Origin of the sequence: Prodigiosinella confusarubida (assembly GCF_002847015.1) — a bacterium.
Classification (GTDB): Bacteria; Pseudomonadota; Gammaproteobacteria; order Enterobacterales; family Enterobacteriaceae; genus Prodigiosinella; species Prodigiosinella aquatilis.
Window position 1 is genome coordinate 1,842,740 of sequence record NZ_CP025085.1, and the last position, 57,671, is coordinate 1,900,410.

Below are 57,671 nucleotides of genomic sequence, written 5' to 3' on the forward strand. Positions count from 1 at the left end.
GCAAAACGATGCTGTAGTTTATCCAAGCTGATTTGTCGTAAGTCTGGATCATTACAGGCCCAGGCGAACGTCATGATTCCCCCGTAATAGGTTGGAACCGCGGCCTGATAAAAGCTGACGTCACTGAAATAGTGACTCAGCTTTTTATGACTGTTCACAGCTTCTTCCTGTTGCAGGAAACAAACCCCATTCTGCGCTACAAAAATGCCGCCTTCATTCAGACAACGGGCGCAGCCCTGATAAAAATCCGAGGTAAACAGGCTTTCACCGGGACCAATCGGGTCGGTGCAGTCGGATATAATCACATCAAATTTTTCGTGACACTGTTTCACGAAATTCACGCCATCATCAATGATTAGCCGAAAACGGGGGTCATTGTACGCGCCAGCATTGTGTTGTGGCAGATACTGACGACAAAATGCTACAACGCTCGCATCAATTTCTACCATAGTGATCTGCTCGACGTTGCGATGACGGCATATTTCACGCAACATAGCGCCATCTCCTCCGCCAATAATCAGAATTCGTTTGGCGTTGCCGTGTGCAAGTAACGGGACATGGGTGAGCATTTCATGATAGATAAACTCATCACGCTCTGTGGTTTGTACCACGCCATCTAGTGCCATCATTCGGCCCAGCGCGGCATTTTCAAAGATGATCAAATCCTGATGGTCGGTTTTTTCATGATAAAGCACATGGTCGATAGAAAAATACTGACCGAAGTTGGCATGTAGTGTTTCATACCAAATTTCTTTCTGGGACATGTTAGGGCTTCCTCCGCGATAACAGCCATGAAAATTGGCGCGCTATAATAGCCAACTATCAAGGTGCTTGCACGGTCGAATTTCATGCAATGTAAAGGCGGAGGCTCAATTACTGCGTACTGACGAGTAAACTGAGCGAATTTTGAGCAAGTGCCTGGCATTTTTGGGGCGTAGGAATAGCGATGCCACTGAGGTCGCGATAGCTCGCTTCTCCCAGTTCGATCATGTTGTACGTATTATAATTATCGAGATTCCAGCGATTTTGCTGGGCAAAAACCACCAGTGCCCGACGGATCTGATCGTTGGGTAAGTTATGATAACCACAGTTATTTTTCAGATATACAAAGATAGCCGTAAGATCAGCCAGATCCTCCGCTTCAAATTCGTTGAGTGCCTTACTGGCGGATGAAAAGCTAAAAAGACCGATCAGAAGTAGCACCAGTGCCGAATTTTTCATGTTTCAACCTGTTTCAGATACCGTCAGATGACGTTATCACAGTTATTCCGCATGGTTTCAAACTTATTCTGATATATAGCCGATAAAAAGCGGGTGAACATAGCAGTGAAGTATGACAAATATCGAAACGATATATTTCGGCTGCTATGATGGAGATTAGAGTCCTGCTGGTTTGGGAACTTCGATATATTCACCATTAATGGTGCGTTTGTAGTAAGTACCCTCTTTGACATAAAAACGTTCGCCATTGATGTCCAGTACCGTCAGACCACCGTGTGAAAGGGCATTGGCAGCGGGTGGTGGTGTTACGATTATGTAGTGTCCATGCTCTTGCTGATAAAAAATGCCGTTCAGGACATAATAAGTTAACCCGGCAATCAACACGGTTTCCACTCCTGGGGGCAAATGGTCAACATAGACACCCGGTTCATGACGGTGTGCCGGTATTGGTGCCTGGCCTGGTCCGCCAGGCCCAGGTGCCGCAATCACTACTGCGGGTGGTAACAGATTGAACATGAATATGACGAGTAGTGCTGCTGACGTTTTCATAACAGGTATTCCATTTAACCGCAGCCAAGTTCAATTATCTTAGACCCTGAATTATTTCCCTGCTTTTTCTTCCTTAGGTTTCTGTGGTAACGGCGGAATTTCCCTTACGCTGACATTGACTTCATAGGTTTTCCCCTGGACCTTGGGAACATTTGTCATCAGTTTGTTCAGTGCCTGTACGGGATCATTGGTTTGCAGTGAAGCTTGATATAGTGCTGGCATTGGCGGTTGAAATGGGGGAAAAGGTGGATGTCCTTCACCGTTTTCAGTAGCAAATGGTGGCTGATGTTCCGGATAGGCCGCCTCCCCGGGTATTGCGGCAATCAGGGAAAAGCAGGTGATGAACATAGCCGTGCCACAAATTTTGGATAATGTTTTCATAATGCACCTCTCATGTTGTATAGGCATATGAAAAACGTTATACCGCCATGGTGCAATGTGCTTTACGCACTTTTATTCGGTGATAACGATATCCTGATTATCTTGTAAAAACGCTGTTATTTTCACCATTGTGCTTGCGTTATCCCTACATGGGGTATTAATTATCTCATTCCATGAATTGGTTTGCCGAGCTGACCCAGGCACTGGTATGTTTTTCAAAACCAATTTTGGGATAGTAACCGACAGCCTGTGGGGCGGCCAGCAGTACGATTTTGCACTGTGGACTTAATTGTCGGGCCGTTTCCTTGATCAGCCGTTTACCAATACCATGATGCTGAAAGTTTTCATCGACGGCCAAATCAGAAAGGTAACAGCAGTAACAAAAGTCTGTCACGCTGCGAGCTATTCCAACCAGCTCATCGTTATGCCAAGCTGAAATCAATAAGTCTGCTTGAGCCAGCATTTCTTCCAGAACCGTTCGATTTGTCAGTGGCCGGCGTGGACCTAACGTTGTTTTCGCCAGAAGTGCAGTGAATTGGTCAATGGTGAGTGGTACATTGATTTTATAGGTAATTTCAATATGTGATTGGTTCATGAAAACGTCCTTGAGAGAATAGGGTGGTTTTAGCCTTTCTGTTATACTCCACGTCCAGACTTTTATGGTCCGCACTGGTTGCGTATCAACCTTGGCGTATCGCCCGGTGGGTGATGCTGAATATTTTTGACTCAATGAGTTGTTAGTATGATGAAACATACGGTGGAAGTCATGATTTCCGAACAGGAAATCAAAGCACGGGTTGCCGAGCTGGGCCGCCAAATTAGCGAGCACTACTGGAATAGCGGTAGTGCAATGGTTTTGGTCGGGTTACTGCGTGGTTCTTTCATTTTTATGGCGGATTTATGCCGGTCAATTGAGGTCTCTCATGAGGTGGATTTCATGACGGCATCCAGTTACGGTAATAGTATGAATTCCTCTCGCGATGTGAAAATCCTTAAAGATCTGGATGAGGATATTCGTGGTAAAGATGTATTGATCGTTGAAGATATTATCGATTCTGGCAATACTCTCAGCCGGGTTCGTGAAATTCTGCAATTACGTGAGCCTAAATCACTGGCGATTTGTACCCTGTTGGATAAACCTGAGCGCAGGGAAGTGAATGTACCGGTTGAGTGGGTGGGCTTCTCAATTCCTGATGAGTTCGTGGTTGGGTATGGTATTGATTTTGCTCAGCATTATCGTCATCTGCCTTTCATCGGTAAGATTGTGCCGTAATAGTCAGGTACAGATGACCTGGTGGAATATCCGGCACAAGTGATCAGACGGCGTAAATAACGCCCATCAACAAAATGATGGGTGTGTTGTATTATACCAAGGAGGAAATTGCGCGACGATAACGCTGTTCCAGCGTTTCCCGGCTAGTGGCTGTTACTTCCAAATCGCGTAATCTGCCATCCTGAATGCCGTAAACCCAGCCATGAATCATGACTTTTTGGCTTCGTTTCCAGGCGGACTGCATGATAGTGGAGTGTCCGAGGTTATAAACTTGCTCAATCACATTGATTTCACACAATTTATCGAAGCGTTGCTCGGGAGGAAGTTCACCCAACAGTGAGCTATGCTTATACCATAGATCCCGAATATGCAGTAGCCAGTTATCGATTAAGCCCAACTCAGGGTTTTCTACCGCTGCTTCTACGCCTCCGCAACCGTAGTGACCACAAATGATGATGTGCTCGACTTCCAGTACTTCTACGGCATATTGCACGACGGAAAGACAGTTCAAGTCAGTATGAATAACCAGATTGGCTACATTGCGGTGAACAAACAGTTCTCCCGGTTCAAGCCTGGTCAGGCTTTCTGCCGGAACGCGACTGTCTGAACAACCAATCCATAAAAAGCGTGGACGTTGTGTTAACGCCAATCGTTCAAAGTAGCCAGGATCCTCTTCCACTATTTTTTCGGACCAGTGCTGGTTGTTGGCGATAATCGTTTCAATCGTTTTCATGAAAGTAAATGACCTGTAACAACAAAGGACTGAGCAAGGTAATATAGAGCAACCAATACTGTTTTAACATCGAAAATTGAAGCACTCACTGATAATAAGGTACGTTTTTTCTTATGACATATGCACTGGAATTGTCGGCGTTAACCAAGACCTATTCAGGTGGAGTCAAGGCACTGAGAGGGATTGATTTGTGCGTAGAAGCTGGGGATTTCTACGCCTTGCTGGGGCCGAATGGGGCCGGGAAATCTACTATCATCGGTATCATCAGTTCGTTGGTCAATAAAACCTCCGGCAAAGTTAAGGTATTTGGTTATGACCTTAATCAGGATATTGTGAATGCCAAACGGCAGTTGGGGCTGGTGCCGCAGGAATTTAACTTCAACCCGTTTGAAACGGTATTACAGATCGTCATTAATCAAGCTGGATACTATGGTGTCCCGCGCAAGACGGCTATGGAACGGTCAGAGAAATATCTCAACCAGCTTGACCTGTGGGGAAAGCGTAATGAGCGCGCTCGGATGCTCTCCGGTGGGATGAAACGCCGTCTGATGATCGCCCGTGCGCTGATGCATGAACCCAAACTATTGATTCTGGATGAGCCCACCGCCGGGGTAGATATTGAGCTACGTCGCTCCATGTGGGGTTTTTTGAAAGAACTGAACGGGCAGGGCACTACCATCATTCTTACTACTCATTATCTGGAAGAAGCCGAAATGCTATGCCGTAATATCGGCATTATTCAGAATGGGCAATTGATCGAGAACACGTCAATGAAGCAATTGCTGGCGCAACTGAAGTCTGAAACCTTCATCTTTGATCTGGCAGCGAAAAGCGCGTTACCCCGGCTGGAAGGATATAAACATCAGTTGGTGGATACCTCCACACTTGAGGTGGATGTGATGCGTGAGCAAGGACTGAATGGTATTTTCAGTCAGCTTAGCGCACAGGGCATCCAGATTCTAAGTATGCGTAATAAAGCTAATCGGCTAGAAGAACTGTTTGTCGCCCTGGTAAATGATAACGGAGATCAAGCATGAATGGTTTGTATTGGGTGGCGTTGCAGAGTATCTGGATAAAAGAAGTGACTCGTTTTGCCCGTATTTGGGTACAAACGCTGGTACCGCCGGTTATCACCATGACGCTCTATTTCATTATTTTCGGTAATTTGATTGGTTCCCGTATCGGTGATATGGGTGGCTTTGGCTATATGCAATTTATTGTTCCCGGATTAATCATGATGTCGGTGATTACCAATGCTTACGCCAACGTTGCGTCTTCTTTTTTTAGCGCTAAATTTCAGCGCAATATTGAAGAGTTGCTGGTTGCACCGGTACCAACGCATATCATTATCATCGGTTACATTGGTGGTGGCATTGCCCGCGGTGTCTGTGTCGGGATGCTGGTAACTGTAGTTTCGCTGTTTTTTGTACCACTTCAGGTTCATGCCTGGTGGATGATTGTGGTCACCTTGTTATTAACCGCTATGCTGTTTTCACTGGCTGGGTTGTTAAATGCGGTCTTCGCTAAAACCTTTGATGACATCAGCCTTATTCCAACGTTTGTGCTGACACCGCTGACTTACCTCGGTGGGGTGTTCTACTCACTGACATTATTATCTCCATTTTGGCAGGCTGTCTCAAAACTGAATCCGATTGTTTATATGATCAGCGGTTTCCGATATGGCTTTTTGGGTATTAATGATGTGCCACTGGTGCTGACCATGACAGTATTGGTCGCTTTTATTGCGATTTTTTATTTGTTGGTATGGTGGTTGATTGACCGCGGACGTGGTCTTCGCACTTGAAGAATCAATAGTCTCGAGAAGGCGGTGTTGCACCGCCTTTTTTACATATCAGGCGACTTGTACCGGAATGGATTTCGCTTTGCGTTGTAGCTCATTATTACCAGCGAAGTAGGCTACTTTCGGATGGTGTTCATGAGCTTGTTCATCGGGCATCTGAACGTAGGAGCAAATAATCAGCTTATCGCCAACGCAGGCGCAACGGGCGGCCGCCCCGTTCACAGAAATGATGTGTGATCCGCGTTCGGCAGCAATCGCATAGGTGGAGAAACGCTGACCGTTATCCACATTGTAAATATCAATCGCTTCATATTCGAGAATGCCCGCAGCATCCATAAAGTCCTGATCAATGGCACAGGAGCCTTCGTAGTGTAAATCTGCCTGAGTGACTTTCACCCGGTGCAGTTTGCCTTGCAGCATGGTACGTATCATCGGTTTATCATCCTGGTATATAAATTCATGCGGTTAAATCAACCTGCTGGTTATCAATCAGGCGCGCTTTACCGAGCCAGGCGGCCATTAGTACCACCGCTCGGGTGCTGTCGCTCGTTAACGGTTGCAACGTGTCAGCATCACGAACAAACAGCTCATCAGGTGTAAACCCTGCATCGCGCAGTGATGCTTCCGCCTGGGTGAGCATGTCATCTATCCGCCGGTCGCCATTTGTTAGTTGCTCCACAATGGAGAGCATGATCTGGTGGATTCTGGGGGCAACCTGGCGATCTTCTGCATTGAGATAACCATTACGCGAACTCAGTGCCAGCCCGTCTTTGGCCCGAACTATAGGAACTCCGACGATATTAATGTCGTAACCCATGTCTTCCACCATCCGACGGATAAGCGCTAACTGTTGATAATCTTTTTCCCCAAAGCAGGCAATATCGGGTTGAACCAGATTAAATAGCTTGCTGACTACGGTTGCCACACCACGAAAATGCCCTGGCCGGCTGGCACCTTCAAGTATATGGGAAAGTGTTGGAACCTCAACAAAGGTTTGCTGTTCCAGCCCGTTGGGATAGATGATGTCTGGAGAGGGAGCAAAAACCAGGTCAACCCCGCGCTGAGTCAGCTTTTCGCAATCCTCTTGCAAGGTTCGCGGGTAATGGGATAAATCGTCAGGCCGTTCAAACTGTAGCGGGTTGACAAAAATGCTGGTCACAACGATGTCGGCTTGCGCTTTGGCTTCATCCACCAGTGCCATGTGACCATCATGCAGATTGCCCATGGTTGGCACCAGGGCAATACGTTTACCTTCTTGCCGCCAGCGACGAATTTCGCGGTGCAGCATGAGAGGTGTTTCAATAATCAGCACTCCAATTCTCCTGCGTTAATGGAAGGTATGTTGATCTTCGGGATAGATCCCTTGCTCAACTTCCTGCACATAAAGGCGTACGGCGGCGCGGATATCCCCACTCTGGGCGAGAAAGTTTTTGGCAAATTTGGGCGTTTGTTCACCCGTGATGCCAAGTGCATCGTGCATCACCAGAATCTGTCCGTCGGTAACGTTACCTGCTCCAATACCAATCACCGGGATAGACAACGCTTCGGTAACGCATTTTGCCAGTGATACCGGCACGCATTCGAGTACCAGCAGTTGTGCCCCAGCCTGTTCCAGATTCAGTGCATCTTCCAGCAGGCGATTTGCTGTCACCTCTTCGCGACCCTGAACCTTGTAGCCGCCAAAAACGTTTACTGACTGAGGCGTCAGGCCCAAATGTCCACAAACCGGTACAGCACGCTCAGTCAGCATACGCACTGTGGGCACCAGCCAACTACCGCCTTCCAGCTTGACCATATTGGCACCAGCGCGCATCAGTTCGGCGGCCTGCAGACAGGCCTGTTCCGGGGTGGCGCAGCTCATGAACGGCATATCGGATAATAGCAGGCAGTGTGGTGCTCCACGGCGTACACAGCGGGTATGGTAGACGATATCCTCTATTGTTACGGGGAGTGTAGAGTCGTGCCCCTGCAAGGTCATACCAAGAGAATCGCCAACCAACATAACCTGTACGCCTTGTTCAAAGAAAAGCCGGGAAAAACTAGCGTCATAGGCTGTAATTGAAGCAAATTTTTTTTGTTCCAGCTTCCACTGGCGTAAATGGGATAGGGTAGTCGTTTTCATGACAACTTTCCTGAGTCAATGTAGATAACACTTAAAGGAGAAACATTCTAATGGAAGCTGACAATGAGCGGTAGCGTTGCGGTTTTACTTTGAAAAAGAGAGTAATCAGGGCGTATTGGGGATGGGCCACAACATCAAACCATTGCGGGGAACTTGTTTTAGCTGTTCCGCCAGCGAGCTTCCATCCGGGAAAACAAGTTCAGGCGCGATTTCCGCCAGAGGATAGAGCATGAACTCACGGTTTTTCATATCGTAATGCGGTACGGTCAGGCGTTCGGTATTGATGATTGCATCACCAAATAGCAGGATGTCGAGATCCAGTGTCCGTGGTCCCCAGCGTTGGGCTTTACGCACCCTCCCTTGTTCCTGTTCGATACGCTGGGTGTGATCCAACAGGCATTCAGCCGTAAGATGAGTGTCCAGTTCAGCCACCGCATTGAGGTAATCAGGCTGATCTTGTGGCCCCAGTGGACGAGAGCGATAAAAAGAAGAACAGCATACCAGTCTGGTTTGCGGAACGGCATCCAATGCCGCCAGCGCGGCACTGACTTGCTGCAAAGGGTGAGTCAAATTGCTGCCCAGCGCCAGGTAAACCCGTGGCATCAGGATTTTCCCGGAGCAGCGGGTCGTTTGCGTGGGCGGCGCGAACGACGGTGCGGCGTCGGGCCATCATCCAGTGAATTGAGCATCACTTGCTGACGCGGAGGTGGTGCTACCTGAAATTCTCCCCACCACTGCGTTAGACGTTGTAATTCCGGGTGATGCTCAATGTCAGCACGAAGAGCGAGCAGATCATAGGCAGCACGGAATTTAGGGTGCTCCATCAACTTGTAAGCCCGTTTCCCCTGACGACGCGACAGTCGTAACTGTAATTGCCAGATATCGCGGATTAACGACGTGATCCGTTTCGGGATTGACAATGAACGACACTGTTCATCCAGCACATCATTCATTGCCAGTGCAAAAGCCTCAAAATAAGCCAAGCCACTTTCTTGTGTCAGTTTCTGCGCATGTTCAATCAACGGATACCACAACATGGCGGAAAACAGGAACGCAGGATTGACGCGCATATCGTTCTGAATGCGTTGGTCGGTATTTTTCAGTACCTGAATGATCATCCGTTCCAGATTGGTTTGACCTTCCTCGGTGAAATGGCTGCTGATGAGGGGAAATAGAGGCTGGAACAGTTGGTACTGACACAACATCACGTAAGTGGGGTAACCATAGCCAGCTTGCAATAGTTTCAGTGACTCTTCAAACATCCGTGCTGAGGGAATGTCATGCAGTAATGCTGCCAGCCGTGGAATCGGTTCTGCGGTTTCCGGGCTGAGCTTCATGTTCAGTTTGGCGGCAAAACGCACAGCACGTAGCATTCGCACCGGATCTTCACGGTAACGGGTTTCCGGTTCACCAATCATACGGATAATCCCCTGACGTAAATCACTCATGCCATTGGTGTAGTCGCGTACCGTAAAATCAGAAATGCTGTAGTAGAGGCTATTGATGGAGAAATCACGCCGTTGAGCGTCTTCTTCAATGGTGCCGAAAATATTGTCACGCAGCAGCATTCCATTCTGGTCTCGCTGCGCGGCATTTTTTATCTGCGGTTCCCCATTTTGTTCATGATGGCCGCGAAACGTAGCGACTTCGATCACTTCAGATCCAAACATCACATGAGCGAGACGAAAACGGCGGCCAACCAGCCGACAATTACGGAATAGTTTACGTACCTGTTCTGGTGTGGCATTGGTGGTGATATCAAAGTCTTTAGGTTTTTTACCCAGAAGCAGGTCACGTACACCACCACCGACCAGATAAGCCTCATAGCCCGCTTTGTTCAAGCGATAAAGTACCTTCAGTGCATTTTCACTAATGTCACGGCGTGAAATAGTGTGCTGGTCACGCGGGATTACCGTCAGCGGTTGGGGCTCTGTGCCTGACTCAGCCATTTCGTTTTCACGATTCAGTACTTTACGGCAAAAATTAGCTACTCGGGTAAAAATAATACACCTCGATAGTGATGAAGAATTAACAGTACAATAAAAATAGCGGCTAATCATAGCTCACCCTCAGCCCTTTGAGAATGCTGATGTGATTTTCGGCGCAGGAATGATCGCTTTTGAGGGTACTGAAGATAACGACCAGTGCGCAATAGCCCATGTTAGCAGCATGGTTAGACTGAGATCCCGCCAGCATTCAGGCAACGGCTGGCATAGAAATGCCAGCGCTTGTATCAAAATTTGACGGGGATCGCCGTCCGGGAGTGGAGGAGCGTGGTTCTGTTTGGATAATTTATCGCCAAATGTATTCAATACCAGTGGTAAATGCACATACGATGGCGGTGTATAACCGAATTGCCGATAAAGCGTTAGCTGGTGTACTGTCGGCTCAATCAAATCTGCACCACGTACAATCTCGGTGATACCCTGTTGGTGATCATCCACAACAACCGCTAGATTATAGGCAAACAGACCATCTCGCCGATGAATGATAAAGTCTTCACTGGCCAGTGCCGGGTCGGTATGGATTTCACCGCGCAACTGGTCGTAAAAACTGAATATAGGTGACGTTTGCCGTAGCCTCAGCGCGGCATTATCGGCGCCCCGGTTAAGTGTGCGGCAATAGCCATCGTAGTGACCGCCAATCTGTTGAATACGTTGACGGGGGCAGATGCAGTAATAACACAGACCTTGTTGCTTTAGTTGATGCAAGGCAGAAAGGTAAAGGTCATGACGTTGGGATTGGTAAACCACTGGACCATCCCACAGCAGACCATAATGCTCTAGTTGCTTAAGAATACGGTTGGCTGAGCCAGGTACTTCACGTGGGGGATCGATATCTTCAATTCGCACCAACCACTGGCCGTGGTTTGCACGCGCTTGTAGATAGCTGCCCAGAGCGGCAACCAAAGAGCCGAAATGTAAATCGCCAGACGGGGATGGAGCAAAACGTCCGACATAATACTGCCTTTCGGACATACTTATGTTGCATTTAGACATGTGTTGAAATGAAGCGGGAAAGCATTTGCTTTCCCGCTTGGCGAATTACCCTGCCATCTGTTTTTCGCGTATTTCTGCCAATGTTTTGCAGTCAATACACAGGTCGGCAGTAGGACGGGCCTCAAGACGGCGAATACCAATCTCTACACCACAGGACTCACAATAACCAAAGTCCTCGTCTTCAATTTTCTGCAATGTCTTAGCGATTTTTTTGATCAGTTTACGTTCACGATCACGGTTGCGCAGTTCAAGGCTGAATTCTTCTTCCTGAGCGGCACGATCCACCGGATCGGGAAAGTTGGCGGCCTCATCTTGCATGTGCGATACGGTTCGATCCACTTCATCCCTGAGTTGGTTGCGCCATGCTTCAAGAATACGCCTGAAATGAGACAGCTGAGCGTCGTTCATGTATTCTTCGCCCGGCTTCTCCTGGTACGGCTCCACTCCGGCAATTGCGAGAATGCTCAGAGAGGATGTCTTACGGTTTTGCCCTTCTTGCATGTTGCTTCTCCTACATAACACGACACGCACTATCGCTCCCCATGAGGGGAAAAAACAGGCCGCTATAAATAACAGATGGATGCTAGGTTGGCAATGATTCCTGACACTGGCCTGATAAAGTGTGAGGAATGACGTATTCCTGCTAGATGATACATAACGTACAACAGGGCGTCAGCTTGTGGTTGTCACGTTATTGAACAACGGTAGCCGATGTCCCCAGATAATACCATTGGGAGATATATATGCACCGTAACACAAAATTTCAACCCCCTGACGCTGTGCCTGAACGAATAATTCGGCATATCGCTGGTCGATATGTCGAGCTGGGGAAACCTGAGTGATTGCTGAGTGCAGCACAGCAAAAAACAGAACTGCCCGTTGGCCGTTGGCCACTACGTATTGCAGTTCGCGCAGATGCTTTTGCCCACGCAGTGTTACCGTATCGGGAAAGTAACCACATCCTTGTTGCAATAACGTGACAGATTTAACTTCAATATAGCAGTTAATTTTTGCGGGTGCTTTTAATAACAGGTCGATCCGGCTGTTTTCCGAGCCATAACGAACTTCTCTTTTTACCGTGCTGTAACCACTAAGTTCGGGTATCTGATTAGCCAATAACGCTTCATGTACTAGCGTATTGGCACGTAATGTATTGATGCAGATCCAGTCTCCCTGTTGTGTTTCTGTCAATTCCCAGGTGTGGGGATATTTGCGTTTGTTATTATTGGAAGTGGAATACCAGACGGTATCGCCAGGTGTGGCGCATCCGGTCATGGCGCCTGTATTGGGGCAATGCAGCGTCAATTCCTCACCATCGGCGGTGATCACATCGGCAAGAAAGCGTTTGTAACGTTTAATCAGTCTTGCTGGTTGCAGGCGGGGCGAGTAGTCCATTTATAGTGTGTTCTCAGGAGGTCAGTGACCAGCTTGATAATGATTGGTAGCGGGTATGCCCATTCTCATACAGCGATTCATAAAGAGAAAAGTGAGTCATCGGGATTGTCCAGGAAAAGGTCTCTGCTGGCAATGCCACTGGGCGTGTGGCACCTCGTAGCAGTGTAATATGCGGATGAAACGGTTGTCTGCTTTGATGGCAACCGCTGTGAGCCGCCTGTGAGCGCAATAACTCGGCTAACTGCAACAGTCCACGTGGTGCCTGACGACAGCCCAACCAGACGATGCCCGAACGCGGCCACTGTCCAGTATCGTTGATTGTCACTGTAAATGCTGGCTGGCGGATGCGACTGGCCAGGTCGCGTAGCGTCTGGCATTTTCGTTCACTGATTTCACCCAGAAACGCCAGTGTCAGGTGCAGGCTCGCAGCGGCGACGGGTCGTCCGGCCTCTGGCAAAAAATGCTCAGCACGCCAGCGGATCATCTGCTGACGGATGTCATCCGGTATGGATAGGGCAAAAAACAGACGGGAAGTAGGGTTCATGTCAAGCTCTCTGTTCTGGTTCTTTCCGATGCTACAATGTCAGCCGCTTAAAGTTAATTATTACGGAGTCCCTGTGAGTTTACCGCCTGTCAGTGCCGTGCTGGAGGATGTCATCAATGCGCTGCACACCTCGCCCCAGGTCATGTTGCATGCCCCCACGGGTGCGGGGAAATCTACCTGGTTGCCGTTGCAACTATTGCAACAGGGCGGTTTTTCCGGCCGAATCATCATGCTGGAGCCACGGCGTCTGGCAGCCAGGAGTGTGGCCTGGCGTCTGGCCGAAAGCCTGGGGGAAGAACCGGGACAAACGGTGGGATATCGCATGCGCTCGGAAACCTGTATCAGTAAGTTCACCCGGCTGGAAGTGGTGACCGAAGGTATTCTGACCCGGATGTTGCAGCAGGATGCCGAACTTCAGGGTATTGCGCTGGTGATTCTGGATGAGTTTCATGAACGTAGCTTACAGGCCGATCTGGCGCTTGCTCTGTTGCTGGATATTCAGCGGGGGCTACGGGACGATCTTCGACTGCTGATTATGTCCGCTACACTGGATAATCAACGTCTTTCTCTTTTATTGCCGCAATCTGGCAATGTGATATCCGAAGGCCGCGCTTATCCGGTTGTTAGACATTATCGGCCGTTGGCGGCGCAAGAGCGGCTGGAAGAGGGAATGTCTCGCCTGATTTACCGTTTGTTGCAGGACGAAACCGGATCGTTACTGGTATTTTTACCCGGTGTAGCGGAAATTAGACGGGTTCATGCCATGCTGGTTGACAGGGTTGCGATGGATACCGATCTCTGCCCACTGTATGGTGCGTTAACCCTCGGCGATCAGCAAAAAGCGATTCGGGTCCCGGCGGAGGGGCGGCGTAAAGTGGTACTGGCTACCAATATTGCAGAAACCAGTCTGACGATTGACGGTATCCGTGTCGTGGTAGACAGTGGTTTGGAACGAGTCGCTCAGTTTGACGTGAAAAGTGGGTTGACGTGCCTGGTGACCCAGCGTATCAGCCAGGCCTCCATGACTCAGCGTGCGGGTCGGGCGGGGCGTTTGTCTCCTGGCGTCTGCTGGCACCTGTTTTCCAAAGAGCAGGCTGAACGGGCTACCAGCCAAAGTGAAGCGGAAATTCTTAACAGTGATTTATCCGGTCTGTGGCTGGATTTGTTGCAGTGGGGTTGCCATGATGTGAATCAGCTTGACTGGTTGGATACGCCGCCGGTAACCGCGCTGAATGCGGCCAGGCAACTGTTGCATCAGTTATCCATTACTGACCAACAAGGAAAACTGACCTTTACTGGACGTCAGATTGCGTCGCTAGGTTGTGATCCCCGCCTCGCCACCATGTTGTATACGGCTGCGGGGCAGAATAATGATGCGCTGGCAACCGCGGCGATGCTGGTGGCTATTATCGAAGAGCCGCCACGCAGTGGATCACTGAATCTGTCAGATTGGTTGCACCGGCCTGCCAGTCATTGGCAACACCGAGCCCGGCAGCTTATCCGACGTGTTAATGGTGGGCATGGTCATATTAATGAGGCGTTGGCTGCGGCATTGTTGGCGATTGGTTTCCCTGATCGTATTGCCCGGCGACGGGGTCAGGATGGGCGTTATTTGCTGGCTAATGGTATCGGTGCCCAGATACCGGCCGATGATGCCCTCTCGGCAACTGAGTGGTTGATCATCCCGTCACTCATGCAAAAGCATGATAGTGCCGACGCGCGGGGTCTCTTGGCGCTACCGCTTGCGATAAATGCACTGACGCAGCAGTTACCGAGCTTGTTAAACGAACTCAACGTTGTGCACTGGGATGAAGAAAAGGGTACTCTGCACGCTAGTCGACGCAGTCAGGTTGGGTGCCTGACGTTACGCACGCAGCCACTGGCCAAACCCTCTGATGACGAGTTCCGGCGGGCTATGCTGAACTGGCTACGAGAGCAGGGATTATCAGTTCTGAACTGGGATGCTGCATCATTACAGTTGCGGGCGAGGATCCAGTGCGCCCGGCAGTGGTTACCGGAAGTGGCGTGGCCGGCAGTGGATGACGAAACGTTGTTGCTGACGCTGGAGCAGTGGTTGCTACCTTCACTGTCTGGTGTGCGCGATCTGCGAGCGCTTCGTCAAATTGATCTGAGCGACGCTTTGCTGCGGTTGCTTAACTGGTCGCAGCGGCAACGGCTGGATAACGCATTGCCTAGCTATTACACTGTGCCGGGTGGGAGCCGACTGCCTATTTGTTATTACGAGGACAAACTACCCACTCTGGCTGTTCGGTTACAGGAAATGTTTGGTGAACAGCAAAGTCCGCAATTGGCGGACGGGCGGGTGTCACTGGTGTTGGAGCTGTTGTCTCCGGCGCAGCGACCATTGCAGATTACTCGTGATCTGGCTGCATTTTGGCAGGGGGCGTATCGGGAAGTGCAAAAAGAGATGAAAGGGCGCTATCCCAAACATGTCTGGCCCGATGATCCGGCCAATGCCGTACCGACCAGACGGACCAAAAAATATCAAAATCATTAATTTCAGATGTTTCCCCCTTTCTTGTGTGGTGGTGGGGATACAGAGTAGACGGCCAGGTTATAACACCCGTGGCTGTTAGTAATCGGATGGAGAAGTTACTGTAATGTCTCGGGATGATCGCGAACCTATCGGACGCAAAGGAAATACGTCACGACGAAAACCTACACGTAAGCAGACGGTACGACGTCACAGGGATGACGACTATGATGATGATTACGACGAGTACGATGATGATTACGATAATGACGACGATGGTGATGGTGATGGTGATGATAACGGGAAAAACATGACACGCAAACCTCGTAAGAAGCGGCGCTGGCTGGGGCTTATGATCAAACTGTCCCTGATCTTTGCTGTAGTGATAGCCGTCTACGGTATTTATCTGGATAGCGAAATCCGCAGTCGTATTGATGGCAAGGTTTGGCAGTTGCCTGCCGCTGTTTATGGTCGCATGGTCAACCTTGAACCCGGTATGGCCTACAGCAAAAAAGAGATGGTCAATCTGCTGGAGGGTATGCAGTATCGAGATGTCAACCGGATTACTCGTCCTGGTGAGTTTACTGTTCAGGCAAACAGCATCGAGATGTTGCGTCGTCCTTTTGATTTCCCCGATGGCAAAGAAGGACAGATCCACGCCAAGCTGATATTCAGCAATGATCGGTTGTCGCAAATCCAGAATATGGATAATCAGCGTAATTTCGGGTTCTTCCGTCTCGATCCGAAGTTGATCACCATGTTGCAGTCGCCAAATGGGGAGCAACGCCTATTTGTGCCGCGAGCTGGTTTCCCTGATCTATTGGTGGATACGCTGATTGCCACCGAAGACCGGCATTTTTATGAGCATGATGGTATCAGCTTGTATTCCATCGGACGTGCGTTGGTGGCCAATCTAATCGCCGGCCATACGGTGCAAGGGGGAAGTACCCTGACCCAGCAGTTGGTGAAAAACCTGTTTCTGACCAACAAGCGTTCGCTGTGGCGTAAGGCAAATGAAGCCTATATGGCGTTGATTATGGATCACCGCTACAGCAAAGATCGTATTCTGGAGTTGTATCTTAACGAAGTTTATCTGGGACAAAGCGGTAACGATCAGATTCGAGGGTTCCCGCTGGCGAGCCTGTATTACTTTGGCCGTCCGGTGGATGAACTAAGCCTTGACCAGCAGGCCATGCTGGTGGGCATGGTGAAAGGGGCGTCATTGTATAACCCCTGGCGCAACCCAAAATTGACGCTTGAACGTCGTAATCTGGTACTACGTCTGTTGCAGGATCAGAAGATTATTGATGAGGAGCTCTACAATCTGCTGAGCGCTCGTCCGTTGGGTGTCCAGCCGAAAGGCGGCGTTATTAGCCCGCAACCGGCTTTTATGCAGTTGGTCCGCCAGGAGCTACAGCAGCGACTCGGGGATCGTGCTAATGATCTTTCTGGCGTGAAAATTTTTACTACGCTTGATCCCGTCGCTCAGGATGCGGCAGAGAAAGCGGTGGAAACGGGCATTCCGGCGCTGAGAGCGGCCCGTAATGTGAAAGATCTAGAAACGGCAATGGTGATTGTCGACCGTTTCAGCGGTGAGATTCGGGCGATGGTTGGGGGCGCTGACACCCAGTATGCCGGCTTTAACCGTGCCTTGCAGGCCAGGCGTCCGGTGGGGTCGTTGGCGAAACCGCCGACCTATCTGACGGCATTAAGCATGCCGGATAAATACCGACTCAATACTATTCTGGATGATGAACCGCTATCCATTAAGCTTTCGAATGGCACGGTATGGGAACCAAGAAATTACGATCGGGATTACGGTGGTCAGGTGATGTTGGTTGATGCTCTGGCACGATCGCTCAATATACCGACGGTAAATCTTGGTATGGCGGTTGGTCTGGATAAGATAAGCGCTACCCTACAGCTGCTGGGGATTCCAAAAAGTGTGATTCAGCCTGTTCCGGCGATGTTATTGGGCTCTATCAGCCTGACACCAATGGAAGTTGCTCAGGAATATCAGACGATTGCCAGCGGTGGTAATCGTGCGCCATTGTCATCGTTGCGTTCAGTGATCGCAGAAGATGGCACTGTGCTTTATCAGAGCTTTCCGCAGGCGGAAAGAGTGGTACCGGCACAAGCTGCATATCTGACGTTGTATGGTATGCAACAGGTTGTGGAACGTGGCACGGCTCGCTCGTTGATGGCGAAGTTCAGTAAATACCATCTGGCAGCCAAAACAGGGACAACTAATGATTTGCGTGACAGCTGGTTTGCCGGCATCGATGGTAAAGAGGTGGCAATTACCTGGGTTGGACGTGATAACAACGGTCCGGCCAAGTTGACGGGGGCTAACGGTGCGTTGACTATCTATCGCCGTTATCTGGAAAATGAGACGCCGTTGCCGCTGATGCTGACTCCGCCTGAAGGTATTAGCAGCATGACAGTGGACAGCAGCGGTAACTTCATTTGTAACGGCAGCAGTGCCGGGCAGGTAATACCGGTGTGGACGAGCAATCCGCAGGCGTTATGTCAGTCCAGCCAAACAACACACCCAGCACCCGTCAGTGCGCAACCAGACCAAGGCAGTGACAGTGTTCCTGGCTGGATAAAACAGATGTTTGGGAAGTAAAGCTTCAGGTGCAGTGGTAGGTAATTATCGCAGTCAGTAGCAGCCAGGCTCACTGGCTGTTACGTCATCAGTCTCATTGAGCACAGACAAACAGGGCGCGTGGGCGCCCTGTAATCGTCTTACAATGTGGCAAAGCAGCGCTGTGCTGCCTGAAGGGTGTGTTCAATATCCTGTTGGCTGTGGGCCAGTGACATAAAGCCAGCCTCATAGGCTGAAGGTGCCAGATAAATGCCTTCATCCAGCATTAAATGGAAGAAACGCTTAAAGCGTTCAACATCACATTTCACCACGTCCTGATAACATGTGACCTGCTCTGCGTTGGTGAAGAATAATCCAAACATCCCTCCGACGTGATTTACCACCAGCGGAATACCTTCTTCTCTGGCAGCGACAAGTAATCCTTCGGCCAACTGGTTGGTCAGTGCGGTGAGTTTTTGATGCACACCTGGTTTGGCAACTTCAGTCAGGCAGGCAAAGCCAGCCGCCATTGCGATAGGATTCCCCGACAGTGTACCGGCCTGATATACCGGACCGGTCGGCGCCAGCGCTTGCATAACGTCGCGGCGGCCGCCAAACGCGCCCACCGGCATCCCGCCACCGATGATTTTCCCCAGGCAGGTCAGATCAGGACGAACGCCATAGTGGGCTTGTGCCCCTGCCAGTGCAACGCGAAAGCCCGTCATCACTTCATCAATAATCAACAAGGCGCCAAATTCATCACACAACGCACGCAATCCAGGCAGGAATTCTGGCAACGGAGGCACACAATTCATGTTCCCGGCCACTGGTTCGACGATGATGGTGGCAATCTCAGTCGGATATTGTTCGAATGCCGCACGAACAGAGGCCAAATCATTATAGGTACAGGTGAGGGTGTGGCGAGCAAAATCGGCGGGGACTCCGGGTGAATTGGGCTGACCCAGCGTCAAAGCGCCAGAGCCGGCTTTCACTAACAGGCAATCTGCATGGCCATGATAGCAACCTTCGAATTTGATGATCTTATCGCGCCCGGTAAAACCTCTAGCCAGGCGAATAGCGCTCATAGTGGCTTCAGTACCGGAGTTCACCATGCGTACCATATCCATACTGGTGACCAGCGAGGTGACCATCCGGGCCATATTGACTTCCATTTCCGTAGGCGCCCCGAAACTCAATCCTCGTTCGGCAGCACTGATCACCGCCTGACGGATCGCCGGATGATTATGACCCAGAATCATGGGTCCCCAGGAACCGACATAATCGATATAGGCTTTTCCATCCGCATCATACAGATAGGCGCCATCCGCCCGCTCGATAAACAGCGGCACACCGCCGACACCGTTAAATGCGCGCACCGGGGAGTTTACGCCACCTGGAATTAGCTCCTGGGCTGCGGCATACAGACTTTCAGATTTATTCATTGCAGGTTCCTGACTTGATTTTTTGTCCATCGAGAATAGTGTCATTCTAATCAACACATTGCCATAGTGAAATTTTTGTCCAACCTTGACGTACATCTATGAAAGTGGAAGTGTTGAAAATCGGCGCTGGGCAGAAGGCGTCATTAGCAATTAGAATGGTCGACTTGTCTATCGTTGTGTATCAAGCCGAGTTTATTGCGTGTCTAAAGTCACTTCACCTTTATTATCTGCAGCTGCCCGTAATGCTGCGATCCGTCAGATTCTGCGACGTGATAAAACGCCGGTTATCATTCTGGTTCTGGCTGCGTTTGTAGGTACATTGGTAGGAATCGTCGGCGTTGTGTTTGATATGGCGGTTAACTGGGTACAACATCACCGAATGTCCGTATTAACACAACTGACGGATTCATGGTTGGTGTGGCCAGTAGCTTTTTTGTTTTCGGCGTTATTGGCGATGTTGGGGTACTACCTGGTGCGCACCTTTGCGCCGGAAGCCGGGGGCTCGGGTATTCCGGAAATTGAAGGCGCGCTGGAAGAACTGCGGCCGGTACGTTGGTGGCGAGTGTTGCCCGTGAAATTTTTTGGCGGTCTGTGCTCGCTGGGCGCGGGTATGGTTCTTGGTCGCGAAGGGCCGACAGTTCAATTGGGGGGGAATATCGGTGGGATGTTTGCTGAGTTGTTACCACTTCGACGGGCTGATGTAAGGCATTCTTTACTGGCGACAGGGGCTGCGGCAGGTCTGGCGGCAGCCTTTAATGCGCCATTGGCCGGGATTCTGTTTATCATCGAAGAGATGCGCCCGCAGTTTCGCTATAATCTTATCTCCATCAAAGCGGTATTTATTGGCGTCATCATGTCCAGTGTTGTTTTTCGCATGTTCAATGGTGAGGTAGCTGTCATTAATATCGGTCGCCTTTCCTCCGCCCCCGTTAATACCCTATGGCTTTATTTGTTGCTTGGCATTATTTTTGGTGCCGTCGGTGTTCTATTTAATGCCCTGGTGCTATGGTCGCAGGACCGTTTTATCCGTTTTCACGGTCGCAGCCTCAAACGATTCATGGTCGTTGGTTTACTGGTTGGCGGTCTATGCGGGATATTCTCGCTATTCTTTAGTGAGGTGACCGGTGGCGGTTTTGAATTGATCCCGATTGCGGCAGCGGAGCATTACGGTGTGGGTATGCTGCTGGTGATATTTCTGGTTCGGGTAGTGATGACGTTGCTTTGCTTCTGTTCCGGTGCGCCGGGCGGGATTTTTGCTCCTATGTTATCGCTAGGAACATTATTGGGTGCCGCGTTTGGCATGACTTGCGGTTTGCTGTTTCCCGCTTATGGTTTGGGGGCTGGGACGTTTGCCATTGCAGGAATGGGGGCATTGTTTGCCGCGTCAGTGCGCGCGCCATTAACCGGCATTGTACTGGTACTGGAAATGACGGATAACTATCAGCTCATTCTGCCAATGATTATTACCTGCCTGGGGGCCACGTTGATTGCCCAGTTTCTTGGCGGTAAACCGCTCTATTCTTCTATTCTTGCCCATACTATTCAACGTCAGGTTCAGACAGAAGCCAGCATGAAAGAAGATGCTTCTGCCATGAGCGAGATCAAATCTTGAACGTTTCGGGGGGCTATTAGATAATGAATCTAATTGGGTTTGGTATAAGCCACCTGATATTTGGTTGGGAGTAAGAAAAATGAGTGATGATGTAGCGGTAGCACTACCACTGCAATTTACTGATGCAGCGGCCAGGAAGGTGAAGCTTCTGGTTGCTGATGAAGAAAATCCAGATTTAAAACTTCGGGTTTACATTACCGGTGGTGGTTGTAGTGGTTTCCAGTACGGTTTCACTTTCGATGATAAGGTAAACGAAGGTGATATGACTATTGAGAAACAGGGCGTTGCGCTGGTTATTGATCCAATGAGCTTGCAATATCTGATCGGTGGGTCGGTAGATTATACCGAAGGGTTGGAAGGTTCCCGTTTTGTGGTGACGAACCCTAATGCCAAAACGACCTGTGGTTGTGGATCGTCTTTCAGCATTTAATCGCGTTGTATGCCGCAGTAAAACCCGTGTTACCTCGACAGGTGCACGGGTTTTTTATTGTCTGGCTGATGGTGATGTTAGCCCGGATAGCTGTTCGCACAATTGACGGGCCGCGAGTAGCAAGCGTGGGCCACTGCGATTAAACCAATCTTCATTGACGGCAATGACGGGGATATTGAGTTGAGGTCGCCAGAATGCAACGGTACTGGCTACGGCAGACGGTGGTGCACTGATCACAATCGCCTGTGGTTGACGCATTATCACCTGTTCTCGGCTCACCTGCGGCCAGGGAATAGCGCTATCGGCAAATACGTTGTGTGCTCCACATAATGAGATAACCTGGCTCTGTAGCGTTTTCTTCGATGCGGTAAACAGTGGTTGACGGCCAAACTGCAGGAATACCCGAATAGGTGTGCGATGCGCATAGCGCCGCTGTATATCCGCTAGTTGCTGGCGGAAAGCCCGTGCCGATTGCCGTGCGATGTCAGGATGTTGGCTGTACGATGCAAGTTGTTCCAACTGACGGGGAATATCTTCCAGCGTAGCGGGGTCGAGATAGACAATCCTGATGCCAAAGGAAGCCAATTGGTCTAATGGCCGTTGTGGATTTCCTTCACGCCATGCCAGTATCACATCAGGTTTCAGGGACAGGATACGTTCGATGTTGATTCCCTGCCAACTGGCAACCTGCTCGTGCTTTCTTGCTTCTGGTGGGTAATCTGACCAAGCGCTGACGCCCACCAATTGTTCCCCCATCCCGGCAGCGTAGGCCATTTCCGTTGCATGCGGAGCCAGCGTAATCACTCGCAGGGCAGCAGCCTGCGCCAGAGAGAACCAGAAGACACTGATCAATAGCATCGTGGTTTTCAGGAAGGGAAAATTCAAACGAGTAAACCGCACTATTGCATTTCCATTACTGGTTGGCAGCCGCTATGTCCTGAGTTCGCCGTGGCTTGGCTCAGGGCATAGTCGGCTTGGGGTTACTGGCGTTGTGCCAGCATCTGCAACATGGTTTCCACCATGCGAGTAGACTGTTTGGCGGCTATGGACAGGAATTCATCGAAGCTGAGATGAGATTCCTGATCTGCTACGTCTGAAATGGCTCGGACGACGACAAAAGGTACGTCAAACTGGTGACAAACATGACCGATGGCGGTTGCTTCCATTTCAACGGCAATGGCCTGTGGAAAGAGATGACGGATGCGTGCCAGCGGTTCGGCACCATTAATGAAAGCATCGCCGCTAACCACCAAACCCCGTACGGCATTCAGCCGCAGTGTGGCAATTGCGTCCTGTGCCACTGCGATAAGCGATGTATCGGCCACAAACGCCGCCGGACAGCCTGCCATCTGGCCAGCTTCATAACCGAAAGCTGTCACATCGGCATCGTGATAGCGCACCTCGTCAGAGATTACAATGTCGCCTACGTTGAGAGCGGCAGCCAGCCCACCGGCAGAACCGGTGTTAATTACAACATCAGGCTGGCAGTGTTCCAGCAACAGAGTGGTGCCTAATGCGGCTGAGACTTTACCGATACCCGATTTCAGTAAGGCAACCTCAGTACCGTGTAATTGACCGCTATAAATTTCACAGCCAGCGCGTTGGAAAGTCTGACGATTCTGGATTTGGTCCCTTAACAGGGTAACTTCTTGTTCCATTGCGCCAATAATGCCCACTTTCATAGGATTCCCCACAGATTTGGTAGAAATAACAGGAGTGTCATAGTGCTTAGTTTATCATGGCTGAGGTGAATAGAGCGCACGTGATGCGGTTGTATCGTCCGGTCTGACGTGTTATCACCCTGACAGGGGTTTTACATGGAGAACAGCATGTCTGATATCGATTTCTCGCAAAAGATCAATTTTCAGCGGCCTTTTAGTAAACCAGTTGTGGCTGAGGATGACTATGCCATTATTCGTCAGTTTGAAAGTGATCGTGGACGGATTATCAACTCTGCTGCTATCCGGCGTTTACAGCAGAAAACACAAGTCTTTCCGTTGGAACGTAATGCGGCGGTTCGTTCCCGTTTGACGCATTCAATGGAAGTTCAGCAGGTCGGGCGTTACATCGCCAAAGAGATTGTGGAGAGAATGCGGCGGGGGAATCTGTTGGAATCAACAGGATTGGCTGCGTTGCAAACGCCATTTGAAAGCATCGTGGAAATGGCCTGCCTGATGCATGACATCGGTAATCCTCCGTTTGGGCATTTTGGTGAAGCGGCAATCAATGCGTGGTTTGGCAAACGACTGGATGTCGCCTATTTAAGCGCCGACAATCCTCGTGACGATCAATGTAGCGTTCATGGCCTGTTGCTTCAGCATGATGATTATGATCAGTTGCGTAGCCATATTCGCCAGGATTTGAGTAATTTTGAGGGGAATGCCCAGGCTATACGGTTGGTACATACCTTGCTGAGGTTGAATCTGACTTATGGGCAGGTAGGTGGCATCTTAAAATATACCCGCCCGGCATATTGGCTGGGTGAGATCCCGAAAGAATACGACTATCTCATGAAAAAAACGGGCTATTATCTGGCGGAAGAGCCTTTCATCGTTGAGATGCGCCGGGAACTCTCTCTGGGCGAATATCACCGATTCCCTATGACTTATATTATGGAAGCCGCCGATGATATCTCTTACTGTGTGGCGGATCTGGAAGATGCTATAGAGAAAAACATTCTCACTGTTGAGCAGCTTTATACCTATTTGCGTCAAAGCTGGGGGGAAAGTCGGCCCGGAGATTTGTTTAGCGTTACGGTAGAACGAGCTTATAAAGAGAGAAAACGGCGAATTAACGATCAGTTCTTCATGTATCTGCGTGTTTATACCGTTGGAAAGATGGTGCCGCACGCCGCGATGCGTTTTATTGATAATATTTCCGATATTTTTATTGGAAAATTCAATCACGCACTGCTGGAAGATGAGGGTCCGAATGCCCGTTTATTAAAGATGTTTAAAGATGTCGCTAGAAAGTTCGTTTTTAATAATCATGAAGTCGAGCAACTTGAGTTGCAAGGCTATCGCGTTATTCGTGGATTATTGGATATTTATAGTCCATTGCTTGATCTGTCTTACCGTGATTTTTGTCAGTTGGCAAAAGAGAATCGCCACTCATGTTTCCCCATTGAAACCCGGCTTTATCACAAACTTTCCCGTAAACATTGTCTGGCTTACCTGGATGCATTGAAGGGCCTGCAACGGCTGCCAGCGAAAGAGCGGGAAATGCGCGAGTACTATTATCGTGCCCGTTTGATTCAGGATTATATCAGTGGCATGACCGATTTATATGCCTATGATGAATATAGACGCCTGATGGCAGCCGATTGAAACGGAGTATTATCACGAAGATAAGTTTTGTAAATATGGACAATATTTCCTTACTCTTCACTATATTGCGTGAATGGACTTTGGTTGTGCATAGTTACCTCACATACAGTATGACCGCTGCAGAAGGCCATAGATCCCCTATATTGATTGACTATGAGATATATCCCTATGAAAAAAAAATCATTGATTCTGAGTGCATTAACCTTAAGTCTGGCGATGGCGATGGGAACCGTTCCTGCTCTGGCTGCGGGCTCAACTGCCTCTGCCAGTGAACAGCTCCCCAGTTTGGCACCCATGCTGGCAAAAGTGATGCCGTCTGTCGTCAATATTTATGTAAGTGGGCATACCAATGTCAGCCAAGGTAGCGTAACGCAGCAATTACAGCCGTTCTTTGGCGAAAACTCACCCTTCTGTCAAGATGGTTCGCCGTTTCAGTCGTCACCCATGTGTCAGGGGGGCGACGGGAATGGCAACTCTGCCGCACCTGAGCGGCAGGCTTTTGAAGCCCTGGGTGCAGGTGTGATTATCAACGCAGCGAAAGGCTATGTGGTGACCAACAACCACGTGGTGCAAAATGCTGACAAGATTCAGGTCCGTCTCAATGATGGCCGTAAGTTTGACGCTAAAGTTATCGGTAAAGATCCCCAGTCAGATGTCGCGTTAATTCAGCTTGAAGGTTTTAGCGACCTGACGGCTATCAAGATAGCGGATTCTGATAAATTACGTGTCGGGGATTATGCCGTAGCGATTGGTAATCCGTATGGCCTGGGTGAAACCGCGACTTCTGGGATTATTTCTGCGTTGGGGCGCAGCGGGTTGAATATTGAGAATTATGAAGACTTTATTCAGACCGATGCGGCAATCAACCGGGGAAATTCCGGCGGTGCGCTGGTCAATCTTAATGGTGAATTGATTGGTTTGAATACGGCTATTCTGGCTCCCAGTGGTGGTAATATCGGTATTGGTTTTGCCATTCCCAGCAACATAGTGAAAAACCTGACCAATCAGATGGTGGAGTTTGGTGAGGTGAAACGCGGTGAATTGGGTATCCTCGGTACCGAACTTAACTCTGATCTGGCCAAAGCGATGAAAGTCAATGCCCAGCGTGGGGCGTTTGTCAGCCAGGTGCAACCGAAATCAGCTGCCGCCAAAGCCGGAATTAAAGCCGGTGATGTGATTGTCTCCCTGAACGGTAAAACGATCAGTAGTTTCGCCGCGCTGCGGGCTCAGATTGGTTCTCTGCCGGTAGGGACTAAACTGACGCTGGGATTGATTCGCGACGGGAAAACACTTTCCGTGGATGCGACCCTACAGCAGAGTAGTCAGACGAAGGTGGCATCCGGGAACTTGAATTCTGCCATTGAAGGCGCGGAATTAAGTAATACCCAGGTAGATGGACACAAAGGCGTGAAGGTAGACAAGGTTAAACCTGGTTCTGCTGCCGCGCGTATCGGTCTACAAAAAGGTGATGTTATTTTGGGTGTCAACCAGCAGCCTGTCGGCAATATTGGTGAGTTGCGCAAGATACTCGATAGTAAACCATCGGTCCTGGCGTTAAACATCCGCCGTGGTGACAGTGATCTCTATTTGTTAATTCAGTAATCAACCCTCCTGATTTCCGGGCACATCTGTGCCCGGTTCTTCATTGAACATATTTGTGATGTCTGTTGCAAATCTTACCTGATGTGACACTTTCTGTGTAATTGCACAATGTATGAGGCTATTGCTGTCATTATGATGGTGTAATTGTCAATCCCCTTCTGAGGTTGAAATGGCGACCTATCATCTTAATGCCAGTCTGGCACAGGATATCGTTGCACGTACTATGCAAATTATTGATAGTAATATCAATGTGATGGATGCACGGGGTCGAATCATTGGCAGTGGTGACCAGGATCGTGTCGGTGAGTTACATGAAGGCGCATTGTTGGTGCTTTCTCAAGGGCGGGTCGTCGACATTGATGAAGCAGTTGCCCGTCACCTGCATGGTGTACGGCCGGGCATCAATCTGCCACTGAGGATAGACGGAGAAATCGTGGGCGTTATCGGTCTGACCGGTAATCCCGGGCAGTTGCGCCAGTATGGCGAGCTGGTGTGCATGGCTGCCGAGATGATGCTGGAGCAGGCGCGTTTGCTGCATATCCTGGCACAGGATAGTCGTTTGCGCGAAGAGCTGGTCTTGAACCTGATCCGGACTGACGAGTTGTCACCGGCACTGATGGAGTGGGCGCAACGATTGGGGATCGATCTTAATCAGCCACGTGTTGTAGCGGTAGTGGAAGTCGATAGTGGACAACTGGGTGTGGATAGCGCCATGGATGAGCTTCAGCAGTTACAAACTCTACTGACGACGCCGGAGCGCAACAACCTGATTGCTATTGTTTCACTGACAGAAATGGTGGTGTTGAAACCTGCACTTAACAGTTATGGCCGTTGGGATGCGGAGGAACATCGTCGGCGCATTGATAATTTGCTTTCCCGTATGGCAGATGGCAGTCGCCTACGGGTCCGGTTGGCGCTAGGGAATTATTTTTCCGGTCCTGGCAGTATCGCGCGTTCTTACCGTACCGCACGGACTACGATGAGTGTTGGCAAGCAGCGTATGCCGGCTCAACGCAGCTACTTTTATCAGGATCTGATATTGCCCGTATTGCTGGATAGTTTGCGTGGTGGCTGGCAGGCTAATGAGCTGGTTCGCCCGTTGACCAAGCTCAAAGCAATGGATGGAAATGGCCTATTACGCCGGACATTACATACCTGGTTTCGTAATAATGTGCAGCCCGGAGTGACAGCCAAAGCGCTGTTTATTCATCGTAATACACTGGAATACCGTTTGAATCGTATCTCGGAACTGACTGGGCTGGATTTGACCAACTTTGATGATCGGCTGCTGTTATATATAGCGCTTCAATTGGATGAAGATGAATAGACCACTCAGAGTGGATGCTAATTATCTTAGACTCAAAACTATTAATATATGGCAAATAATATAACCCAATAGTATAAATTATCGCTAAACAGTATTTTTGCCACCTTCCTATATCCTCTATTGTCCCTTCCACACACCCATATAACCAACATACTGAAAAGAGTGCTGATGTAATTCTGTATAGATGTTGGACTAATTTTATCTAGGATCTACTCAGGAAAAACCAGTCATGCTCATGGCAATGGCCGATTAACCTGGATTTTCTACAGGTGGATAAAATACGTGTTTTTTGAGGAGCGATAGGCATGTCAATGCGCCGTCTGGTGTTTTCATTGGCCACAGCCACACTGTTGTTTTCCAGTGTGGTCTCTGCGGCAACAGAATTGTTGAACGTCTCTTATGATCCAACCCGTGAGCTTTATCAGCAATATAATGCTGCCTTTATCCGGCATTGGAAAGAAACCACCGGTGAGAGCATCACGATTAGAGACTCGCATGGCGGTTCGGGTAAACAGGCTCGAGCGGTTATTGATGGGTTGCAGGCGGATGTCGTGACGTTAGCGCTGGCGGGCGACATTGATGCATTGAATCTTAACCGGCCATTGATTGATCCTCAATGGCAATCGCGCTTGCCGGATAACAGTACCCCTTATACCTCAACCATTGTGTTTTTGGTACGCAAAGGGAATCCCAAGCATATTAAAGACTGGAACGATTTGATTAAACCAGGCGTTGAGGTCATTACGCCGAATCCGAAAACCTCTGGTGGTGCACGGTGGAATTTTCTAGCCGCCTGGGCTTATGCCAAACATCTTCCTGGCGGAAATGACGAGAGCGCGCTGAAGTTTGTCACAGAATTGTACCGCCATGCACCGGTGCTGGATACCGGTGCCCGTGGGGCGACGGTCAGCTTCGTCCAGCGTCAGTTGGGCGACGTACTGATTGCCTGGGAAAATGAAGCGCATCTCGCTCTGAAAGAGCAGGGTGGAGATCAGTTGGAAATCATTACACCATCACTCTCTATTCTGGCAGAACCGCCAGTTGCGGTGGTGGATAAGGTTGTTGAACGTAAAGGTACCCAAAAGCTGGCGGAAGCGTATCTCCGCTATCTTTATAGTGATGAAGGGCAACGTATTATCGCCGAAAACTATTATCGACCGCGTAATGCCCAGATTGCTGAGGAGTTCAAAAACCAGTTTGCTCCGGTACAACTGGTCACCATTGACAAGGAATTCGGTGGCTGGAAAAAAGCACAGTCTCGGTTTTTTAACGATGGTGGTGTGTTCGATAGCATTTTCAAACAAATCAACAAATAAGATGTTCAATGCATAAAACTGCTGCTGTTATGGGCAGTTTTGTTATGCGGGTTATGGCTGAGATATCCTCCTGCGCATGATAATCAAAGGTTTTTTATGTCGAGACGCGCTTTACCGGTGATCCCCGGTTTTGGACTAACGTTAGGTTTTAGCATCAGCTATCTGGGACTGTTGGTTCTCATTCCATTGGCGACGATGTTTCTGTATGCCAGCCAACTGACATTGATTCAGTTCTGGGAATTAATCACCAGCCGTCAGGTGCTTTTTTCGTTACGGCTTTCGTTCGGCACGGCGCTGATGGCCGCCTTTATCAATGGCATTTTGGGCACGTTGCTGGCATGGGTATTAGTACGTTATACCTTCCCGGGGCGGAAGATCATTGATGCCATGGTCGATATGCCATTTGCTCTGCCGACAGCCGTCGCCGGAATTGCCTTAACCTCGCTGTATGCACCCACGGGACTGGTGGGGGCACTGTTTCCATTCAAGATCGCCTATACCAGCCTTGGTATTACGTTGGCGTTGATTTTTGTTACGTTACCTTTCGTCGTCCGGACCTTACAGCCCGTGCTGGCTGATATTCCCAAGGAAGTGGAAGAAGCCGCCTCTTGCCTGGGGGCGGGGCCGTTGCAAACCTTCCGTCATGTATTGATCCCTGCCATTTTACCGGCCTGGCTGACCGGCTTTGCGCTGGCGTTTGCCCGAGGCATAGGGGAGTACGGCTCGGTGGTGTTTATCGCGGGGAATATCCCTTTTAAAACAGAAATACTGCCATTGCTGATTGTATCCAAACTCGATCAGTACGATTACAAAGGTGCGACGGGGATCGGGGTTTTCATGCTGATGATTTCTTTCATTATGTTGCTGCTGATTAATATTTTGCAACGTCATATTCAACCCAAGTTGTAGGGATTTCATCGTGGATCAGATTATATCGACATCTGCCAGCGTGCAGATTTCCCCCAGACGCCCGGCGACGTTTTATGTTTTGATTGTGCTGGCCTGGATAGTTTTTTTCATGGTGCTGGTATTGCCGCTGTTGATGGTCGTCACCGAGGGATTGCATAACGGGCTGGGGGCCTTTTGGGAGGCGATTTCCGAGCCGGATGCCGTTTCGGCACTGAAATTGACACTGCTGGCAACGGCTATTGCCGTTCCTCTCAATATGATTTTCGGGTTATGCCTTGCATGGTGTGTGACTAAATTTGAGTTCTGGGGAAAAACGCTGTTGCTGGCACTGATTGACCTGCCTTTTTCCGTGTCACCGGTGGTCACCGGGTTGATGTATGTACTGTTATTTGGTGCGCAAAGCAAACTCTATCCCTTTCTGGTTGAACATAATCTGGAAATTGTCTATGCCGTCCCGGGCATTGTGCTGGCCACCCTGTTTGTCACGCTGCCTTATATAGCACGGGAATTGATTCCGCTGATGGAACAGCAGGGCTCACAGGAAGAAGAAGCCGCACGTCTGTTGGGGGCCAATGGGTGGCGAATGTTCTGGCATATTACGCTACCCAATGTTAAGTGGGCGTTGATTTATGGCGTAGTGCTGTGTACAGCCCGCGCTATGGGGGAGTTCGGTGCGGTTTCGGTGGTTTCCGGACATATTCGTGGGTTAACTAACACATTACCGCTACATATCGAAATTCTTTATAACGAATACAACATCGTTGCTGCATTCAGCGTCGCTATCCTGCTGCTGTTGATGTCATTGGTGGTACTGCTGCTGCGTCAGTGGAGTGAAAGTCGTTTAATCAAACAGGTAGAGCAACAACAGGAGCTGGCCAAAAATGAGCATTGAGGTTAACAATATTAATAAACAGTTTGGTCAGTTCCAGGTATTGAATCACATCAACCTGTCGATTGAGAGCGGTGAGCTGGTCGCATTACTGGGGCCGTCCGGCTGTGGTAAAACCACATTGTTGCGCATTATCGCCGGGCTGGAAAAACCAGATAGCGGCAGCATCCGGTTTCATGGTGAAGATGTCTCTGTGCATGATGTACGCGATCGTAATGTCGGCTTCGTTTTTCAGCATTATGCGTTGTTCCGGCATATGACGGTATTCGATAACATCGCGTTCGGCTTGCGTATGAAACCTAAACATATTCGGCCAACAAAGCGTGAAATAGACAAGAAAGTGCATGAACTGCTCAATATGATTCAACTGGATTGGCTGGCTGAACGTTATCCGGAACAGCTTTCCGGTGGACAGCGTCAGCGCGTTGCATTAGCCCGGGCATTAATTGTTGAACCCCGGATCTTGTTACTGGATGAGCCGTTTGGCGCACTGGATGCCAAAGTGCGTAAAGAGCTGCGTCGCTGGTTATCCCGGCTGCATGAAGAGATCAATTTAACCTCGGTTTTTGTGACGCATGATCAGGAAGAAGCGATGGAGGTGGCTGATCGTATCGTGCTGATGAACAATGGAGTAATTGAGCAAATCGGTTCACCCGATGCGGTTTATAATCACCCGGCCAGTGAGTTTGTCTATCACTTCCTGGGCGATAGTAACCGGCTAACATTGCGTGAGTCCGATAAATCTATCCTGTTTCGTCCGCATGAAGTTGTGTTGGCAAGACAACCGCATGTAGATTATCAACCCGTGGTAGTGAAGGATATTCGTCCATTGGGCGCATTGACCCGTCTGACCTTGAAAATTGACGACAATAGTGAGTTGATAGAAGCAGAGGTCGCTCATGATGACGCTACACTGAATGGATTACATCGGGGGGATATCATTCAGTTTAAACCCAAGCGCTATAATGACGACTGGGAAATTTAAGCAAAGAAAAACGCCCCTATGAATCCTTTAGGCTTTCATAATAATGAAGGCCTGATTGCCATCAACCCAGGTTGGTTCATTTTTTATTCTATCCCCCGCTATACTCCGAACCGCAGGTGTGTTGGCTTTCCTCACGTGATCACTTTCCTACCGTGGCATAAATGAAGCATACAACCTGGATCAGAAGGCTTTAACCATCGTTAGGTTTGCATTTGACTGGCCGTTTTTCAGCAATGCCTGAAAAGACGTATCGACAGTTTTCAACTGTTGCAGAAATTCTTCTGGTGACAAGTCATGACGTTTTCCGCTCATATAAGCCAGCGCCAGCTCTTTGGATTGGTAACGTTGAAAGTTATACATGATGCTCTCCTGAATGATAATGATAACGTGATGGCTAACCGCGAGCTGACTACTTATTACTACTCTTTGTTGTGCGTCGCGTTCTTAATAGAGAGCATTCTACGGTAACCACAATGAAGGGATAGCCGATTTTATAGATGTATTTGATAGGTAATAGCGATGAATTTGAAGTATCACCTTTTTCTTTGTCAATCATGCAACTAATAAAAATAGAGAGTAATATTTCTATGTAGCGGCTACATCTTCGATCAGGATTTGTGCATCACCGCTCTTCTCAACATAACCGGCAAATAGTCCCTCTTATCTGTCTGGTGGTGCAAAAAATAATTACGCTTCATCGTTCTTCCATTAACCAATATCAAGGTGAACATCATGAGTAAATTTATCTTCTCTTCACCAAGAAAATACGTTCAGGGCAGTGGCGTCATTGATGAGCTTGGGAAATACCTCCAGACATTGGGGACAAACGCCTTACTGATTGCTGATGACATCGTATGGGGAATTATTGGCGATCGCGTTAAATTGTCACTTGATGTATCCAAGCTTCAATTTCACTATGAACGATTTAATGGTGAGGCCTCCAGCAACGAAATTACGCGCCTCGCCGCTGTTGGTAGTAAGCAGGGAACCAATCTGGTGGTAGGGTTTGGCGGTGGTAAAACGTTGGATACCGCCAAGGCTATCGCAGATGAGTTAAAGCAAAGTGTTGCCATTGTTCCCACTGTTGCTTCAACGGATGCGCCTTGCAGTGCGTTGTCGGTTATTTACACCGATGCCGGGGTGTTCGACAGTTATCGTTTCTATGATAAAAATCCTGATCTGGTTCTGGTCGATACGCATATTTGTGCACAAGCACCGGTCAGGTTATTTGCCTCGGGGATTGCTGATGGCCTGGCAACGTATGTTGAGGCATTGGCTGTTCAGCGTTCACACGCATTGTCTATGGTTGGTGGTGATCCTTCTATTGCTGGTATGGCTATCGCGAGAGCCTGTGAGGAGACGTTACTGACCTATGGCCTCAGTGCTTACAATGCCGTTGAGCAGCAGTTGGTGACACCGGCAGTGGAAGCTGTTGTGGAAGCGAATACTTTGCTGTCCGGTTTGGGTTTTGAAAATGCAGGTCTGGCAGGAGCACATGCTATCCATAATGGATTTACGGCAATTGATGGTGATATTCATCACCTGACACACGGTGAGAAAGTGGCTTACGGTACTCTGACACAAATGGTGCTTGAGCAGCGTCCGGATGAAAAAATTGCCCGCTATATTCGTTTCTATCGTGCTATCAAGATGCCAACGACGCTAAAAGAGATGCACCTTGAAAATGAGTCTTTTGAAAATCTGGTGAAAGTGGGGGCATTGGCGGGGGGCAAGGGTGACACCCTGGGTAACCTTAATCCGAAACTCTCTGCTGAAGACGTTGCCAATGCGATTCTGGCTGTGGATGCATTCAGTAAAATCATTAAGTAAATTTGCCATTTCGTCTACCGCAGCCTGTTGGACTGCGGTTTTCTGTCAGGCGGGTGTGAAAAAACCGCATATCCATGGCTTATGAGAAATAGAGATGAATGACCCTCGGTATTTGGGAGAGTAGATAGAGACCCAGGCCTATGGTCGCGCCGACAATGGTCCCGTTGATGCGGATAAACTGTAGGTCTTTACCAATATTTAATTCAACTTGGTGCGACATCTCTTTTGCATCCCAACCCTTTACGGTATTACTGATGTGTAGCGTCAGGAACTCAGCAAAATCCGGTGCCATTTTGTTTGCCGCCTGTTCCAGGTGGTGATTCAATGAGGCGCGTAACGCCTCATCCTGAGACAGTGTTTTGCCCAACCAAAGAGCTGATTCATTCAACCGTTCACGCAGCAGAGAGTTGCCACCCGTCATGTCTTGTTTGAGCCAGTCGCGCAGGTCTGTCCATAGTTGCGCAATGTAGTTGTTCAGCGTCGGATCGCTCATCAGATAATGTTTGATTTCCTCAGCTTTGGAGGCTGTCGCGGTATCGCTTTTGAGTCGAACGATAAATTTCTCAACCGCGCGGTCGAAACTTTTACGAAAAGCATGATCACGGTCTTCGCCAATATCATCCAGCACAGCGGTAACGGCATTCGATACCATCTCTGCGCCATTTTCACCTAACCATTCAGTCGGCAGAACTCGGGATTTAACCGGATGTTCTTTCCTTAACCAAATCACGATCTGTCGTGAGATAACGTCACGGGTGGCAGGTTGCTTCAATAATTTCATCAATTGCAAAACTGCCGCATCAAGCAATTCCTGATGGCGGCCGTCTTTGGTCATATTCTCCAGCATGGCGGACATGGTTTTCGACAGATCCAGCTTATCCAGTAGGGCAGAAACTGCCTGCCGGATAAATGACTGAATACGCACATCATCGGTGATGTTGAGGAATGCACCCATCATATGCAGTAAATAGCGGCTGAGCCGTTTTGCATTCTTTGGCGAAAGCCAGTCGGCTATGACTTGTGCGGGATTATGCTGACGGATAAGTTCGGTAAGGGAGGCGGGGTCAAGGAATTTTTCCCGCACGAATACGGCTAGATTATCAGCAATACGATCTTTATTTCTGGGAATAATCGCGGTATGTCTGCCAATAAAAGGCAGAGGAACACGACGAAAAAGGGCCACGACAGCAAACCAGTCAGCTAGTGCGCCGACCATAGCTGCCTCTGCAATGGCTTTCAATCCCAGAATCCAGACATCAGGCTGGAGAAACAATGTCGTAATAAATAGTGCCGCAGCGGTCAGTAAAAACAGCAGCGCGTTACGTTTGCTTTTGAGGAGATCTTTTTCTTTATCCATGAGAGCAGTTTAGCGATCACTAACTTGTTATGTCAGGTTTTTTAGCTTTCAGTCAAATGGTTAAGACAATTTTGCTCAACCCAACAACATGATGAAAATGATGTTTGAAACGCGTTATCGCTGTTGGCGGCATCATGGTAGTGGTGTTTGTTGAGTTTGCTCCCCTGGCCTGCCACTCCGTCCTATTTCACCGCACCTTCCGTTACACCACTGATAAACTTACGCTGAAAAATAAGGAAGATGGCGACGATGGGCAGAATCGCGATCATTGCACCCGCCATCAGTTCCGGAATGTTTAAGGTATTTTTATTCTGGAAAAACATCATACCGATAGGCAACGTTCGTAATTCTTCTTCGTTAACCAGAATCAGTGGGATCAAGAATTCATTCCATGTCCAGATAAAGAGCAGCAGAGAAAGAGTGGAAAGCGTCGGCCAAATGGCGGGGACCAGAATACCCCACAATATTTTTTGTCGTTTGGCACCATCCATCACCGCCGCCTCAATCAGTTCTTTAGGTACTTGCTGAAAGGCGGTTGCTACCATCAATGTGCTGAAAGGAATAGACAGCGCCACCTGTGGCAGGATTAACGCCAGATAAGTGTTGGTTAGTCCCATCCAGTGCAGTTCATGGTAGAGCGGAATAATAAAGGCTTCAGTGGGCAGTACCATGCCAAGTGATAGCAGGAACCCTAGCAATTTTTTACCCGGCAGACGTAAGAATGCAAAAGCAAAGCCTGACAAGATGCCTGCCAGCACGCTGATGATAATCACGGGGAAGACCACCAGAACCGAGTTAAGGAAATACACTTCAAAATGGCCCTCACGCCAGGCGGAGAGATAATTGGCAATGTGAAAACTGCCTGGCAGCGTAAATACACCCTGAAACAGCTCGCTTTGGGTTTTGAATGAGGTAATCAAGGCCAGCAAAAACGGCAGGATGGTCATTATCGCGACAATCCAAATCACTACACGTGAAAAACGTGATGTCTTATGCATCAGTGACGCTCCCTGAGAACCAAATGAATCAATCCATTAAGAATAAACACCATCACCATACCGATGATGGCCACAGCGGAAGCGTAACCAAAATGATGCAGGTCGAAGCCTTGCTGATACATGTATATATTGGTCACCAGCGTTGATGTGCCCGGGCCGCCATGGGTCATTACATACACCAGATCAAAGGCTTTGATTCCTGCAATCACCGTAAGAAGAGTAGCGACACGAATTTCTGGACGAAGCGCCGGCAACGTGATGCGCATGAACTTCTGGCGTCTGCTGGAACCATCCAACTCAGCCGCTTCCAGCAAAGAAGGATCCATGCGTTGCAGACCAGCCATAAAGAGCACCAAACAAAAGCCGAAGAAATACCAGGTGGCAACCAGTCCTACCGCAGGGAGTGCCCAGTCAAAATCACCTAACCAGGATAAGGCCAGCCAGGATTGACCCATGGCCCGCAAGATCTGATCGATAGGGCCGAAGGCGGGATTATAGAGCCAACGCCACACGACACCGAGCACGGCCATGGGCATGATGTATGGCAGGAAGAAAAGAATACGTAGCAGACTGCGTTCCACGCCACTACGCGTATCGTTGAGAAAACTACAGAGTATCAGACCAACGATGATCGGAAACAAAGTGTAAAACAGGAGCAACAGGGCGTTATTGCTGATGGATATCCAGAAGGTAGCGTCTGCAAACATATGCGCAAAATTCTGTAGCCCGACAAATATTGGCCATGAGGTTCCATCCCATGCTGTAAAGCTTGCCCATAACGAGAAAACCAGCGGCAGTAAAAGAAACACGGTATAGAGCGTCATTGAGGGCAAAATGAACAGCAGATTTCGCATCCTGGACTTATTAAGCATTAAAAAATCGCCTCATTTCAGCATTCACTCTGAGTGCGCACGATGGCGCACTATTTCAATGAAAAAGGTGAAATCTATTCGGTGCAGCAGGTTATCTGGCACGTTATTAATGTTTGACTGACTTGAGATACTGCTGGTAATTACTGTCAAGTTTTTCGGTCAGCTGTTTCGGTGTCAGGCGGTTGGCCAGCAAGAGCTGTACATTAGCCTTGAGCGCATCACCCATTGTTGGTGTAGCCCAGTCGACGTAATGGCCTAAACCATTATTGGCATTGACGTTGACCCACACGTGATAGACATCTGCCAATAGCGGATTATTGGTAGGTATTTTTGCATCCTTGTTTGTCGATGCAGGAAGGAACCCGGCGTTTAACCAGGCGTTGGCGACCGTATCTGACACAATATAGTTAATGTATTTTGCAGCGATATCTCTCTGCGCCTTGGTTTTTGCAGTGACGGTAATGGAAAATGGGAGATCCGTTCCGCCTACCATCAACGGTGCTTTCACCCCATCGAAAGGCGGTAACGCCGCGAAGTGAATATTTTTATTGGTTTTAAATTGCCCCATATACCAGGTGCCACTGATGAAAAATGCCGCCTGGTTGTTACGAAACAACGATGCAGCATCATCGCTCGCTATACCCTCATAGCCGGGAAAGAAATAACCTTTTTTGTTCCAGTCCTGCATCATCTGTGCAGCTCTTTCGAGTTTTGCATCTTTAAATGTGCCGCCTACGTCATAGATCAAATTGTCCAGTGTCTTACGATCCGAGCTCTCAATCTGGTCTTCCCAGAGCGTAGACAGCAATTGTGGACCCACTGATCCAGCCAGTAGACCAAGCATCATGGGAACCGTGCCTTGTGCCTTGAGTTTGGCCATGGCAGCTTCCAGCTCTGTCATATCTTTGGGCACCGGTATGCCGGCTTTGTCCAGCAGCGCTTTGTTATAATAAAGACCGACCATTTCGCCCAGACTGGCGACGCCGTAAAGTTTACCGCTGCCAAAATCCTGTGTGTCAGACCAGCGGTTGCGTTTGAGAATGGCACTTGGGAAGCGTGTGTCCCACCCATACTGTTTGGCATAGTCATCCATTGGGAACAGCAATTTTTCTTTGACCAGCGCACCCATATCGCCGCCGCCCTGGTTGACCTGTGCGACCTGAGGGCCATCCCCTGAGGAGAGCGCCAGTTTCAATGGAATGCGTGTATCTTCAAAAGCATGCACAGATCGGGTGATTTTCGCTCCTGGGTTTTGTGCCTCAAAGTTTTTAATGGCTTGATCAATAACCGCCGTTTGTGCCGGATAGTTGTAGATGTCCCAAACGGCGATGTTTTCTGCTTGTGCGCTGCCGATAGTGATTGCACTGGATAAGCTGACAGCCAGTAACGAGAAAACCAGGTGTAGCAGATGTTTGTTCCGTGGCGGGCGTGACATGTTCAAAACGAGCGTGGTTGTAGACATGGTGTATCTTTCCTCCAACACAGGGTTAGTATCCCTTTTTCTGATGGCAAAAGCGTATCCTTTGCTTTGCAAAGAGGTGAATGTTTGAACACTACCCATCCACCATTCAATACTTACTTTATATACAAAATAAAGTCAAATAGCTTATTTGCTATACTGATAATGTTAATTTTTGCATCGAATCGCTGTTTTTAACTTAATTCTCAGTGTTAAATACCAGTTTGGTGAGCTATGTCATCAGGATGTGGTCTATCGGCCCTTGTAACCAGATAACTATTCTCTTTAATAACCTTGTTTTAATCAACTGTATGTTTTTAAATATGAAAATCTTATTTCTGAAAAGGATGTTAAATCTGACACATCAATGGTTCAAGGAGGGGATAACGGGCCTGGTACGGTTTTTCTCATAAAGAGTGAGGAAAAATAATTCGTTTTTATTTTATTCAGGAGTGTGATCTGATACCAAGTTAAAAAAATGTGAATTGTTGGAGTTATTATATATTGCAAACTAAGTCATCATTCTTTAGTTTAGAAATTCGTATTTTTGCTCATATTGGACGGGAGTTTACGATGGTCTCATCTTCTCTAGTGATACGGCACGCCAAGGAAAATGATTGGGATGCACTCTATGACATTTGTCTTAAAACAGCAGATGCCGGACAGGATGCCACTGCGTTTTACAGTGATCCCCAATATCCAGGATTACGTTTCTCAGTGCCTTATGCCGTTTTTGAGCCTGAACTGGCTTTTGTACTCTGTGAGGATGCTCAACCGTTGGGCTATGTGGTCGCGGCGCGCCATACCGTTCATTTTGAGCAACGGCTTGAGGCCGAATGGTGGCCTCTGTTGCAGGAGAAATACCGTGACCGCCTGGCGACGAAACCTTTGGATGAAAATATTCTGGCGTTTATCCGCCAGCCTGAACGTGCTTCACCGCAACTCACTGATGCCTATCCTGCACATTTGCATATCAATATTCTACCCTCTGCACAGAAAAGCGGGCAGGGGCGAAAAATGGTAGAAACTGAACTTGATGCATTGCGAGCCCAGGGGGTGGCCGGTGTGCATCTGGGCGTAAGCCTAAGAAATGAACAGGTTTGTGCTTTTTACGAGAAGATGGGCTTTCGGATGCTGTTTCGCAGCAATGCCCTTTATATGGGACTCACCTTGTAAGCGGAAAGATTATGGCGAATGTAGCGCTCAACTCTATCAAAAAATCTTATGATAACGTCCATGTTATTCATGGTATCGATCTTGAAATTCAAAGCGGTGAGTTCATCGTTTTCGTCGGGCCTTCTGGCTGCGGCAAGTCCACTTTGTTACGTATGATTGCCGGTCTTGAAGAGATAACCGCCGGTAAACTCAGCGTTGATGGTGTCGATATGACCCATCAACCAGCAACGGAACGCGGCATCGCGATGGTATTTCAGTCTTACGCCTTGTACCCGAATATGACGGTGCGCGGTAACTTGAGCTATCCGCTGGAAGTCGCCGGGCGGCCCAAATCCGAGGTGAGACAACAAGTAGAAGCCACGGCGGAAAAATTGCATTTGACAGAGTTACTGGACAGGCTGCCAAGAGCCTTATCTGGCGGGCAACGCCAGCGAGTGGCCATTGGCAGGGCGATTATTCGCCAGCCGCGTATTTTTTTATTCGACGAACCTTTGTCGAATCTTGATGCTGAACTGCGTTTACAGATGCGTATTGAGATTGCCAAACTCCATGAGTCGTTGGGTAATACCATGATTTATGTTACGCACGATCAGTTGGAAGCGATGACGCTGGCTGACAGGATTGTGGTGTTGCGACTAGGGAAAATAGAGCAGGTAGGCTCACCGTTAACGCTCTATCACGATCCGGATAATATGTTTGTGGCGGGATTCATTGGCTCGCCAAAAATCAATTTCATCAAAGCGATTGTCGCCTCGAATCATGAGAGCCATGTCGGATTACGGTTACCGGAGTTGAACATTGATAATCTGTTATTACCACTCAGCCATACTCTGCAAGAAGGACAGCATGTGTGGTTGGGTGTCCGGCCTGAACATTTTGTCGAGCCGATGGGCGCCGATTGTCAGTTTACGGCATCGCTGACATTTGCTGAGCGATTGGGTCATACCAACTATCTGTATCTGGATATTGGTGTGGAGAACACGCTGGTTATTGAGCAACGAGAAGCCAAACGCTATGAAACCGGCGACAGCGTATCACTGGGGATCAACGCCAGTCAGTGCCTGCTTTTTGCCGACAGCGGTGAGCGTGTTCGCTAAATATGATGCTGATTTTTCCCCTTTCAATCGGTCGAGAGGGGGAACCGTTTATTCTCCATCGGCATTTGCCGCCAGAATATCAATGAGTTTGTTAACCGCAAAACCAGCGGCACCCAATGCCCACATACGGTTTGACTCGGTCAGGAACATCAAGGGCGTCAATTGTGGCGTGAGCTTCAGGCGGTACGCCTGGAAACTCATCGTGACGCGTTCCAGTAATATCCGTGATGCCATTTGTGGCTCCATCGCTAGATAAACCACATCCGGATCCAGGGCTATCGACAGATTCGCCAATGATACACCAATGTGGTGCCCGGCATTAGCCAGGACATCCAGCATGTGGGGGGATGGTCGTTGATCAACTTCGAGTAAGTTCTTCGGCGGTGTTTCGCCTGTGGGTGTCTGGTGTGCAATGGCATTCAATATCGCGCGCGACGAGGCAATGTCTTCAAGATTTCCTGCCGTCCCGTCACCAATCAGCGCCATGCCTATTTCCCCCGCGTTACCGTGACGTCCGCGATACAACTGGCGCTCCAGGATAATACCTGCACCAATACCTTTACCGAAGGTGGCGATAATTGCTGATTGCGCACTGCCCAACTGACCAAATACGAGGGTCGCCAGTGCCATAGCATTAGCATCATTTTCGATATAGACCGGAATGTTAAAGCGCTCTTCCAGCATGTTGGCAATAGGTACATTGGTCCAGTCTAGTGCTTTAGAACGTACACAGTAGCCGTTTGCTGGGTCAACGATACCTGAGAGTGCTACACCGATAGCGCTGACTTTTGCGGCATCCACAGTCTTGAGGAACTTGGTCAGCGCATCACTTAACTGTTTGGGGGTTAATGCCCCGGTTGGGATCAGCTGTTCACCAATCAGTTTGCCATTCAGATCCGTCATAACGATCAGATTGCGTTCCGCATTAAGCTGAATACCAACGACAGTGGCATGATCGGGATTCAGACCCAACAGGATTTTGGGTCTGCCCATGGATTCCCGTCGAAGCCCGAGTTCATGAATAATTCCTTTGCTTAATAGTCTGTTCGCCGCCTGAGAAATGGTGGACATGCTCAGGCCGCTGCGTACTTTCAAGTCCGACTGGCTGATCGGAGAATTTTCAATAATAAGGCGCAGAATACGCGCTGAAACATTCGGAACAATCATAGGGTTTTGAATCATCTTATGGTTTCATGACAGAGAAATTGCTGCAATTATTGTCGATTATTGTGTCGCCAGACGCAACGCGCCTTGTAAAGCGTCCGCTTTGGCGCTAACCAGACGTTCACGCGTCACTGTGGGCAAATAGGGTAATATCGGTTTAGCGATACCACCCATTAATGCCACGTCACCCTGACACGCCTTGAGTAACCAATTCAGCATTAAATCAATATCTTCGGCTAATTGACTAACCAGAGTGAGCCCTTGTGGGTCTGATGCCTGTGCGGCCTGGAAAATCTCAGGAGCAAAACGCCCCCAGTCTGCTGGCCTGGCGGACAGTGACCAGTTGAGCAGTGTTTCTGGTGAGTCAGAAAAGTGCGCCATCAGCGAGCGCGTGAGTGGGGTATGTGTGAGAATGTTGTCGTGCGCCAGTAGTGCTGAGCGCAATGCACTGCGACCAAGAATGGCCCCAGACCCCTGATCACCAAGGTTAAATCCCCAGCCACCGATAGCATGAAAGTGATGCCCGTCGAATGCGGCCCCCTGACTTCCTGTCCCGACAATGAGCACGGCACCCGGAGAACCAGAATGTGCACCAAGACAGGCAATCTCAACATCCGATGCGACGTGAACTGCTGCAAAAGGCAGTACTGACTGTGTGACGCGATGGCGAAGTTCAGTGATATTCGCCCCGGCAAAGCCAAAACCGGCCACGGTATCAGATAATGCGGAAAGTGGCAGTCCGGCATTATAAAACGTCTGTTCAACGGCAGACATCGCCGTAGACAGCGCACCGTTAAAATCTGAAAATAGATTAGCGGCGCCGAGGCACGCTTCAGCCAGAATGGTGCCTTTCTTGTCGGTCAGTCGCGCACGGCATCGTGTACCACCGCCATCCACACCCACGAAGTAATCTGGTTGCAACCTTGCCTCCTTCTGGCTCTGAATCACCGGCTTTTAACACCATCAAGTAACAGCCTAAACCTGTGGCTTTTCACTCCAATGAATGGTGTGACCGGTATAGAGCAAAAAAGATAGGGTAAAAAAACATAAATCGCAATGATAAAAAAATTAAGAAAAAATAAATTTATAAAAAATCATTAAAAACATAATGATAATAAATTATTTCATTTTAACTTGAGCTTCATTTATTGACATTAGTTTTGCTATCGTAATAAGTTCTTGATGATTGTCAGAGCAATGTAAGCCTGGTCAGGGCCGTACATCATTACACCATTTCGCAAAGCATCTCTTTCAGAGACGGGCAGGGGACATAACATGAAAGTAGGCATTGTCGGACTCGGTTTTCGCATGTCAAATGTGGTTAACGAGTTCAGTAAAGTTGATCCGGATTTCAGCATTACCGGATATTTTGATCCTGCACCGGCAGGGTTACCGAATCTGAAAGCGTTCAATATCGATGCCGGTTACGCTTTCGACTCTTTTGATGCACTATTGCGGGCTGGTGGCTTTGATTTGCTGATGGTCGGCTCGCCAAATTATATGCATCTTGAGCATATCCGGGCGGGGCTGGCTGCTGGCGTGCGCGTCTTTACCGAAAAACCGGTAGTCATCGACGAAGCACAAAGCATGGCGTTGGCTGAACTGGTTAAAGAGTATGGGGCTGATAACATCATAGTCGGGTTGGTATTACGTTATTCGCCCTTGTATATCGATTTGCTCAAAGCGAAACAAGACAACCAACTGGGTGAAATCACTTCCATTGAGGCCACCGAGCATATCAAGCCTTATCACGGTGCTTTCTTCATGCGCGACTGGCGTCGCTATGAGAAATATGCTGGCCCTTACATTCTGGAAAAATGCTGCCACGATATCGATCTTTATCAGGGTTTGGTCGGTGAGCGACCTGTTCGGGTTGCCAGCTTCGGCGGGCGGAAATCCTTTACTCCGCAGCATGAGCCACGGGGAAAAATCACCACTGATTCCGAGGTGTATCACATCAAACCCAGTGGCTGGTCCAGCACCGATGCGGTATTTAACAGTGATGCGGATATTGTGGATTATCAGACAGCTATTATCGAATATGCAGGTGGTGCCACGTTAGCCTTCCATGCCAATCTGAACGTACCGGATGAATTTCGTCGTTTCTGCGTAATAGGATCCAATGGTATGGCGGAGGGCGATTTTGTCCGTAACTATTTTCGTGTACATGATGCCCGTACGGGGGACAAGCTGGTTTCTACCGAATATGAAGGTAATGCGTATGATGGTCATTATGGTGCGGATGCATTAATGGTCGAGGAGATTGTCAAGCATTTGAAAACTGGCAGTCCATTGAAAGTGTCTGTCGTTGATGCGCTGGAAGCCGGGTTAACGGCGATTAAAATTGATGAGGCGAGAAAACAGCGTACCGTTATCGATCTAACTGAATGTTGGCAACGTTTTGATCGGGCATTAGGTCGTGAGCTCTGTTAAGCGTTCATTGCCTACCGGCGTTAATCGGTCATAAGTGGCAGTGTTAGATGTTAAAGGCGCATCTCTCAATACTACGGTATGACTGGGTATCCAGGGGATTAAACGCAATCTGGCATTAAATTTAAGGGAGCGTATATCCGCTCCCTTGTCATCAATAATACCAATACGGTTATTACAGGCTTTCTGTGAAAGTACGAGTAATAACGTCGCGCTGTTGTTCTGGTGTCAGTGAATTAAAACGTACAGCATAGCCAGATACACGGATGGTTAGCTGTGGATATTTTTCTGGATGTTTGACCGCATCTTCCAGCGTTTCACGGCGCAGAACATTCACATTCAGATGCTGGCCGCCTTCAACGCGAACTGTTGGTTTGATATCTAACGGAATTTCGCGATATTCAAACTGGCCCAGCTCACTGACTGTCACGATTTGGTCTTCGCTATAGCCGGATTTTGCACATACACAGCGAGCCTGGGACTTCTCTTCATCCAACAGCCAGAAAGAATTAACCAGGGTATTGTTGTTTGCTTTGGTGATTTGAATACCAGTAACCATAATTGCCTCCGTAAAGCGGCGTTATATTATCTAAAATAAAAATGCGGGCAGTCAGTAACAAACCAGCGGTTTGTTTTTAACGATAAAGTAAAATTGACTGAATCTGTCTTCCTGTATACCAGCCAATTTACTGTGTCACTTTGATATAAATCAATTTTCAAAGAGCGCTGCGGTCACAGCTATGAGTAATTATTTGTTTTATATCAATTTTAGTCTCTTTTGGTAAATGCAAAAAAATTTGTAAATTTTCAATTATTTTTCAAGCGTGTGGTCGATAGCCACCAATATGTCGGTTATGGTTTTACCTGACAGTGATTGACCGGTAAGCTACATAATCAGGATTCACTGATTGGATAACGGATGCATGATGGAAAGCTCCTTTACCTGGCACGATGTGCTGGCCCAAGAGAAACAACAACCTTATTTTATTAATACGCTCAAATTCGTTAGTCAGGAACGCGCTACTGGCAAGGTGATTTATCCGCCGCAAAAAGATGTTTTCAACGCATTTCGTTTTACCGAATTTAATCAGGTCAAGGTCGTTATCCTGGGGCAAGATCCCTATCATGGACCTCATCAGGCGCATGGACTGTCATTCTCGGTCCGTCCTGGAGTGCCTGCGCCACCTTCATTGATGAACATCTATAAAGAACTGGCGAATGACATGCCCGGATTTAAAATACCGACACATGGGTTTCTGCAAAGCTGGGCACAACAGGGTGTGTTGCTCCTTAATACTGTTTTAACGGTTGAAGCGGGTAAAGCGCACTCCCATGCCAATCTGGGATGGGAAACATTTACCGATAAGGTGATTGAAGTATTAAATGCCCATCGGGAAGGGGTGGTGTTTTTGCTATGGGGATCTCATGCGCAAAAGAAGGGCAATATGATTGATTGCCAGCGTCATCATGTTTTGAAAGCGCCTCACCCGTCGCCACTTTCTGCTCATCGTGGCTTCCTGGGGTGTCGACATTTTTCGCAAGCCAATCAATTTCTTGAGCAACAAGGCATTACGCCCATAGACTGGATGCCGAGTCTGTCTGAAAATCAGGAATGATTGATACTGCCTTCGGGTAACGAGGGCATTCTGATAGAAGTGTCGTGGTGGCAGACAGATAATTTAATGAACAAGAGAGATAAAACAAGGAATTGGTGGAGCTAAGCGGGATCGAACCGCTGACCTCTTGCATGCCATGCAAGCGCTCTCCCAGCTGAGCTATAGCCCCACATATGTGGATGGTACTTCAGGAAATCTAGACCGTGATTTGGTGGAGCTAAGCGGGATCGAACCGCTGACCTCTTGCATGCCATGCAAGCGCTCTCCCAGCTGAGCTATAGCCCCATTCCTGACACAATATCCGTGTGAACGGGCCGCATGATATGCAACCGCATGTATAGTGTCAACGGCTAAATCCATTTCTGCAACTGACCGCTGAAAAAGGCGTCAACGTTTTGTTTGCAGGCAATTTCATCCTTTGGTTTGAACTCACATAAAGGAAACACGAGGATAGTGTTTTTGAAAGACACCATTCCTCGTGCCAGGCACAACTCTATATTCGGCTTCTGATCAAGCATGATGACGCAGCCAACCGAGTTGTTTAATGCGTCTTTATGACTGCGCTTCGCGTGCGGTGATAAAGTCCAATGCGCGGTCGATTCTCGCCAGAGTGCGCTGTTGTCCCACAGCATGAACCGTCACGTCTACGCCGGGAGACTGGCCTGCGCCCGTTACGGCCACACGCAGTGGCATGCCCACCTTTCCCATCCCCTGCTGCAATTCATCTGCCGTTCCCTGGATGGCATGATGAATGTGCTCTGGTGTCCATTCGCTGATCGCCGCCAGTTTGGCGCGTACCCGCTCTAATGGTTGACGTGCAACTGGGCGCAGATGTTTCTTGGCCGCGTCGGCATCAAATTCGTCGAATTCCTCATAGAAGTAACGGCATGAAGCTGCCATTTCTTTTAGTGTTTTGCAACGTTCGCCCAACAAAACCACCAGTTGGCTGAGTTGTGGACCGCTACGAGTATCAATCCCAGCTTGTTCGATATGCCAGGACAAATGTGTTGCGACATACTCTGGCGGTAGATGATTAATATAATGATGATTCAGCCACTGCAATTTCTCAGTATTAAATGCACTGGCGGATTTGCTTACCGCATCTAGCGAGAACAGTTGCTTCATTTCCTCAATGGAAAAAATTTCCTGATCGCCAGAAGACCAACCCAGGCGAACCAGATAGTTCAGCAGAGCTTCCGGCAAATAGCCATCATCACGGTATTGCATTACCCCAACCGCACCATGACGTTTGGATAACTTTTTGCCGTCGTCACCAAGAATCATGGAAACATGAGCATATTCCGGTACCGGTGCACCTAACGCTTTCAGAATATTAATCTGTCGAGGCGTATTATTGATATGGTCTTCACCACGGATAACATGGGTGATTTCCATATCCCAGTCATCAATCACCACACAGAAGTTATAGGTTGGCGATCCATCGGTTCGACGAATGATCAGATCGTCCAGTTCCTGATTACTAAACTCAATTGGCCCGCGAATGCGGTCATTAAAAATAACCGAGCCCTCTTGCGGATTGCGGAAACGAACAACGTGTGGCTCATGCTCATCATGATGTTGGTGAGAGTCACGACAACAACCGTCATAGCGTGGCTTTTCACCATTCGCCATTTGCTGTTCGCGTAATGCTTCAAGACGGTCTTTAGAGCAATAGCATTTATATGCGGTTCCATTTTCCAGCATCTGATCGATGACAGCATTGTAGCGGTCAAAGCGTCGAGTCTGATAGTACGGCCCTTCATCCCAGTCCAGGTTCAGCCAGTTCATGCCATCCATAATGGCATTAATTGCTTCCTGGGTAGAACGCTCCAGATCGGTATCTTCAATACGTAATACAAATTCGCCATTATGATGACGGGCAAAAAGCCAGGAATAAAGAGCGGTACGAGCACCGCCGACATGAAGATAACCAGTAGGACTGGGCGCGAAACGGGTTTTTATTTTCATTGGAATTACGGCCTTATTACGCGATGGCTGTTAGTGAATCGACACAAGTTCATAATTAAAAGTGAGCAATATTCTACCACTCTACCTTAATTCCTCAACGCTATAACACACCTGGGTGACGCCTATATTTGACAAAATAGGCGAGAATTCTACGGCAATGTCCAGAAATACGACATCTTGTTTAATTTTACAACGAACAGCTATTTTCGTTTTAAAAAGCGTTGACTCACTTTGAACTATCCCTATAATGCGACTCCACACAGCGAGGGTGATTAGCTCAGCTGGGAGAGCACCTCCCTTACAAGGAGGGGGTCGGCGGTTCGATCCCGTCATCACCCACCACACTTTTATAAAGTGTTCCCCCTGTGTAAGAGATTAAAAATATTGAGAAGTGGGTGATTAGCTCAGCTGGGAGAGCACCTCCCTTACAAGGAGGGGGTCGGCGGTTCGATCCCGTCATCACCCACCATTTCTGCGGGTCGTTAGCTCAGTTGGTAGAGCAGTTGACTTTTAATCAATTGGTCGCAGGTTCGAATCCTGCACGACCCACCAATTCCATTGTGGCCTCTTTCGTTATAAATTCACTGTTATTCCATAGTGCACGTGTCGTGCGGGTGAGAAGCTGCGCTCAGGTTCGAGCCGAGCGGATGCGAGACAACAACGCGCTAGCGTTGGCCCGTAGGGTGAGGCCAGAGGCCGAATTATCCTGCACGACCCACCAATTCCATATGTGATCCCTTTTGTTATCAATTCGCTGCCACCATTCTTAATGTTCTGTTTCCTGTCATTCTTTGTGTTTTTTCTCAGCGGCTATTTTTCAACTATTATTCTCTATGACACAGTTTTTTTGACTAGCTATATCAAATATATTGGTTTTTTATCTGAACAGGAAATGACGACACTAGTGTTGTTTATACAAACCCATTTCCCTCATAAAGGATATAAAAATGATTTCTCAAGCCAACAAGTGGTTCTCTCAGTTAACCGATCATCCTGATGCGGGGAAATTATTGCTGCGTTTAACTATTGGCATACTGCTGCTTTTCCACGGGGTTGCCAAGATTGAACACGGTGTGAGTTGGATTGTGGGAATGTTGCAGGAGAATGGTCTACCCGGCTTTATTGCTTATGGTGTTTATATCGGAGAAGTTGTTGTTCCGGTACTCATTATTCTTGGTTTGTTTACCCGTGTTGCGGGTGCTATTTCCGCTATAAATTTGTTAGTGGCCACGTTGTTGGTGGGGATGGGAAGATTTTTCACCATAACTCAGGTTGGTGCTTGGGGATTGGAAGTTGAAGCACTTTACTTCCTGGCCAGCCTGGTCATTATGCTGATGGGTAGTGGGCGTTACTCAATCACGTCAAACGAAGATTATCGATAGGCTGGATGAGGGAAACGCTCGTTTAGGACGGTTTCTAATTACTGACAAATGCGTAAGCGGATTATAAAACGTAGCAAGTACCTATATGGACTTTTGAGTAACAGAAAGTAATACTGCGTACGTATATCCGACCTGTTTGTGAGAATCTTTGTTCTCTGGCCTTAATGAGAACCGCGCCTTTGCTGCTTATCGTCCTTTCGGAGTCATATGCTCCTTGTACTCTCTCAGCATCTGCAAAGGCCGGTATTACCTGTTACTTCATTATCTGTAGTCGTGTTTTGAGGTGAGTTTAATACTCGATTTTTACATATTAACAAGGCCGATATTCGCTGCGATGAAACAGCATAGCCCAGATGATCCGTGCCAATTTGTTTGCAATTGCAACTGCCGCTTTCTGTTTACCTCACCGCTCAATCACCTTTAAGGCCCATACGGAGATCCTGTCATTACTCTTACTTGCATAGCGAATAATCGACCAAGCTCCCTGGATCAGTTGCCGCCGCAGATAGCTGTTACCTCGTTTGGTTATGCCGCCCAATTTCTGTTTCCCCCCACTGGAAAACTCTTTAGGAACCAGTCCTAAATTTGCAGAAAAATGCCGAGCACCATGATAGCCAGAACCATCTCCGGCAAATGACACCGCGGCAGTGGCAATGATTTCTGCAACGCCTCTTATACCCATCAGTCGCTTGGCATCCGGGTGCGTTCTTGCCTGCAGTTTGATGTCTTTTTCCAGCGAACCTATTGCAACGTTGATCGCACGCAACTCTTCCATCAGCTCACGAATGTATTGGCGTGCAATCGTAGTGAGTTGATTACTGGCATCCTCAAGTAATTCCGGCAGCAAAAGATTCAATGGATTACGTCCTTTAGGGAGGGCTATTCCATATTCACTTAGTAATCCTCTGATTTGATTGGTTAGTGCGGTGCGTATTCTGATCCGGCGCTCGCGAATTCTGTGAGTAATGATGATATCAACCTGCGGTAAGGTTCTCGGCTGGACGAAAATCATGTTCGGTCTCTGCGCCGCCTCACAGATAGCGAAGGCATCATTGCGATCGTTCTTATTGCCTTTGACAAATGGCTTAACATGCTGAGGCGGGATCAGTTTGACGTCATGCCCGAGAGAAAGTAACTCTCTGCCACAATAGTTAGAGCCACTACAAGCTTCCATCGCAATAGTGGCATCAGGGTAAGTACGCAGAAAAGTCAGGAGCTGAGCACGTTTAATCGAACGGTTAAAAACACTCTTGCCTGCTTGATTTACTCCACATACTTGGAAGATATTTTTTGCGAGATCAATTCCTATTAGTGTAACTTTCATTTTGGACACCTTTTGTTGTTATTGAACGTGCAAATTCAATATGGCGTAAATGACGCCTACTTCACAAGAGGTGTCCATCCCATCATCCTTGTAAGCTTAAGCCGCGCTATCCCTCTGGCGCGGATACTTTACTTCTATCACTCATTATCACCGTTCTGATTCGGCACATAGATTGATCAACGGTCTGAAGGGAGCATCGGCTCCCTTTTATTTTTATGGCTATAATGATCAACTTTCAGTCGGTTTTTCCATCTTGTCAGCGGGCTGACGACGTTTACCAACATTTTTACTATCGCGGTGACGAATTTTCACCTTTACTTTCTGTTTATCTTTCTCTTTCTGTTCTTTGCGTTTGGTCAACACTTTCTTGGATGGCTTTCCGGTCACGTTGTCGTTTGGTGCCCGTGTGCTGGGACGTAGTTCATCCACCACGCGAGGCTTTAACGGTTCATTCAGATAACGACTAATTTTCCCCAGCAGCAGGTGATCGTGGGCTTCAACCAGCGATATTGCACATCCTTTGCGACCTGCACGGCCAGTTCGGCCAATACGGTGTAGATAGGTATCTGCGGTGCGTGGTAAATCGAAGTTAAATACATGGCTGATATCGTTAATATCGATGCCTCGAGCAGCAATGTCAGTTGCAACCAGTACATTTACCCGCCCCTCGCTTAAGCGCTTGATAGCCTCGTTTCTTTTGGCCTGGACCATCTCGCCTTCCAGATAACAGGACTGAATGCCGGCTGCATGCAACCATCCAACCAGCTCATGGACACGTTCACGTTTGCGCACAAACACAATAGAACGAGTGACATCCGGTTGTTTCAATAAGTGGCGTAACAGGGCGGTTTTGTGTTCAAGATCATCGGCACGGTAGTACCATTGCAGAATCTTTTTACGTTCCCGGCGTGAAGGATCGGACTCTATTTCTATCGGATCATTCAGCAGGCGTTCGGCAAAATCCTGAATGGCGTCGCCTTCCAGTGTGGCCGAGAACAGCAGTGTTTGCTTGCGCCAGCGTGTTTCACCGGCGATGTGCTCGATATCCTGTGCAAAGCCCAGTTCCAGCATGCGATCAGCTTCATCCAGGATCAGCGTTTCGACTGCCCGGCAGTCAAAATTTTCTTCTTTAATGTATTGCAACAATCGCCCGGTGGTCGCAACCACGAGATCCTGATTTTCACTAAACACTTCGGCGTGGTTCATATAGGCGACGCCACCAGTGATAGTGGCTATATCCAGATGCGTGTGCGCAGCCAGCAGGCGAGCCTGGTCAGCAACCTGCATCGCCAGCTCACGGGTTGGCGTCAGAATTAGAACCCGAGGCGGTCCTGATTTTTTCCGTGGAAAATCGAGTAGATGCTGTAGAACCGGCAACAGATAGGCAGCGGTCTTCCCTGTACCTGTTGGTGCGGAGCCCAGTACATCTCGCCCTTCCATCGCTGGGGGAATAGCGGCAGCCTGAATTGCTGTCGGGCGCTGAAAGCCTATGTCACGCAAGGCATCAAGCAGGCTTTCGTCAAGATCAAACTCGGAAAAATTGGTTGCAGTCATTGTCTACCTCTGTTCGGGGCGGTGATTATAGACGCATTGGCCTGGTTGTTCATCTGTTTAAGCTGCGATGACTACTTTTCCTCGACTTGAGATTCTCTTATGCTACCCCGGTTTGGTACGGAATGACGAATAATGAAGCATCAAGACAGTAAATCAGGATTGCGGTCCGGTGGTTTTACCTTTAAGCAATTTTTTGTTGCGCACGATCGTTGCGCGATGAAAGTCGGAACCGATGGCATAGTCCTGGGCGCGTGGGCACCGTTGCGATCTGTGGGCAGAATATTGGATATTGGCTGTGGTTCTGGTGTGATTGCCTTAATGCTGGCTCAGCGTAGTGGGGGAGCCGTCCCTGTTGATGCAGTTGAACTGGATGCAGTGGCCAGTCAGCAGGCAATGGACAATGTATCTACATCACCGTGGTCTGACACGATTAATATTTATCATGCTGATATTACTCGGTTTATACCAGCTACCACTGCGCCATACTCGCTGATTGTCAGTAATCCGCCGTATTTTTCCCCAGGGGTGTCCTGTCGAACGGAACAGCGTGCGCAGGCGCGTTATACCACAACGTTGACACATTCAGACTTATTGAACTGTGCTCATCGACTCTTGGCTGATGACGGATTGTTTTGTGTCGTATTGCCCCACCAGGTTGTAGAGGAATTTCTGAATAATGCCCGTGATGGCGGCTGGCATCTCAGACAGCGCACGGATGTGGCGGAATATGCATCTCGGGCTGCTCATCGAGTGTTGCTGGCGCTGTCTCACCAGCCGGGTGCCGTGATAGAAACATCACTGGTCATCCGCGATGACCACCAATGTTATTCCGTCGCTTTCCGAACGCTGACCCAGGATTTTTATTTGTTTATGTAGGTTGAGAACAGCGAGGCTCAAGGCCCCGCCTTTCTCTCTCCAAGGGGATTATGGATGCAAAATCGTAGGCTGTGGTGTGTCTGAGCGCTCGGGGTAATCGAGCGTATAATGCAATCCGCGGCTTTCTTTTCTTTCCAGCGCACAACGGACGATCAACTCGGCAACCTGAACCAGGTTACGCAATTCCAGCAGGTTGTTGGAAATACGGAAATGTGCATAGTATTCATTAATTTCATGCTGTAACAGATTGATGCGGTGTAATGCCCGTTCCAGTCGCTTGGTGGTACGAACAATACCGACGTAGTCCCACATGAAAAGCCGCAGCTCATGCCAGTTATGCTGGATAATGACCTGCTCATCAGAGTTGTCCACCTGGCTTTCATCCCACGATGGCAGATGATCGACCAGCTGCTTGCTTGGCAGACGCTTAAGAATGTCTTCAGCCGCTGACCAGCCATAAACCAGACACTCCAGCAGTGAGTTGGAGGCCATCCGGTTGGCGCCATGCAATCCGGTGTAGCTGACTTCACCAATGGCATAAAGTCCGTTCAAATCGGTTCTGCCTTGCTGATCCACCACTACGCCACCACAGGTATAGTGTGCGGCGGGAACTATCGGGACTGGTTCTTTGGTCAGATCGATACCCAGTGACAGTAATTTTTCATAAATGGTCGGAAAATGATGAGTAATGAATTCCGCAGGTTTATGGCTGATATCCAGGTACATACAGTCAGCCCCCAGACGCTTCATTTCGTGATCGATGGCACGGGCGACAATATCTCGGGGGGCTAGCTCGGCACGTGAATCAAAGTCGGGCATAAAGCGGCTGCCATCAGGGCGTTTCAGGTAAGCACCTTCACCACGTAGGGCTTCTGTAAGCAAAAAATTCCTGGCTTGCGGATGAAATAGGCAGGTGGGATGAAACTGGTTGAATTCAAGATTGGCGACCCTGCATCCTGCACGCCATGCCATGGCGATACCGTCACCGGAAGAAACATCTGGATTGGTAGTGTACTGATACACCTTGGCGGCACCACCACTGGCCAGTACGACTGTTTTAGCCTGGCAGGACTCGACGACTTCCTTTTCCCGGTTCCAAATGTAAGCGCCTACCACCCGTTTATGGCCTGCTAGCCCCAGCTTGCTGGACGTGATCAGGTCAACCGCATTACAGCGCTCCATCAGCGTGATATTGGGATGTGCGAGAGCTTTACCAACCAATGTCGTTTCGACTTCTTTGCCCGTGGCATCGGCAGCGTGCAGAATGCGTCGATGACTGTGACCCCCTTCCCGGGTTAAATGGTAACGAGCTTCGCCATGAGGGGAGTTTTCAGTATCAAACAATACACCCTGGTCAATCAGCCATTGAACACAGTGTTTGGCGTTGTTGGCAATAAAGGATACTGCCTCGCGTTCACACAGACCATCACCAGCAATCAATGTATCTTCAATGTGGGAGTCGATACTGTCTGTTTCATCAAAAACAGCGGCGATCCCGCCCTGGGCATAAAAGGTGGCGCCTTCGTTCAATGGCCCTTTGCTGAGAACCATCACTCTGGAATGCGGGGCGAGGCGAAGTGCTAGCGAGAGTCCCGCTGCTCCGCTGCCGATGATGAGGACATCGCAGTCGTGTTCAGTAGTTGAATTCATGATGAGTGTTGTTTAGTTTATAAAACAGTAAAACGAATCCTAGCACTAGATAGGTTATTTATGCAGCCTTTTTGTTCATTTTGTTAAACATACTCTGAATGTGATGCTAACCCTCTATCGCAGCGTGACTTATGGTGCCAGAACTGTGGTTTTGGCGTATGATTCGCTCTGAAATGGGGTGCAAATGAGAAAAGATAGTGTGAACTATTGTGTATCCCAGAAAATTCAATGAAGTAGTCATTAAAATAAACGTCATAGCGCGGAACTTTATTATTCAATTACACTCCAAGCGTGAGCTTGCTCTGATTTCAGTGAATAGCTGGCAGTACTTAACATAGGCGTGGAGACGGGTTTGGGGAGATATTACCTCGGATGAGCGAGCAGTTAGCGGATCAGGTTCTGGTTGAGCGGGTCCAGAAAGGAGATCAGAATTCGTTCAATTTACTGGTTATTCGTTACCAGCATAAAGTGGCGAGTCTGGTATCCCGTTATGTTCCTCCGGGAGACGTGCCGGACGTAGTGCAGGAATCCTTTATCAAGGCCTATCGTGCGCTGGAGTCTTTTCGTGGCGATAGTGCTTTTTACACTTGGTTGTACCGTATCGCGGTGAATACGGCAAAAAATTACCTGGTAGCGCAGGGTCGGCGACCTCCCTCTAGCGATGTGGACGCCAACGATGCTGAAAATTATGAAAATGCCAGTGCATTGAAAGAAATATCGAACCCTGAGAATTTAATGTTGTCAGATGAGTTGCGAAGAATTGTTTTCCGTACCATAGAGTCACTGCCTGAGGATTTACGTTTGGCAATTACTCTGCGTGAACTGGATGGACTAAGCTATGAAGAGATAGCGTCCATAATGGATTGCCCGGTCGGTACTGTTCGGTCGAGGATTTTCCGCGCTCGGGAAGCGATTGATAATAAAGTACAACCACTTATTCAGCGTTAGCTTGTTCTTGACGCTAACAATGGCGGGTTTGACAAGGTAAGGGTGTCAGTATGCAGAAAGAGAAACTTTCCGCTCTAATGGATGGCGAAGTAGTTGATAATGAACTGCTGAGTGCTTTGTCGAAGGATGACAAGTTACAGCAAAGTTGGCAGAGTTATCATTTGATCCGCGATACATTACGTGGTGATGTCTGTGATAACGTAGTGAATATTGACATTGCCGAACGGGTAGCCGCTGTGCTGAAAAAAGAGCCGCTACGTCTCATTTCTCACACCGTAGCTGATGTTCAACCACATCCACAAACCTGGCATCGATTGCCGTTCTGGCACAAGATTCGTCCGTTTGCCAGTCAACTGACTCAAATTGGTGTTGCCGCCTGTGTTTCACTGGCAGTGATTGCTGGTGTGCAACACTATCAGCAAGGTAATGTGACGCCAGAAAGCGCTGGAGGAACACCGGTGCTGAGTACGACACTGCCCATGTTAGGTGCCGCATCACCGGTAAGTCTAAGTGTCCCGGCTGAAAACGGTGTCGCACATGGCGGACAGCGCCAGATGCAGGCGCAGCATGAGCGTATTAATGCGCTGTTGCAGGATTACGAATTGCAGCGTCGGGTCTATTCCGATCAGCTTCAGCTTCAGCAACCTGACGTTCAGCAGGCCGCCGTGCAAGTACCTGGGACTCAATCATTAGGAATGCAACCGCAGTAATGAAGCGCTTTTGGTTTGTCGCATGCATTTTTTTTGGCAGTCTGTCTTATTCTTCTATCGCTCTGGCGCAGAATGACTCCAGAGCGATATTGCAGCAGATGAGCAGTGCCAGTCAGTCATTAAATTATGAAATGTATTTCATCAATGTTTCCCACTTGGGAATTGATTCCCTGCGTTATCGCCATATTATTCAGGACAAGGATACACTGGCACAATTGATCCACCTCGACGGCCCTCGTCGGGAGATTCTGCAACGTGGCAATAGTATTATCTATCACGAAGCTGATATGGAACCTTTCACGTTGTCGGGTGAACATATTGTGGATTCTCTACCCGCCTTGATGTTCGCTGATTTCCAGCATTTGTCCGGATACTATGATTTCATTCCCACTGGGCGTATACGGCTTGCTGACCGTCAAGGGGACGTTATTCGTATTGTATCCCGTGATGGTACGCGTTTTAGCTATGTAGTCTGCCTGGATTCTGAGACCAAATTACCTCTGCGTGTCGATTTGCTTGACCAGAATGGTGAGATGCTGGAGCAGTTTCGGGCCATTTCCATTGTCGTGGGTGACAATATTCAAAAACTCATGGCACCATTGAAAAATCTTAAGCAGCCACCATTACTCAGTCTATCGACTAAAACGTCGGCAAATTTTAACTGGGTGGCTGAATGGTTACCGATGGGAGTAGAAGAGATTTCTCGTAATCAACATCTGTTGTCAGGTGTTAATGTTCCTGTGGAGTCGCGGTTTTACAGTGATGGTTTGTTCAGTTTTTCTGTGAATATCAGTCCGGCTAGTGAAACAGCTCGCTCTGAGCGAAATGCATTCGTTGGCCGTCGGACAGTGCATACAGAAATCCGTGATAACCATGAAATTACCGTCATTGGTGAGCTACCGTTGGCTACGGCTAAACGTATCGCAGATAACATTATTTTTAAGGCACAGTAGTAATGATTAAAGAATGGGCGACTGTGGTTTCATGGCAAAGTGGTATGGCGCTTGTGCGTTGCGAACCGCGTTCTGGCTGCGGTAGCTGTCAGTCGCGCACGGGGTGTGAATCGGGGGCGTTGAAGGCACTGGAGAGTCCAGAGCACCAATTACTCATCCCTTATCGACAGCCGCTTCAGTCGGGACAACGCGTGGAAATTGGTGTTGCAGAGAGTAGTTTGCTTCGTTCCGCCGTATTGATGTATCTGTTTCCCTTGCTGGGATTAATGGTCGGTGCGGGTGTGATGCAAGCATTGTATGGTAATGACATACTGTCTATCACCGGAGCATTGGCCGGTGTGATGATGAGTTTTTGGGCAGTACGGCTCTG

General features: G+C 48.6%; 54 protein-coding genes, 5 tRNA genes, 1 other RNA gene and 1 pseudogene (2 of these 61 running past the window's edge). 29 read left to right on the forward strand and 32 right to left on the reverse strand.

Translation table 11 applies throughout. From position 1 onward, the window contains the following. From speE to CWC46_RS08580, 5 genes are all read right to left on the reverse strand, one after another. Positions 1–764, reverse strand: the 5' portion of a protein-coding gene (gene speE, locus CWC46_RS08560; protein WP_021017003.1) for a polyamine aminopropyltransferase. Its footprint begins 100 nt before the window's first position; only the first 764 of its 864 coding nucleotides appear in the window; its start codon is at positions 762–764; the stop codon falls past the left edge of the window. Between the two features lie 109 nt (positions 765–873). After that, complete coding sequence (locus CWC46_RS08565; RefSeq protein ID WP_021017002.1) at positions 874–1,221, reverse strand: YacC family pilotin-like protein; 348 nt, start codon at positions 1,219–1,221, stop codon at positions 874–876. Between the two features lie 156 nt (positions 1,222–1,377). Next, the gene (locus CWC46_RS08570; RefSeq protein ID WP_021017001.1) at positions 1,378–1,770 is read right to left on the reverse strand and encodes a DUF6515 family protein; all 393 of its coding nucleotides are present in this window, start codon (positions 1,768–1,770) and stop codon (positions 1,378–1,380) included. Between the two features lie 51 nt (positions 1,771–1,821). After that, on the reverse strand, positions 1,822–2,151 hold the full coding sequence (locus CWC46_RS08575) for a hypothetical protein (RefSeq protein WP_021017000.1): 330 nt from the start codon (positions 2,149–2,151) through the stop codon (positions 1,822–1,824). A 166-nt stretch (positions 2,152–2,317) separates the two neighbouring features. After that, the gene (locus tag CWC46_RS08580; RefSeq protein WP_021016999.1) at positions 2,318–2,746 is read right to left on the reverse strand and encodes a GNAT family N-acetyltransferase; all 429 of its coding nucleotides are present in this window, start codon (positions 2,744–2,746) and stop codon (positions 2,318–2,320) included. A gap of 150 nt (positions 2,747–2,896) precedes the next feature. On the opposite strand from CWC46_RS08580, the gene hpt reads away from it, so the two are divergent. Next, entirely contained in the window at positions 2,897–3,424 is a 528-nt protein-coding gene (hpt, locus tag CWC46_RS08585) for a hypoxanthine phosphoribosyltransferase (protein ID WP_037382262.1), read from the forward strand. Between the two features lie 91 nt (positions 3,425–3,515). On the opposite strand, the gene can is transcribed toward hpt, so the two are convergent. Continuing rightward, on the reverse strand, positions 3,516–4,157 hold the full coding sequence (gene can, locus CWC46_RS08590; RefSeq protein WP_021016997.1) for a carbonate dehydratase: 642 nt from the start codon (positions 4,155–4,157) through the stop codon (positions 3,516–3,518). A 113-nt stretch (positions 4,158–4,270) separates the two neighbouring features. Between can and CWC46_RS08595 the strand changes: the two genes are divergently transcribed. Together CWC46_RS08595 and CWC46_RS08600 are read left to right on the forward strand one after the other, a co-directional pair. Continuing rightward, complete coding sequence (locus CWC46_RS08595) at positions 4,271–5,194, forward strand: ABC transporter ATP-binding protein (protein WP_021016996.1); 924 nt, start codon at positions 4,271–4,273, stop codon at positions 5,192–5,194. Next, positions 5,191–5,961 carry an ABC transporter permease gene (locus CWC46_RS08600; RefSeq protein WP_021016995.1) on the forward strand — a complete coding sequence of 257 codons (771 nt, stop codon included), beginning with the start codon at positions 5,191–5,193 and terminating at the stop codon, positions 5,959–5,961. Before CWC46_RS08595 ends, CWC46_RS08600 begins: the two co-directional genes overlap by 4 nt. A gap of 48 nt (positions 5,962–6,009) precedes the next feature. Here the strand turns inward: CWC46_RS08600 and panD are convergent, their stop codons facing one another. The 9 genes from panD to thpR form a co-directional block, all read right to left on the reverse strand. Then, positions 6,010–6,390 carry an aspartate 1-decarboxylase gene (gene panD / locus CWC46_RS08605; RefSeq protein ID WP_021016994.1) on the reverse strand — a complete coding sequence of 127 codons (381 nt, stop codon included), beginning with the start codon at positions 6,388–6,390 and terminating at the stop codon, positions 6,010–6,012. Between the two features lie 25 nt (positions 6,391–6,415). Next, on the reverse strand, positions 6,416–7,270 hold the full coding sequence (gene panC / locus CWC46_RS08610) for a pantoate--beta-alanine ligase (RefSeq protein ID WP_021016993.1): 855 nt from the start codon (positions 7,268–7,270) through the stop codon (positions 6,416–6,418). A gap of 15 nt (positions 7,271–7,285) precedes the next feature. Beyond that, positions 7,286–8,080: a 3-methyl-2-oxobutanoate hydroxymethyltransferase gene (panB, locus tag CWC46_RS08615; protein ID WP_021016992.1), complete on the reverse strand. Its 795-nt coding sequence runs from the start codon at positions 8,078–8,080 to the stop codon at positions 7,286–7,288. Positions 8,081–8,185: 105 nt separating this feature from the next. Then, the gene (gene folK / locus CWC46_RS08620; RefSeq protein ID WP_021016991.1) at positions 8,186–8,683 is read right to left on the reverse strand and encodes a 2-amino-4-hydroxy-6-hydroxymethyldihydropteridine diphosphokinase; all 498 of its coding nucleotides are present in this window, start codon (positions 8,681–8,683) and stop codon (positions 8,186–8,188) included. Then, a complete protein-coding gene (gene pcnB, locus CWC46_RS08625) occupies positions 8,683–10,083 on the reverse strand; it encodes a polynucleotide adenylyltransferase PcnB (RefSeq protein WP_210404729.1) in 1,401 nt (466 codons plus the stop codon). The genes folK and pcnB overlap by 1 nt, the downstream gene beginning before the upstream one ends. A gap of 66 nt (positions 10,084–10,149) precedes the next feature. After that, positions 10,150–11,058 (reverse strand): tRNA glutamyl-Q(34) synthetase GluQRS, encoded by a 909-nt coding sequence (gene gluQRS, locus CWC46_RS08630; RefSeq protein ID WP_021016989.1) that lies wholly within the window; start codon positions 11,056–11,058, stop codon positions 10,150–10,152. A 66-nt stretch (positions 11,059–11,124) separates the two neighbouring features. Beyond that, complete coding sequence (gene dksA / locus CWC46_RS08635) at positions 11,125–11,580, reverse strand: RNA polymerase-binding protein DksA (protein WP_021016988.1); 456 nt, start codon at positions 11,578–11,580, stop codon at positions 11,125–11,127. 171 nt (positions 11,581–11,751) lie between these two features. Beyond that, positions 11,752–12,474, reverse strand: a complete 723-nt coding sequence (sfsA, locus tag CWC46_RS08640) for a DNA/RNA nuclease SfsA (protein WP_021016987.1) — start codon at positions 12,472–12,474, stop codon at positions 11,752–11,754. Positions 12,475–12,487: 13 nt separating this feature from the next. Beyond that, the gene (gene thpR, locus CWC46_RS08645; protein ID WP_021016986.1) at positions 12,488–13,018 is read right to left on the reverse strand and encodes an RNA 2',3'-cyclic phosphodiesterase; all 531 of its coding nucleotides are present in this window, start codon (positions 13,016–13,018) and stop codon (positions 12,488–12,490) included. Positions 13,019–13,091: 73 nt separating this feature from the next. Between thpR and hrpB the strand changes: the two genes are divergently transcribed. Both hrpB and mrcB read left to right on the forward strand, forming a co-directional pair. After that, positions 13,092–15,536 carry an ATP-dependent helicase HrpB gene (gene hrpB / locus CWC46_RS08650; protein ID WP_021016985.1) on the forward strand — a complete coding sequence of 815 codons (2,445 nt, stop codon included), beginning with the start codon at positions 13,092–13,094 and terminating at the stop codon, positions 15,534–15,536. 103 nt (positions 15,537–15,639) lie between these two features. Beyond that, positions 15,640–18,141, forward strand: a complete 2,502-nt coding sequence (gene mrcB / locus CWC46_RS08655; protein WP_021016984.1) for a bifunctional glycosyl transferase/transpeptidase — start codon at positions 15,640–15,642, stop codon at positions 18,139–18,141. Positions 18,142–18,260: 119 nt separating this feature from the next. Here mrcB and hemL read toward each other — a convergent pair whose 3' ends face one another. Next, a complete protein-coding gene (hemL, locus tag CWC46_RS08660; protein WP_021016983.1) occupies positions 18,261–19,541 on the reverse strand; it encodes a glutamate-1-semialdehyde 2,1-aminomutase in 1,281 nt (426 codons plus the stop codon). Positions 19,542–19,740: 199 nt separating this feature from the next. On the opposite strand from hemL, the gene clcA reads away from it, so the two are divergent. Both clcA and erpA read left to right on the forward strand, forming a co-directional pair. Beyond that, a complete protein-coding gene (gene clcA, locus CWC46_RS08665; RefSeq protein WP_021016982.1) occupies positions 19,741–21,153 on the forward strand; it encodes a H(+)/Cl(-) exchange transporter ClcA in 1,413 nt (470 codons plus the stop codon). A 79-nt stretch (positions 21,154–21,232) separates the two neighbouring features. Continuing rightward, positions 21,233–21,583, forward strand: a complete 351-nt coding sequence (gene erpA / locus CWC46_RS08670) for an iron-sulfur cluster insertion protein ErpA (RefSeq protein ID WP_021016981.1) — start codon at positions 21,233–21,235, stop codon at positions 21,581–21,583. Positions 21,584–21,637: 54 nt separating this feature from the next. On the opposite strand, the gene btuF is transcribed toward erpA, so the two are convergent. Then, positions 21,638–22,441: a vitamin B12 ABC transporter substrate-binding protein BtuF gene (gene btuF, locus CWC46_RS08675; protein WP_084297663.1), complete on the reverse strand. Its 804-nt coding sequence runs from the start codon at positions 22,439–22,441 to the stop codon at positions 21,638–21,640. 122 nt (positions 22,442–22,563) lie between these two features. Beyond that, positions 22,564–23,265 carry a 5'-methylthioadenosine/S-adenosylhomocysteine nucleosidase gene (gene mtnN, locus CWC46_RS08680; RefSeq protein WP_021016979.1) on the reverse strand — a complete coding sequence of 234 codons (702 nt, stop codon included), beginning with the start codon at positions 23,263–23,265 and terminating at the stop codon, positions 22,564–22,566. A gap of 147 nt (positions 23,266–23,412) precedes the next feature. Between mtnN and dgt the strand changes: the two genes are divergently transcribed. The 7 genes from dgt to CWC46_RS08715 all read left to right on the forward strand — a co-directional run bounded on the left by dgt (position 23,413) and on the right by CWC46_RS08715 (position 31,937). Further along, a complete protein-coding gene (gene dgt / locus CWC46_RS08685) occupies positions 23,413–24,909 on the forward strand; it encodes a dGTPase (RefSeq protein WP_021016978.1) in 1,497 nt (498 codons plus the stop codon). A gap of 168 nt (positions 24,910–25,077) precedes the next feature. Then, on the forward strand, positions 25,078–26,511 hold the full coding sequence (gene degP, locus CWC46_RS08690) for a serine endoprotease DegP (RefSeq protein WP_021016977.1): 1,434 nt from the start codon (positions 25,078–25,080) through the stop codon (positions 26,509–26,511). 169 nt (positions 26,512–26,680) lie between these two features. After that, positions 26,681–27,838 (forward strand): CdaR family transcriptional regulator, encoded by a 1,158-nt coding sequence (locus CWC46_RS08695; RefSeq protein WP_021016976.1) that lies wholly within the window; start codon positions 26,681–26,683, stop codon positions 27,836–27,838. A 305-nt stretch (positions 27,839–28,143) separates the two neighbouring features. Beyond that, a complete protein-coding gene (locus CWC46_RS08700; RefSeq protein WP_021016975.1) occupies positions 28,144–29,154 on the forward strand; it encodes a sulfate ABC transporter substrate-binding protein in 1,011 nt (336 codons plus the stop codon). A gap of 96 nt (positions 29,155–29,250) precedes the next feature. Beyond that, a complete protein-coding gene (gene cysT / locus CWC46_RS08705) occupies positions 29,251–30,063 on the forward strand; it encodes a sulfate ABC transporter permease subunit CysT (RefSeq protein ID WP_021016974.1) in 813 nt (270 codons plus the stop codon). Between the two features lie 10 nt (positions 30,064–30,073). Continuing rightward, positions 30,074–30,955 carry a sulfate ABC transporter permease subunit CysW gene (gene cysW, locus CWC46_RS08710; RefSeq protein WP_021016973.1) on the forward strand — a complete coding sequence of 294 codons (882 nt, stop codon included), beginning with the start codon at positions 30,074–30,076 and terminating at the stop codon, positions 30,953–30,955. Continuing rightward, the gene (locus tag CWC46_RS08715; protein WP_021016972.1) at positions 30,945–31,937 is read left to right on the forward strand and encodes a sulfate/molybdate ABC transporter ATP-binding protein; all 993 of its coding nucleotides are present in this window, start codon (positions 30,945–30,947) and stop codon (positions 31,935–31,937) included. Before cysW ends, CWC46_RS08715 begins: the two co-directional genes overlap by 11 nt. A 180-nt stretch (positions 31,938–32,117) precedes the next feature. Here the strand turns inward: CWC46_RS08715 and CWC46_RS08720 are convergent, their stop codons facing one another. Continuing rightward, the gene (locus CWC46_RS08720; RefSeq protein WP_021016971.1) at positions 32,118–32,297 is read right to left on the reverse strand and encodes a hypothetical protein; all 180 of its coding nucleotides are present in this window, start codon (positions 32,295–32,297) and stop codon (positions 32,118–32,120) included. A 372-nt stretch (positions 32,298–32,669) separates the two neighbouring features. Here CWC46_RS08720 and CWC46_RS08725 point away from each other — a divergent pair, with 372 nt between their 5' ends. Continuing rightward, a complete protein-coding gene (locus CWC46_RS08725) occupies positions 32,670–33,767 on the forward strand; it encodes a glycerol dehydrogenase (RefSeq protein WP_021016970.1) in 1,098 nt (365 codons plus the stop codon). Between the two features lie 79 nt (positions 33,768–33,846). Here the strand turns inward: CWC46_RS08725 and CWC46_RS08730 are convergent, their stop codons facing one another. The 4 genes from CWC46_RS08730 to CWC46_RS08745 form a co-directional block, all read right to left on the reverse strand. Continuing rightward, positions 33,847–35,124, reverse strand: a complete 1,278-nt coding sequence (locus CWC46_RS08730) for a DUF445 domain-containing protein (RefSeq protein WP_021016969.1) — start codon at positions 35,122–35,124, stop codon at positions 33,847–33,849. Positions 35,125–35,306: 182 nt separating this feature from the next. Then, positions 35,307–36,122, reverse strand: coding sequence for a carbohydrate ABC transporter permease (locus CWC46_RS08735; protein ID WP_021016968.1), 816 nt, complete (start codon positions 36,120–36,122; stop codon positions 35,307–35,309). Then, positions 36,122–36,994: a carbohydrate ABC transporter permease gene (locus tag CWC46_RS08740; protein WP_021016967.1), complete on the reverse strand. Its 873-nt coding sequence runs from the start codon at positions 36,992–36,994 to the stop codon at positions 36,122–36,124. The genes CWC46_RS08735 and CWC46_RS08740 overlap by 1 nt, the downstream gene beginning before the upstream one ends. A gap of 106 nt (positions 36,995–37,100) precedes the next feature. Further along, positions 37,101–38,429 (reverse strand): extracellular solute-binding protein, encoded by a 1,329-nt coding sequence (locus tag CWC46_RS08745; RefSeq protein ID WP_037382260.1) that lies wholly within the window; start codon positions 38,427–38,429, stop codon positions 37,101–37,103. A 597-nt stretch (positions 38,430–39,026) separates the two neighbouring features. Here CWC46_RS08745 and CWC46_RS08750 point away from each other — a divergent pair. Together CWC46_RS08750 and CWC46_RS08755 are read left to right on the forward strand one after the other, a co-directional pair. Beyond that, positions 39,027–39,629, forward strand: coding sequence for a GNAT family N-acetyltransferase (locus tag CWC46_RS08750; RefSeq protein WP_021016965.1), 603 nt, complete (start codon positions 39,027–39,029; stop codon positions 39,627–39,629). Between the two features lie 11 nt (positions 39,630–39,640). Beyond that, positions 39,641–40,726, forward strand: coding sequence for an ABC transporter ATP-binding protein (locus tag CWC46_RS08755; RefSeq protein ID WP_021016964.1), 1,086 nt, complete (start codon positions 39,641–39,643; stop codon positions 40,724–40,726). Positions 40,727–40,774: 48 nt separating this feature from the next. On the opposite strand, the gene CWC46_RS08760 is transcribed toward CWC46_RS08755, so the two are convergent. Together CWC46_RS08760 and CWC46_RS08765 are read right to left on the reverse strand one after the other, a co-directional pair. Next, a complete protein-coding gene (locus CWC46_RS08760) occupies positions 40,775–41,893 on the reverse strand; it encodes an ROK family transcriptional regulator (protein ID WP_021016963.1) in 1,119 nt (372 codons plus the stop codon). A gap of 57 nt (positions 41,894–41,950) precedes the next feature. Beyond that, positions 41,951–42,811 carry a glucosamine kinase nucleotide-binding domain-containing protein gene (locus CWC46_RS08765; protein ID WP_021016962.1) on the reverse strand — a complete coding sequence of 287 codons (861 nt, stop codon included), beginning with the start codon at positions 42,809–42,811 and terminating at the stop codon, positions 41,951–41,953. A 354-nt stretch (positions 42,812–43,165) separates the two neighbouring features. Here CWC46_RS08765 and CWC46_RS08770 point away from each other — a divergent pair, with 354 nt between their 5' ends. Then, a complete protein-coding gene (locus tag CWC46_RS08770; RefSeq protein ID WP_021016961.1) occupies positions 43,166–44,323 on the forward strand; it encodes a Gfo/Idh/MocA family protein in 1,158 nt (385 codons plus the stop codon). 172 nt (positions 44,324–44,495) lie between these two features. Here CWC46_RS08770 and grcA read toward each other — a convergent pair whose 3' ends face one another. After that, on the reverse strand, positions 44,496–44,879 hold the full coding sequence (gene grcA, locus CWC46_RS08775) for an autonomous glycyl radical cofactor GrcA (protein WP_021016960.1): 384 nt from the start codon (positions 44,877–44,879) through the stop codon (positions 44,496–44,498). A 367-nt stretch (positions 44,880–45,246) separates the two neighbouring features. On the opposite strand from grcA, the gene ung reads away from it, so the two are divergent. After that, the gene (gene ung / locus CWC46_RS08780) at positions 45,247–45,936 is read left to right on the forward strand and encodes a uracil-DNA glycosylase (RefSeq protein ID WP_037381954.1); all 690 of its coding nucleotides are present in this window, start codon (positions 45,247–45,249) and stop codon (positions 45,934–45,936) included. 93 nt (positions 45,937–46,029) lie between these two features. Here the strand turns inward: ung and CWC46_RS08785 are convergent. The 3 genes from CWC46_RS08785 to gltX all read right to left on the reverse strand — a co-directional run bounded on the left by CWC46_RS08785 (position 46,030) and on the right by gltX (position 47,904). Beyond that, positions 46,030–46,105: transfer RNA gene (locus tag CWC46_RS08785), tRNA-Ala, on the reverse strand. A 40-nt stretch (positions 46,106–46,145) separates the two neighbouring features. Then, positions 46,146–46,221, reverse strand: a tRNA-Ala gene (locus CWC46_RS08790). Positions 46,222–46,488: 267 nt separating this feature from the next. Further along, entirely contained in the window at positions 46,489–47,904 is a 1,416-nt protein-coding gene (gene gltX, locus CWC46_RS08795; RefSeq protein WP_021016958.1) for a glutamate--tRNA ligase, read from the reverse strand. Positions 47,905–48,170: 266 nt separating this feature from the next. Between gltX and CWC46_RS08800 the strand changes: the two genes are divergently transcribed. From CWC46_RS08800 to CWC46_RS08820, 5 genes are all read left to right on the forward strand, one after another. Next, positions 48,171–48,246: transfer RNA gene (locus tag CWC46_RS08800), tRNA-Val, on the forward strand. 51 nt (positions 48,247–48,297) lie between these two features. Further along, a tRNA-Val gene (locus tag CWC46_RS08805) sits at positions 48,298–48,373 on the forward strand. Between the two features lie 7 nt (positions 48,374–48,380). After that, positions 48,381–48,456 (forward strand) — tRNA-Lys (locus CWC46_RS08810). Between the two features lie 42 nt (positions 48,457–48,498). After that, a non-coding RNA gene (locus CWC46_RS08815) (RtT sRNA) lies at positions 48,499–48,625 on the forward strand. Between the two features lie 226 nt (positions 48,626–48,851). Beyond that, complete coding sequence (locus tag CWC46_RS08820; RefSeq protein ID WP_021016957.1) at positions 48,852–49,286, forward strand: DoxX family protein; 435 nt, start codon at positions 48,852–48,854, stop codon at positions 49,284–49,286. 310 nt (positions 49,287–49,596) lie between these two features. On the opposite strand, the pseudogene CWC46_RS08825 reads toward CWC46_RS08820, so the two are convergent. Then, a pseudogene (locus CWC46_RS08825) lies at positions 49,597–50,610 on the reverse strand (IS110 family RNA-guided transposase). 228 nt (positions 50,611–50,838) lie between these two features. Then, positions 50,839–52,164: an ATP-dependent RNA helicase SrmB gene (gene srmB, locus CWC46_RS08830; RefSeq protein ID WP_021016955.1), complete on the reverse strand. Its 1,326-nt coding sequence runs from the start codon at positions 52,162–52,164 to the stop codon at positions 50,839–50,841. A 132-nt stretch (positions 52,165–52,296) separates the two neighbouring features. Here srmB and trmN point away from each other — a divergent pair, with 132 nt between their 5' ends. Continuing rightward, positions 52,297–53,040, forward strand: coding sequence for a tRNA(1)(Val) (adenine(37)-N(6))-methyltransferase TrmN (trmN, locus tag CWC46_RS08835; RefSeq protein ID WP_021016954.1), 744 nt, complete (start codon positions 52,297–52,299; stop codon positions 53,038–53,040). 48 nt (positions 53,041–53,088) lie between these two features. Here trmN and nadB read toward each other — a convergent pair whose 3' ends face one another. Then, on the reverse strand, positions 53,089–54,690 hold the full coding sequence (nadB, locus tag CWC46_RS08840; RefSeq protein ID WP_021016953.1) for an L-aspartate oxidase: 1,602 nt from the start codon (positions 54,688–54,690) through the stop codon (positions 53,089–53,091). Positions 54,691–55,062: 372 nt separating this feature from the next. Between nadB and rpoE the strand changes: the two genes are divergently transcribed. The 4 genes in view from rpoE to rseC are tightly spaced (at most 50 nt apart) and all read left to right on the forward strand, a layout consistent with a single transcriptional unit that may run on beyond the window. Continuing rightward, a complete protein-coding gene (gene rpoE, locus CWC46_RS08845) occupies positions 55,063–55,638 on the forward strand; it encodes an RNA polymerase sigma factor RpoE (protein WP_021016952.1) in 576 nt (191 codons plus the stop codon). 50 nt (positions 55,639–55,688) lie between these two features. After that, positions 55,689–56,348: an anti-sigma-E factor RseA gene (gene rseA, locus CWC46_RS08850; protein WP_021016951.1), complete on the forward strand. Its 660-nt coding sequence runs from the start codon at positions 55,689–55,691 to the stop codon at positions 56,346–56,348. Further along, the gene (gene rseB / locus CWC46_RS08855) at positions 56,348–57,301 is read left to right on the forward strand and encodes a sigma-E factor regulatory protein RseB (RefSeq protein ID WP_021016950.1); all 954 of its coding nucleotides are present in this window, start codon (positions 56,348–56,350) and stop codon (positions 57,299–57,301) included. The genes rseA and rseB overlap by 1 nt, the downstream gene beginning before the upstream one ends. A 2-nt stretch (positions 57,302–57,303) precedes the next feature. Next, positions 57,304–57,671, forward strand: the 5' portion of a protein-coding gene (rseC, locus tag CWC46_RS08860) for a SoxR-reducing system protein RseC (protein ID WP_021016949.1). It continues 100 nt past the right edge of the window; the window shows 368 of its 468 coding nt (coding positions 1–368); its start codon is at positions 57,304–57,306; its stop codon lies beyond the right edge, outside the window.

Bases quoted from the DNA above. Each gene is read 5' to 3' on its own strand.
- hemL (WP_021016983.1), bottom strand. From the start codon at position 19,541: ATGAATAAATCTGAAAGTCTGTATGCCGCAGCCCAGGAGCTAATTCCA.
- folK (WP_021016991.1), bottom strand. From the start codon at position 8,683: ATGCCACGGGTTTACCTGGCGCTGGGCAGCAATTTGACTCACCCTTTG.
- CWC46_RS08720 (WP_021016971.1), bottom strand. From the start codon at position 32,297: ATGTATAACTTTCAACGTTACCAATCCAAAGAGCTGGCGCTGGCTTAT.
- rseA (WP_021016951.1), top strand. From the start codon at position 55,689: ATGCAGAAAGAGAAACTTTCCGCTCTAATGGATGGCGAAGTAGTTGAT.
- CWC46_RS08735 (WP_021016968.1), bottom strand. From the start codon at position 36,122: ATGCATAAGACATCACGTTTTTCACGTGTAGTGATTTGGATTGTCGCG.
- can (WP_021016997.1), bottom strand. From the start codon at position 4,157: ATGAAAACGATTGAAACGATTATCGCCAACAACCAGCACTGGTCCGAA.
- dgt (WP_021016978.1), top strand. From the start codon at position 23,413: ATGTCTGATATCGATTTCTCGCAAAAGATCAATTTTCAGCGGCCTTTT.
- dksA (WP_021016988.1), bottom strand. From the start codon at position 11,580: ATGCAAGAAGGGCAAAACCGTAAGACATCCTCTCTGAGCATTCTCGCA.
- CWC46_RS08755 (WP_021016964.1), top strand. From the start codon at position 39,641: ATGGCGAATGTAGCGCTCAACTCTATCAAAAAATCTTATGATAACGTC.
- rpoE (WP_021016952.1), top strand. From the start codon at position 55,063: ATGAGCGAGCAGTTAGCGGATCAGGTTCTGGTTGAGCGGGTCCAGAAA.
- CWC46_RS08715 (WP_021016972.1), top strand. From the start codon at position 30,945: ATGAGCATTGAGGTTAACAATATTAATAAACAGTTTGGTCAGTTCCAG.
- CWC46_RS08740 (WP_021016967.1), bottom strand. From the start codon at position 36,994: ATGCTTAATAAGTCCAGGATGCGAAATCTGCTGTTCATTTTGCCCTCA.
- hpt (WP_037382262.1), top strand. From the start codon at position 2,897: ATGAAACATACGGTGGAAGTCATGATTTCCGAACAGGAAATCAAAGCA.
- CWC46_RS08695 (WP_021016976.1), top strand. From the start codon at position 26,681: ATGGCGACCTATCATCTTAATGCCAGTCTGGCACAGGATATCGTTGCA.
- panD (WP_021016994.1), bottom strand. From the start codon at position 6,390: ATGATACGTACCATGCTGCAAGGCAAACTGCACCGGGTGAAAGTCACT.
- cysT (WP_021016974.1), top strand. From the start codon at position 29,251: ATGTCGAGACGCGCTTTACCGGTGATCCCCGGTTTTGGACTAACGTTA.
- nadB (WP_021016953.1), bottom strand. From the start codon at position 54,690: ATGAATTCAACTACTGAACACGACTGCGATGTCCTCATCATCGGCAGC.
- CWC46_RS08770 (WP_021016961.1), top strand. From the start codon at position 43,166: ATGAAAGTAGGCATTGTCGGACTCGGTTTTCGCATGTCAAATGTGGTT.
- btuF (WP_084297663.1), bottom strand. From the start codon at position 22,441: ATGCTATTGATCAGTGTCTTCTGGTTCTCTCTGGCGCAGGCTGCTGCC.
- CWC46_RS08750 (WP_021016965.1), top strand. From the start codon at position 39,027: ATGGTCTCATCTTCTCTAGTGATACGGCACGCCAAGGAAAATGATTGG.
- CWC46_RS08575 (WP_021017000.1), bottom strand. From the start codon at position 2,151: ATGAAAACATTATCCAAAATTTGTGGCACGGCTATGTTCATCACCTGC.
- CWC46_RS08725 (WP_021016970.1), top strand. From the start codon at position 32,670: ATGAGTAAATTTATCTTCTCTTCACCAAGAAAATACGTTCAGGGCAGT.
- gltX (WP_021016958.1), bottom strand. From the start codon at position 47,904: ATGAAAATAAAAACCCGTTTCGCGCCCAGTCCTACTGGTTATCTTCAT.
- panB (WP_021016992.1), bottom strand. From the start codon at position 8,080: ATGAAAACGACTACCCTATCCCATTTACGCCAGTGGAAGCTGGAACAA.
- mrcB (WP_021016984.1), top strand. From the start codon at position 15,640: ATGTCTCGGGATGATCGCGAACCTATCGGACGCAAAGGAAATACGTCA.
- CWC46_RS08600 (WP_021016995.1), top strand. From the start codon at position 5,191: ATGAATGGTTTGTATTGGGTGGCGTTGCAGAGTATCTGGATAAAAGAA.
- mtnN (WP_021016979.1), bottom strand. From the start codon at position 23,265: ATGAAAGTGGGCATTATTGGCGCAATGGAACAAGAAGTTACCCTGTTA.
- trmN (WP_021016954.1), top strand. From the start codon at position 52,297: ATGAAGCATCAAGACAGTAAATCAGGATTGCGGTCCGGTGGTTTTACC.
- CWC46_RS08700 (WP_021016975.1), top strand. From the start codon at position 28,144: ATGTCAATGCGCCGTCTGGTGTTTTCATTGGCCACAGCCACACTGTTG.
- erpA (WP_021016981.1), top strand. From the start codon at position 21,233: ATGAGTGATGATGTAGCGGTAGCACTACCACTGCAATTTACTGATGCA.
- CWC46_RS08565 (WP_021017002.1), bottom strand. From the start codon at position 1,221: ATGAAAAATTCGGCACTGGTGCTACTTCTGATCGGTCTTTTTAGCTTT.
- ung (WP_037381954.1), top strand. From the start codon at position 45,247: ATGGAAAGCTCCTTTACCTGGCACGATGTGCTGGCCCAAGAGAAACAA.
- rseB (WP_021016950.1), top strand. From the start codon at position 56,348: ATGAAGCGCTTTTGGTTTGTCGCATGCATTTTTTTTGGCAGTCTGTCT.
- CWC46_RS08730 (WP_021016969.1), bottom strand. From the start codon at position 35,124: ATGGATAAAGAAAAAGATCTCCTCAAAAGCAAACGTAACGCGCTGCTG.
- thpR (WP_021016986.1), bottom strand. From the start codon at position 13,018: ATGAACCCTACTTCCCGTCTGTTTTTTGCCCTATCCATACCGGATGAC.
- sfsA (WP_021016987.1), bottom strand. From the start codon at position 12,474: ATGGACTACTCGCCCCGCCTGCAACCAGCAAGACTGATTAAACGTTAC.
- CWC46_RS08595 (WP_021016996.1), top strand. From the start codon at position 4,271: ATGACATATGCACTGGAATTGTCGGCGTTAACCAAGACCTATTCAGGT.
- CWC46_RS08580 (WP_021016999.1), bottom strand. From the start codon at position 2,746: ATGAACCAATCACATATTGAAATTACCTATAAAATCAATGTACCACTC.
- CWC46_RS08570 (WP_021017001.1), bottom strand. From the start codon at position 1,770: ATGAAAACGTCAGCAGCACTACTCGTCATATTCATGTTCAATCTGTTA.
- CWC46_RS08760 (WP_021016963.1), bottom strand. From the start codon at position 41,893: ATGATTGTTCCGAATGTTTCAGCGCGTATTCTGCGCCTTATTATTGAA.
- gluQRS (WP_021016989.1), bottom strand. From the start codon at position 11,058: ATGTCCGAAAGGCAGTATTATGTCGGACGTTTTGCTCCATCCCCGTCT.
- CWC46_RS08745 (WP_037382260.1), bottom strand. From the start codon at position 38,429: ATGTCACGCCCGCCACGGAACAAACATCTGCTACACCTGGTTTTCTCG.
- CWC46_RS08820 (WP_021016957.1), top strand. From the start codon at position 48,852: ATGATTTCTCAAGCCAACAAGTGGTTCTCTCAGTTAACCGATCATCCT.
- degP (WP_021016977.1), top strand. From the start codon at position 25,078: ATGAAAAAAAAATCATTGATTCTGAGTGCATTAACCTTAAGTCTGGCG.
- grcA (WP_021016960.1), bottom strand. From the start codon at position 44,879: ATGGTTACTGGTATTCAAATCACCAAAGCAAACAACAATACCCTGGTT.
- srmB (WP_021016955.1), bottom strand. From the start codon at position 52,164: ATGACTGCAACCAATTTTTCCGAGTTTGATCTTGACGAAAGCCTGCTT.